Raw genomic sequence first — 57671 nt, forward strand, 5'->3', positions numbered from 1 at the left:
CTTGAGCCGCCATGGCCTTGGCGGTGGCGGTGATCCCGAGCGTGGGAGAAGGCACGATGCGTCCGGCGCGCGCGGCAAGTTTCATGGTTGGAAGTTTCGTAGTCGCTGATCCAGGCGCTTGGCGACCTCGGGATGGAGGAAGTCGGTCAGGGGGCCGCCGTGTTTCGCGATGTCTTTGATGATGGTCGACGTCAGATACGAATACTCTTCACTCGGCATGAGGAACACGGTCTCAATGGTGTGTTCCAGCTTGCGATTGGTCAGCGCCATCTGAAATTCAAATTCGAAGTCCGAAATCGCCCGCAGCCCTCGGATCACTGCGTTGGCTCCGCGTCGTTTGACGTACTCGACGAGTAACCCTTCGAAGGTGGCGACCTCGACCCGCGGCATGCCCTCGGTGACCAAGTGCACCATCTCCAGCCGTTCGGATAAGCTGAACAGGGGATGTTTGCTCGGATTCGGCGCGACGGCCACGATCACGTGGTCGAAAATCCGGAGACTGCGGGTAATGATGTCGGTGTGCCCGTGCGTGATCGGGTCGAATGTGCCGGGGTAGACCCCTACGTTCATGAGACGCGCCCCATCTTGTCTTGCCCGCGGTAAACGGTGAGGGACGTGTCGCCGTATCGATAGCAGCGGGTCCGGGTCAACGGCCCCAGCGTGTCCGGCACCGGCGTCCTGGACGCGTGCTCCACAATCGCAATGGCGTCGCCTGCGATCAGTCCTTCATCGAGCCACTTCGCCAACCCGGTCAATTCCTCCTCCGCGGCGTACGGCGGGTCCGCGAAGACCACATCGTAGGGTCCATCCCATGACGCGCGGCGGCGGAGAAACCGATCGACACGGCCGGCATGGATTCCCACCCCATGCGTCAGGGCGCACCGCTCGAGATTGGCGCGGAGAACCCGAAGCGCGGCAGGATCGGACTCGACGAACGTCACGCGCCGGGCGCCACGGCTGAAGGCTTCGATCCCGATCGCGCCCGTTCCCGCGTACAAGTCCAGGACGGCGGCGTTCGGAATCCAGGCCCCGGCGATCGAAAAGAGCGCTTCCTTCACTTGATCAGACGTGGGACGCAACTCGGACCGTCGAGGGCCCAGCAGCCGGCGTCCCTTCAGGGAGCCAGCAATGACGCGCATGGTGTTTGTTGACGACGCGATGCGAGCGGCAGACTCTAACACAGCGTTTTTGAGAGGGTCAAGGCGGAGAACCTGGAGCGCAACGGCAGAGGAGTATTCAACCGTGAACGTGAGACTCGGAAAGACGATGGGGCTGCAGGGAACGCTTTGACGCCTCTTCGACCACTTGGCTATAATGACCCGCACGCGGCGGCTTTGTGCGGGTCATGCCGATCGGTTCAGAGCAGCGACCGAACAGCCGAACGATTGAGACAATGATGCGCGAGCAGTCAAGCGGTATGAACGGACCCTTAGCGGGTCCCGACTGCGTGAGCTTCGCGGACCGCCAAGCTCTTTCTCCGGTTCGTCGAAATGGTGCGATCGATGATCGCGCCGCAGTTAATACACTTCCACGCGTAGAAGATGAGGAAAAAATCAGAAAACCGTTCCAGCATCATCAGCCCTTTGCACTTCGGACATTCCATCGCTCCCTCCTGGGTGTCAGCGCTCACTGCTGCGGTTGGGTGCAAGCAAGTCCTGAACCGATCCTGAACAGAATTGACGGCTATTGGAAATTCAATGGGTTATGATTTTGTGAGGCGAGGATCGCGGAAAGAAGGTGTCCGGCGCTCGGTACAAAAACGTCCATCACATCAGTTTTTTGACCCGAGCAGGGGCGTATGATAGGGAAAAAGCGGGGCAATGGAATCGCCCATTGGCCGGCGACCGAGCGTCCTCGTGAGCGGCTGCTGCAAGAAGGCGCGACCGCGTTGTCGGATGCGCAGCTCCTGGCCATCTTGCTCCGGGTCGGTCGGCAGGACGCCTCGGCGGTCCAGGTCGCCATGGAGCTGCTGCGCCATCTCAGGGGTTTGCAGGGGTTGGCGCACTGCGGGCTCGACGAGCTCTGTGCGATCCCCGGCGTGGGAGCCGCGAAAGCAGCCCAACTCAAGGCCGCCGTCGAACTGGGGCGGCGTGTCCTGGCAGCGCCGCTCTCCACCGGCACCCGAATCCGTTCCAGCGCCGATCTGTTCAAGCACTACCATCCCCACCTGCGTGATCTCCGGCACGAAATCTTCAAGGTCATTCTGCTTGACGCCAAGAACACGGTGATCCGGGAAGAGACGGTTTCCGAAGGCAGTCTGACGCTCAGCATCGTCCATCCGAGGGAAGTGTTTACGCTCGCGGTGCGCGAATCCGCGGCGGCCGTCATTTTTCTGCACAATCATCCCAGCGGCGATCCTTCGCCCAGCCAAGAGGATCACCACTTGACCGCGCGCCTGGTGGCGGCGGGAGAGGTGCTGGGGATTCGTGTGCTGGATCACCTCGTGGTCGGCGACGGTCGCTATGTGAGCTTTGCGGATCAGGGCTGGCTCAAGGAGGCCGGCGGCATGGCATGAACGCTTCGGCTCTATCGGCCGGAGGAGGGACCGGGAACTCGCCAATGTTGTGATCTGAGAGGGTCCTTCACGGCCACATCAGCGGAGGAGGACATCATGAAAGAATCCCGCGTCGAGTCGGTCAGGAATGTCGCAGTCGTGTCGAACACCGGGGCCGGGAAAACTTCCCTGACGGAAGCGCTCCTCTTCACGGCGGGTGCTATCCCGACGATGGGATCGGTCGCAAACGGGACGACGGTATCGGATTTCGAACCCGAGGAAATCCATCGGCGGATCTCGGTCAGCACCAGCGTGCTTCATTTCGGATGGAAGGACACGACGGTGAATCTGCTCGACACACCGGGCGCCCTCAGCTTCCTGGGTGAAACCCAGACGGCTCTCCGCGCCGTCGACGGCGTGGTGCTTGTCGTCGGTGCGGCGACCGGGGTCCGAACCGAGTTGCGGCGGATGTGGCAGAGCATTCGAGAGCTTCGCCTGCCGTGCCTCGTGTTCGTGAACGAGTTGGACAAGGAGGGGACATCGTATCGCGCCGTCATCGAGGAATGCGAACGGACCTTAGGCCTGACCGCCTTGCCGATTGCGGTACCGATCGGAGAGGGTCAGGCGCTGGAGGGTGTCGTCGATCTGTTGCAGGGCGCGGCGATCCGGTCGCGAAGCGACAGCCCCAAGGTGCAGGCGGGGAGCGTGCCGGCCGACCTGGCCGGTGTCGTCGCCGAGGCGCGCAAGAAACTGATCGAGGGCGTGGCCGAAGTCGATGATCGATTACTGGAAAAGTATCTGTCGGAAGGCGATCTCGATGCGGTCGAGTTGCTGCAAGGCCTCCGGAACGGGGTGCTCACGAGCAAGTTCGTGCCTGTGCTCGGCGGCTCCGCCGTGCGGACCGTCGGAGTCGCGACGCTGTTGGACGCGCTGGGTTCCCTGCTGCCGTCGCCGGTCGACAGCGCCACGTTGCGGCCGCTGGAGGGGGCACATCCGTATAACGGCGAACGGGTCATGCGTCAACCTTCTCCGTCCGACCGTTTTTCGGCGTTCGTGTTCAAGACTCTCATCGATCCGTTCCTGGGACGGATGACCTATGCCCGCATCCTGTCCGGAACCCTGGCGGCGGACTCGGGATTCTTCAATGCGACCAAAAAGGTCAAGGAAAAAGGCGGGCATCTGTTTACGATTTTGGGGAAGAAATACGCGCCGGTGCCGTCGGCGGTCGCCGGCGACATCGTGGCGATCGGGAAACTGAAAGACACCCAGACCGGCGACACGCTCTGCGACGAGCACGACCCGATTCTCTATCCGGGGCTTCAATTGGCGCGGCCGGTCATGTCGTTCGCCGTCGAACCCAAGTCCAAAGCGGACGTCGAGAAGGTCAGCCTCGGACTCCATAAGCTCATCGAGGAAGATCCGACGTTGGAGTTCACCCGCAATGCCGAGACGAAGGAAATGGTGCTCAGCGGGATGGGGCAGCTCCATATCGACGTCACCTTCGAAAAGCTCCGGCGCAAATACGGGGTGGAGGTGACGATCCATACGCCCAAGGTGCCCTATCGCGAGACCATCAAGACCGTGGCCCAGGCGCAAGGGAAGTACAAGAAACAAACGGGCGGCCACGGGCAATATGGAGACTGCTGGCTCCAGCTCACGCCGCTCCCGCGCGGGAAGGGATTCGAGTTCGAAAACAAGATCGTGGGCGGCGCGATCCCGCGGAATTTCATTCCCGCCGTCGAGAAAGGCGTGGTGGAGGCCATGCACGAAGGCGTGTTGGCCGGATTTCCGGTCGTGGACGTGCGCGTGACCGTGTACGACGGGTCGTACCACGTGGTAGATTCGTCGGAACTCGCCTTCAAGATCGCCGCATCGATGGGGTTCAAGAAGGCGATGGAGGCCGCGCATCCGGTGCTGTTGGAACCGATGATGAGCGTCGAAGTCAACGCCCCGGAAGATTACGTGGGCGCCGTCATCGGTGATCTGAACTCGCGGCGGGGACGCATTCTGAACGTGACGGCGACCGGGGGGATGCAGTCCATCAAGGCCGTCGTGCCGCTGGCCGAGATGCTGAAGTACGATCCGGCCTTGAATTCCATTACGGCCGGCCGAGGGACGTACACCATGGAGTTCCTGAATTATGAGGAGGTCCCTCGTGAACTGGCGGGACGGATCATCGACGAACACAAGGCGGTGAAACACGCCGTCGCACAGTGATGGTCAGCGGTCTGAGGGTTTCAAGACGACGTAGAAAGCCCGGCTCTCGCGGAGCACGCGTAGCAGGATCGTCTCACCGCGTTTGATCTTCGCGACGGCGGCGGTGAACTCATTGACGGTGGAGACTTCCGCCCGGTTGACTTCCTTGATCAGGTCTCCTTCGCGGAGCCCCTCGGCCTGAGCCAGGCTGCCCGCTTCCACCTTGGCGATCAGGACGCCTTTGTGGTCCTTCAACTTGAACTTTTCGGCCAGCGCGGCCGTCAAATCCTGCACATCGATGCCTAACTTCAGCTCGCTCCGAGACTGCGGCAGCGAGGCGACGATCGCGTTTTCCCGGCGCTCGGTCAACGCGACATCCAGCAACACACGCTTCCCGTCGCGCACGACCTCGATTTTCGCGACCGCACCGGGAGGCAGCGCGGCGATCAGGCGCGAGAGCTTGTTGGGCGTCTCGATCGCCGTCCCGTCGATCTTGGTGATGATGTCGCCCGGCTTGATGCCGGCCGCCGCCGCCGGATCGTTCTCGAACACTTCGTTCACGAGGACGCCTTCCCCTTCGTTGACGCCGAATTTCTTGGCCAGATCCGCCGTCACCGGCTGAATGCCGACGCCCAGCCACCCGCGCACGACCTTGCCTTTGACCAACAACTGCTGGATCACCTGCTTGGCCATGTTCGCCGGAATCGCGAAGCCGATCCCTTGGGCGAAATTGATGATGGCGGTGTTGATGCCGATGATCTCGCCGCGCAGGTTGAAGAGCGGTCCGCCCGAATTGCCCGGGTTGATGGAGGCGTCGGTCTGGATGAAATTCTCATAGCGGGACAGGTTGATGTTATCCCGCCCGATTCCGCTCACGACCCCCAGGGTCACGGTCCGATCCAACCCGAAGGGATTGCCGACGGCGAGGACCCACTGGCCCACCTTCACGGTGTTGGAATCTCCGAAGCGCGCGTAGGGCAACGGGCGCTCGCTGGTCACTTTCAGCACCGCCAGGTCCGTGTCCGGATCCTTGCCGACGACTTGGGCGATCAATTTCGTCTTATCGGATAACCGGACTTCCACCTCGTTTGTGTCGCCCACGACATGGTTATTGGTGACGATGTGCCCTTCAGGATCGATGATCACGCCGGACCCGGAACCAGGAGAATTGGGCAGCCGTTCTCCGGGGAGGTCCTTGGAGCGACCGGGGCCTGAGACCGGAAAAATACTGACCACAGACGGCTTGGCTTTTTCGGCCAACTCCGTGATGACACTCTGGATTTCTTCCAAAAGGCGAAGACCGCTCGGTCCGGACGAGGACTCCGCGGCGTTCCCAACAACACACGGCAGCACAATCGCGAGTATCGTGACCACCCAAAGTACCGGAAGTCGGGTTTTGGAAAAGACGATGTTGCGCGTCACGGGAGCACCATCACAGAAAAAGACAAAGGGACGTATTCGATCCGCTGAGCCAAGGTAGCAGCGTCACGCTATTGTAACCGATCGCCGACCCCAAAAGCGGGGCAGGACCTCCGCGAGATCGTCCTGCGGGCCGAGCAGGATGACCACGTCGTCTGTTCGAACGGTCAGGCTCTCGGTTACAGGCAACAAGAACGGGCCTCGCAGGATCGCGGCGACTCTGACGCTGGGCGGCAACTCGAACTCCTGAACAGACCGGCCAACCAGCAGCGACTCTCTCGCGACCGTGACACGTTTCATCGTTGCCGAGCGAAGTGCCAAGTCTTGATGAATTCTAATCATATCTTCATGCGCCGCTTCAAGTTTCAATTCCCGAATCAGGCTATCCAGACGCGCGAGGAGGTGCTTCAGGTGCCGGACTTGTCGAGCGGAAGCCTCGAGAGTTCGTTTGACCTCGTCGATTTCTGGCGGTGGCGACGCAGGGCGGTCGTCCATGTGCGTCCTCCTGTCCAGGGTGTCGGAGAGGCGCCGGCCCAAGTCCTGATAGATCGCTTCTAGTCGATGCGCCATGGAGGCGGCTTGCCAATGGAAGCGGAGGATCTGGACCTTCCGATTGACACGCTCGGAGATCGCCAGGGTGATTTCCTGCAGGGCTTTCGCGGTGACGGTGAGTTCTTTGCGGATGCGGGATAGGAATTCGAAGATCATGAGCGGTGCAGCACAGAAAGTAAACGCCAATAGTCCGATAAGGGAGATTCTGTTAACTAATAACTGTTGGCCTCTGTCCGATCTTCGGCTCGGTTCCACTCCATAGCCGGTTGAGGTTTTCTCGATGCTTCAACCAAATGAGCCCACAGAGGATCAGCGAAAACCCCACAAACTCCCAACTGCGCTGGAACGCGCCGCCCAGAACCGGTAGAAGCCCGAACGCGACCAGTGCTCCTACGGAGGAATACTTCCACACCGCGACGGTCAGCAGCCAGACCAACGTCGCTGCGAACCCAACGGTCGGCGCGACGCCGATCACTGCTCCCAAGGCCGTCGCCACGCCTTTGCCTCCGCGAAACCCCAGAAAGGCCGAAAAGACATGTCCCACCACCGGACACAGGGCCACCGCCAGCGCGACGGCTTCCGGCTCCAAGCTCCGGGCGGCAACCCACCCGACCAGCCAGCCTTTTCCCAGATCGCCGGCAAGGGTCAACAACCCGGCTTTCTTGCCCGCGACCCGGAGCACGTTGGTGAACCCGACGTTTCGGCTTCCTGCGGTGCGCGGATCGACCGTTCCCAGCCATTGACACACCACGATGCCGAAGGGAATCGCCCCGAGCACGTATCCTGCTGCTCCCATGCCGACGGCGAGCCAAATCTGTTCCATGAAGCAAACGGCGAACGGCGCAAACGTTCGAGGGCGTGCTTACAATCCCTTGAGGGTGACTTGGCGCCAGAAGTTGAACAGGTATTTGGCTCCCGAGACGTAGCCGAGCACCAGGGAGACATACAGCGTGACGGTTCCTGCCGCGTGCAGGTTGCCGAATGTGGCCAAGACGGTGTCCTCGAGCACCAGGAACACGACCGCCACGACCTGCAGGGCCATCTTATACTTGCCCGTCAACTCCGCCGACAGAATCATGCCCTCGGTCGCCGCAATAGCCCGGATCCCGGTCACGGCGACTTCGCGGGCGATGATGAGAATAGCCACCAGCGCGCTCACCCGGTCGTATTGCACCAGCAAGATCAAGGCGGAGAGAACTAACAATTTGTCCGCGATCGGATCGAGCAACCGGCCCAACCGGGTAATCTGCGATCGTCGGCGGGCGAGATATCCGTCCAACATGTCCGTGACCGCCGCCACGACAAACACCACGGCCGCCGCCAGCGACCGCGCAGGCGTCGGCGTCGCAAACAGCATCACAAAGACAGGGATCAACAGAATGCGGGAGACCGTCAGGAGATTCGGCAGGTTGATGTTGGTCTCCTGCGCGGCCGATTTGGCCAGACCGATCCCCGCTTGCTTCCACACGTCGCTGACGCGCATACAGGCTGCCTGCTGGTTCCGCTTCTCCAGGTTCGAGAACCGCCGCCGGCGAGCCTCCATCAGTCCGCGGCTGCGGCGGATCGGCGCTCCTTTACACCATTTACACAATGCCGTGTTTGAGCAGATCGTGCAGATGAATCACCCCGACGATCTGCCCCACCGTATCCACCACCACAAGCGAGGTAATGGAGAAACGCTCCATCAGATGCACCGCGGCGGTCGCCAAATCGTCCGGGGCGATGGTCTTGGGATTCCGGCTCGCGAGGTCCCCCGCCGTCACGTTGCCCAGATCTCCGCCGCGCTGAAGGAAGCGCCGCAGGTCGCCATCGGTAATGACCCCCAGCAGCCGGCCCTCCCCGTCGACGACCGTGGTCATCCCCAGTTTCTTGGCCGTCATTTCCAGGATGGCGTCGTGACCGGACGACTGGACGCCGACGCGAGGCAGGGCCTCCCCGGCATGCATCAGGTCACGCACCTTCACCAACAGCCGCCGGCCCAACGTGCCGCCCGGATGAAACAGCGCGAAGTCCTCTTGTTTGAACCCGCGCTTCTGGAGCAGCGCAATGGCCAGGGCGTCACCCATGGCTAATGTCGCGGTCGTGCTGGCGGTGGGCGCCAAGCCCATCGGGCAGGCTTCCTCTTTGACCGACACGTCCAGCACCACGTCGCTGTTTTTCGCCAAGGTGGACTCGGGGCGGCCGGTCATGGCCACCACCGGGATGCCCATCCGCTTCACGAACGGCAACAGGTGAAGCACTTCTTGAGTTTCCCCGCTGTTCGAAATGGCGACCAGGACATCCTTTCTCGCCAGCATGCCCAGATCGCCGTGAATGCCTTCGGCCGGGTGCAGAAAAAAGGCGGGGGTCCCCGTGCTCGCCAGGGTCGCGGCGATCTTTTGACCGATCAGCCCGGATTTGCCCATGCCGGACACGACGACCTTGCCGGCGCACCGCTGCAAGAGATCGACGGCTTCCGCGAAGCGATGATCGATCCGATCCACGAGCGCGCGGATCGCCTCCGCCTCGATTTCCAAGACGCGTTTCCCCTGCTCAATGCTCATATCTGCCTCAGGCTTTGGGACCGACGGCGTCACAGATGCGCAGGATTCGCTCAAGCAACGCTTTCAATTCCGAAAGGGGCACCATGTTCGGGCCGTCCGAGAGCGCCGAATCCGGATCGGGATGGACTTCCATGAAGAAGCCGTCGCATCCGGCCCCTGCCGCAGCGCACGCCAGCGGCGCGACGAATTCCCGCTGACCACTGGATTTCGTCCCGGCTCCGCCGGGTAATTGGACGCTATGCGTGGCATCGAACACGACCGGGTAGCCAAGCCGTCGCATGATCGGCAACGACCGCATGTCGACCACCAGATTGCTATAGCCGAACGAGGAGCCCCGCTCGGTCAAAAGAATGTTCCGATTGCCGCTGTCTTCGAGCTTCTTGACGACGTTGCCCATTTCCCACGGCGAGAGAAACTGTCCCTTCTTTACATTCACCGCGCGTCCGGTTCGGGCCGCCGCGATCAATAGATCCGTCTGCCGGCATAGAAAGGCGGGAATCTGTAGCACGTCTGCGACGTCGGCTGCGGCCTGCGCTTCTTCGACCGTGTGGACGTCGGTCAGCACGGGAACGCCGACCTGCTCTCTCACCTTCCGCAGGACAGCCAACCCCTCCCGGAGCCCGGGACCGCGGAAGGAATCGATCGAGCTGCGATTCGCCTTGTCATAGGAGGACTTGAAAATATACGGCATGCCGAGCGTCTTGGTGATCTCCGCGATCCGCTCGGCAGTCTCCATTGCCAAACGCTCGCTCTCGATCACGCAGGGACCGGCAATCAAAAACCGGCGGTGCGCCGCGCCAACTTTGAACGGCCCCAGATCTACCTCATACATCGCATCGCCTCGTGTGTCTCGTCCGATGTCCGGCGTTCCAATCCACAACCGGCGCTGTGCGGCGACCCACCATGCCGATCTTCCCGTTTACCGGCCACATTTTCTTCGCAGCGACGCCGCCACAAACGCGCTAAAGAGCGGATGAGGATGATGCGGCCGCGAGGTGAATTCCGGATGAAATTGTGTCGCCAGGAACCAAGGATGATGGGGCAACTCGACGATCTCGACCAGCCGTTGGTCTGGCGACACCCCACTCAACACCAGACCGTGACTGGTCAGCACGTCCCGGTAGGCGTTGTTGAATTCGTACCGGTGCCGGTGACGCTCGCGCACCTCCGACACGCCGTAGGCTTTGTGGGCCAGGCTACCCTCCAGGAGGCGGCAAGGATAGGCGCCCAACCTCATCGTGCCGCCCTTGTCATGAACCGAGCGCTGGTCGGCCATCAGGTCGATGACGGGGTGCGGGGTCTGCGGATCGAACTCCGCACTGTTGGCGCCCGCCAGTCCGGCAACGTTCCTCGCCAGTTCGATCACCGCGCACTGCATGCCCAGGCAGAGACCGAAGAACGGAATACCGCGCTCGCGTGCATAGCGGATCGTTTGAATCTTGCCCTCGATCCCCCGCGCCCCGAAACCGCCAGGAATTAGGATCCCGTCGGCGTCCCGTAACATCTGCTCGGTGCCCACCCGTTCGAGCTCTTCGGACTCGATCCACCGGATATTGACGCGCGTCTCGTGATCGATGCCCCCGTGGACCAACGCTTCGGCCAAACTTTTGTAGGACTCCTTGAGCCCGACGTATTTGCCGACCAAGGCGACGAGCACCTCATGCTTCGGGTACTTGATTTTCTGGACCATCGCGTCCCACTGGCGCAAATCCGGGGGACCGGTCTCCAGGCGCAGTTGCCGTACGATCAGCTCGTCGAGCCCTTCCTTGCGGAACACGATCGGCACTTCGTAGACCGTCTCGACGTCTTTGGCCGTGATCACGGCCTCTTTCTCGACGTTGCAGAAGAGGGCGATCTTGGCTTTGATGTCGGGCGGTAGATAGCGGTCGGTCCGGCACAACAGGATGTTGGGCTGGATGCCGATCTCCCGCAGTTTGTTGACCGAGTGCTGCGTCGGTTTCGTCTTGAGCTCGCCCGCCGCCCCGATATAGGGGACCAGCGTCAGATGCACGTACAGGACGTTGTCCCGCCCGACGTCGTAAGGCATCTGGCGGATGGCTTCCAAAAATGGGAGGCTCTCGATATCGCCGACCGTGCCGCCGATCTCGACGATGGCCACATCCGTCCCTTCCGCCACCCGCCGGATCGACTGCTTGATTTCATCGGTGATGTGCGGCACGACCTGGACGGTTCCGCCCAGATAGTCGCCGCGGCGCTCTTTGGTGATGACTGAATGGTAGATCCGGCCGGTCGTGTAATTGTTCTCGCGGGTGAGCGTCAGCGAGGTGTACCGTTCGTAATGCCCGAGATCCAGGTCCGTCTCGGCTCCGTCGTCCGTAACGTACACTTCCCCGTGCTGGTACGGGTTCATCGTACCGGGATCGACGTTGATATAGGGGTCGAGCTTCAGGAACGTGATCTTCAAGCCCCGGCTTTCCAGCAAATTGCCGATGGATGCCGAGGCCAGGCCTTTGCCCAACGACGAGACCACGCCGCCGGTCACGAAGATGAATTTGCTCATGGCCGTTGCCTCGTCAAGATCGGTCTCAGCACCGCGCCGCCTCCCGTTGTTGCAACGTTTTCTCGGCCTTGAGCAGGTCTTCCGGCGTGTCGATCCGCAGGGACGGGTGGCGCGTTTCCCACACCCGGATGCGGATGCCGTGTTCCAGCGCGCGGAGTTGTTCGAGCTTCTCAGCGTCTTCCGCGCTCCCAGTCGGCAACTCGGCCAATCGAAGCAGCGTCCGGCGTGTATAAATGTAGAGACCGAGGTGCATGTAATGCAACCCATGCCGGAGCGCCTCGTCCGCATCGTCCCGCACGTGCGGGATCGGCGCGCGGGAGAAATAGAGCGCATCGCCGCGCGCGTCGGTGACCACTTTCACGACGGCGGGATTGCGAAGGTCGTCGGCGGACTCCAGTCGACGCTTGAGCGTGCCCATTTCCGCCTCGCTCGCGAGAAACGGTTCGACGAGGTCCGTGAGCAGATCGGAATGCAGCAGGATCTCGTCGCCTTGGAGATCCACGAAATACTCGCCCGCCCGCTGTCGCGCCACTCCCGCCACCCGGTCGGTTCCGGTTCGGAACGGTTCTTCGGTCATGACGACCAGCCCGCCGAACCCTTCGACCGTCTCGCGGACGCGGTCGTCGTCGGTCGCGACGATCACCGCGTCGATGGCCCGGCAGGTCCGCGCCCGTTCGTACACATGTTGGATCAGGGACTTCCCCATGATCTGGACCAGCGGTTTGCCGGGGAACCGCGACGAGCCGAAACGGGCGGGAATGACGACTGTCACCGGTCCGGCCGGTCTACGCATGTTCCAACGCGTCCGAGAGTTGCTGAGGGGTCACCGTCGCGGTGCCGACCATGCCGACCACGATCCCGGCGGCATAATTCGCCAGTGTCGCCGCCTCGCGCATGGAGGCGCCGGTCGCCAGGGCCAGAGCCAGGGTCCCGACGACGGTGTCGCCCGCGCCCGTGACATCATAAACCTGCCGCGCGCGGGTGGGAATATGCCAACTCGCGCCGTCGGCCTCATACAGGCTCATTCCCCGTTCCCCGCGGGTGACGAGGACCGACCAGCACCCCAGGCGTTGTCGAATCATCGCTCCGGCTTCGTTGACGGCCTGGTCGTCGTCGCCGTGCACGCCCGCGGCTTGGGTGGCTTCGAGATGATTCGGGGTGACGACCGTCACGCCCTTGTAGTAGCCGAAGTGTTCGACTTTGGGATCGACGATGATCGGGATGCGGCGCAGCGCGGCCAGTCTGGTGAGTTCGGCCATCAAGGGCGCGGTGACGACGCCTTTGGCGTAGTCCGACACGACCAAACAGGAGATCTCCCGCAGTCGCGACTCGACATACCGGACGATCCGTTTCTGGAGCGGGGCTTTCAATTCTGTTCGCCGCTCGACGTCGTACCGGACCACCTGCTGGTTGTGGGCGATGACCCGGCTTTTTCTGGTCGTCGGCCTGTCGGCGTCGATGATCACGCCGCCCCGTCCCTGCCGGCGCAGACCGAGCTCTTTGAGCAGGAGCCGGCCGCTCTCGTCCGCGCCGATGACCCCGCAGAGATCCGCCCGGCCGCCGAGCGACAGGATATTGTTGTAGACGTTCGCCGCTCCGCCGAGTTTCAGCGATTCGGATTCGACATGGACGACGGGCACCGGGGCTTCGGGTGAGATCCGGTTGACGCGGCCCCAGATGTAATGGTCCAGGATCAGATCCCCGACGACCAGCACGCTGGCGTGGGGAAAGCGCTGGATGTGCCGCTGAAGCGCTTGAAGGGAGGCGCCGGATTCGCCACGCTCGGTTTCCGAAACCGTGCCGGCGCGCGCGGACCGGCGCGCACTGCTCATCGAACGGCCTGGCCGAGTCGTTCCCATCGCACCCACTCCGTCCATTTGCCCTGTCCGCTCCATGACCAGTAGATGCGGAAGGCTTTTCCCCGGATTTTGTCCGCGCGCACATATCCCCAGAACCGGCTGTCGAGGCTCTGGTCACGGTTGTCACCCATCACGAAATAGGAATCTTCGGGGACCGTGACCGGACCGAAATTGTCGCGCGGGTTGATGGTGCTGTCGATCACTCCCGGGTCCACCCGTTGGGTATAAGCCTTGTCGTCGAGCGGAGCGCCGTTTACGTACACGATCTTATTGCGGATCTGGATCGTATCGCCGGGCAGCCCGATGATCCGTTTGATGAAATCCTTGTCTTCGTCCTCCGGGTAGCGGAACACGATGATATCGCCGCGCTGCGGCTGCCCGAAGCGGATCAGCGTATACGAGGAATAGCAGGTGATCGGAGGAAAGCTCAGGTGCGCCTTGCAGTTCGTCGGCCACTGCAGGCCGTACGCCAGTTTGCTGACCAAGATGTGATCGCCGATCAGCAAGGTGGGAATCATCGAGCCCGACGGAATCTTGAAGGCCTGGACGACGAACACGCGGATCGCGAAGGCCAGAATCATGGCGACGACGATGGCCTCCACGTATTCGCGGAGGACGGATTTTCTGGCCTGTACCGGTTCGCGGGAGGCCGAGACCGCGTCCTCTTCCAGGAGCGGCTTGGAGATCGGCGGTTGCGACGCGACCTCGGTACGGGGCGAGGAGGTGTCCTCCAGGCCCGGGCGATTGGGGTCCATGGTCATTCGTCGGTCACCTTCAGCAGGGCGAGAAACGCTTCCTGCGGCACTTCGACCCGGCCCACCTGTTTCATCCGCTTCTTGCCTTCCTTCTGTTTCTCCCACAGCTTGCGTTTGCGGGTGATATCGCCGCCGTAGCATTTCGCCGTGACGTTCTTCTTCAGGGCGCCGATCGTTTCCCGTGCGATGACTTTGTTGCCGATCGCGGCCTGGATGGCGATCTCGAACATCTGCTTCGGAATCAGTTCTTTCATTTTTTCGGCCAACTGTCGTCCACGGTGATAGGCCCGCTCGCGATGGGTGATGAACGACAGGGCGTCGACCGGCTCGCCGTTGAGCAGGATGTCCAGCTTCACGAGGTCCGATTCCCGGTAGCCGATCACTTCGTAATCCAATGAGGCGTAGCCTTGGGTCTTGGACTTCAACCGATCGTAGAAATCCAGGATGACCTCGTTGAGGGGCAATTCGTACGTAAGCATGACGCGGGTCGGATCCAAGTACTGCAGGCTTTTCTGAATTCCGCGCCGTTCCTGGCACAGCCGGAGGAGGCTCCCGACGTACCGTTCCGGCGTGATGATCGTCGCCAGGATGAACGGCTCCTCGAACAGTTCGATCGCATTGGGAGGCGGCAGCTTCGCGGGATTGTCGATTTCCAGCACCTCGCCCGCGGTCGTCAGGACGCGATACACCACGGTCGGCGCGGTGGTGATCAACGTAAGCCCATATTCCCGTTCCAGCCGTTCCTGGATGATCTCCATGTGCAGGAGGCCGAGGAATCCGCACCGGAAGCCGAATCCCAGCGCCAGCGACGTTTCCGGTTCATAGACGAACGAGGAATCGTTCAAGCGCAGCTTCTGCAGCGCATCGCGCAGGTCTTCGTACTTCGCCGTGTCGGTGGAGTACAGGCCGCAGAAGACCAGCGGTTTGACTTCTTTGTATCCGGGGAAGGGAGAGTCGGTCGGACGGACCGCGTCGGTGATCGTGTCGCCGATCTTGACGTCCGCGACTTCCTTCATATTGGCGCTGAGGTAGCCGACTTCGCCGGTCAGAAGCTGCGCGGTTTTGGTCCGCTTGGGCGTGAACTGCCCCACCTCGGTCACCTCGAAGATCCGGTCGTTGGACATGACCTTGATCTTCATGCCGGGCCGCACCGACCCGTCGATGATGCGGATCAACACGATGACCCCCTGGTAGTTGTCGAACCACGAGTCGAAGATCAGCGCCTTGAGCGGCTTGTCCGGCGAACCCGAGGGCGGCGGAATCCTGGCGACGACGGCTTCCAGCACATCCGGCACCCCCCTCCCCTCCTTCGCGCTGACCAAGAGGGCGTCGGCAGCTTCAAGCCCGAGGACTTCCTGGATCTGCTGCTTCGTGGCCTCGATGTCGGCGCTCGGCAGATCGATCTTGTTGATGACCGGAATGACGACCAGGTTGTTCGCCATCGCCAGGTGCACGTTGGCGATCGTCTGGGCCTGCACGCCCTGACTGGCGTCCACCAGCAACAAGGCTCCTTCACAGGCCGCCAGGCTGCGCGACACCTCGTAGGTGAAGTCGACATGCCCGGGCGTATCGATCAGATGGAGGGCGTACGTCTGCCCGTCTTTCGCCTGATACCGGATGGCGACCGCATGGGCCTTGATCGTGATCCCGCGCTCACGTTCAAGGTCCATCGCGTCGAGGATCTGTTCTCGGAACTCACGGGCTGTGATGGCGCCCGTGGCTTCTAGGAACCGGTCAGCGAGGGTCGATTTGCCGTGATCGATATGCGCGATAATGGAGAAGTTCCGGATGAGACTTTGCAAATCCCGGCTCATGCCTTGCGAAATCGGCCCATTATATGCGCTCGGTTCCGGGTTGTCAAAGAGAACACCCCTCATTATAATCCGGCATTCGCTCGTCGTTCCGAGCGCTCGATCGCCTCGACCGCCGTTCGGCGGTCGGCACGCCTGGGCCGATTCCCGTTCATGAAGTCACGTTCCGACGCTGATCAACTGACCCGGTGGGATCGGAGGTATCTGTGGCATCCCTTTACCCAAATGCGGGAATGGGAGCGCGAGACGCCGATCATCATCGAGCGCGGCAAGGGGCCCTACCTCATCGACGCGCATGGGCGCCCCTATCTGGACGGCGTGTCGTCCATCTGGGTCAACGTCCATGGTCATCGCCACCCGGTGTTGGACCGGGCGATCCGCGACCAACTCGCGCGCATCGCGCACAGCACGCTGTTGGGGCTCAGTCATCCGCCGGCCATCAGGCTCGCGCGCGAGTTGGTCCGTCTCGCGCCCCGCGGCTTGACCCGCGTGTTCTACTCGGACGACGGCTCTACGGCCGTGGAAGTCGCGCTAAAGATGGCGGTGCAGTATTGGCAGCAACGTCGACCCCGCGTCCGTCCGAAGAACACCTTCCTGCATCTGACGCTGGCCTACCACGGCGATACGGTCGGCGCCATGAGCGTGGGCCGGATCGAGACGTTTCACGCGCGGTTCACTCCGCTCCTCTTTCCCACGCTGACCGCCGATGCGCCTTACTGTTATCGGTGCCCGTTGAAACTCGCCTATCCGTCTTGCGGGATGGCCTGTCTCGACCCGATCGAGCAGGTGCTCAAGGCGCGACACCGGGACATCGCCGGTTTCGTCATCGAGCCGCTCGTGCAGGCGGCGGCCGGGATGATTACGGCGCCGCCCGGTTATCTGAAACGCGTCCGCGACCTCTGCACGAAATATCGCGTCCTCTTGATCGCCGATGAGGTGGCGACGGGCTTCGGCCGGACGGGGACGATGTTCGCCTGCGAGCAGGAGAGCGTCACGCCGGACCTGATGGCGATCAGCAAAGGTCTGACCGGCGGCTATATGCCGCTGGCGGCGACCTTGGCGACGGAGGAGATCTATCGGGCGTTCTTAGGCCGGTACGAGGACTGGAAAACGTTCTTTCACGGACACAGCTACACCGGCAATCCGCTCGGCTGCGCCGCGGCCCTGGCGAATCTGGAGGTCTTCCGCGAGGAACGGACGCTGGCTCACCTGCGCTCGAAGATCGCGGCGCTGAAGCGGTTGCTGCGCCCTCTGGCGAAGCTGCCCCATGTCGGCGACATTCGCCAACGGGGATTCATGGTGGGAATCGAGTTGGTCAAGGATCGCGCAACGCGGGAACCCTACCCGTTGGAGATGCGAATCGGACATCGGGTCGCAATGGAGGCCCGCCGGCGCGGACTGCTGATCCGCCCGCTGGGGAACGTGGTCGTGTTGATGCCGCCGCTCTCGACTCCTCGCGCGGCGTTGGTCCGTATGGTGTCGATCATCGGCGCATCCATCCGAGCGGTGGGTGGTGCGACCGGCAAGGGTTGAGCGGCGGCGATCGCCTCGGGGATGGCGGCATGGTGACGAGCGATTTTCTGGTGATCGGCGGCGGCATCATCGGATTAAGTATCGCGCGGGAACTGCGCCGGCGGTTTCCTGACGCCCGGGTCGTCCTGATCGAGAAAGAGCCGGTGTGCGGCGTGCACGCCAGCGGCCGCAACAGCGGCGTGCTCCATGCCGGGTTTTACTACTCCCCGGACAGTCTCAAGGCCACATTCACCAAGCTGGGGAATGAACACCTGACGGCGTACTGCGAAGACAAGAAGCTGCCGCTCAACAAATGCGGCAAGCTCGTGGTGGCCAAACAGGAAGGCGAACTGGCTGCGCTGGACGAGTTGCTCCGGCGCGGCCGCGCGAACGGGATCGCGCTGGAGGAGGTGACCGAACAGGAGGCGAAGACGATCGAGCCGCGTGTCAAGACGTACCGACGGGCGCTGTTCTCGCCCCGGACCTCGACCGTCGATCCCGCGGCGGTCGTGAACGCCGTGCAAGCGGACGCGGTGGCGGAAGGGATTCAGATTCATCACGGCACGGCGTATGTGGGCCGGAACGATCGGCAGGTGCGCACGAATCGGGGGACGTACGAGGCCGGGTACCTGGTCAATGCGGCGGGTCTCTACGCCGATAAGATCGCCCGGGACTTCGGGTTCTCGGAACACTACCGGATTCTGCCGTTCAAAGGCTTGTACCTGTATTCGAGCGAGCCTCCCGGGGCGATTCGCACCAACATTTATCCCGTGCCGGACTTGCGCAATCCCTTCCTCGGGGTGCACTTCACCGTGACCGTATCCGGCCGGGTCAAGATCGGGCCCACCGCGATTCCGGCCCTCTGGCGGGAACACTATCGGGGGCTCGCCAATTTTCGGCCGGGCGAGTTGCTCGAAGTGACGTGGCGAGGACTTGGACTGCTGATGCACTCCCGGTTCGATTTCGCGCGGCTGGCGCTGAGCGAGATGGCGAAATATTCCCGCTCACGCATGGTCGCCTTGGCGGCCGAGTTGGTCGAAGGCGTCGAGTGGCGCCATTTCCGGCAGTGGGGAGATCCGGGTATTCGCGCGCAACTGTTGGATGTCCGAAAGAAACGCTTGGAGATGGATTTTGTCGTGGAAGGCGATCATCGTTCCGTCCATGTGTTGAACGCCGTGTCTCCGGCCTTTACCTGCGCGCTGCCGTTCTCCGGCTACGTGTGCGATCGGATTCGCGCGCTGACCGGCTGAAGGCCGCGGCTGGTGCGCGGTCAGAACACGTCGACCCGTTCGCCTCTGCCCACCTTCAGCCGCTCGGCGGCGCTGGCTTCTTTGAGGAAGATTTCAAGTTGGCCGTTGCTGTTGATCAGCGCGCGGGGTTGGTCCGGCGTGCCTTCGCTGTAGCTGTCGACCAGGCCCTCGATGGTGATTCCGGCGAGGCGGATGATCGGATCGCGTTTGGTTACCCCTCGGACTTCTTTCACGTGCGCGGACGAAAGATTGGAGATCAGGTTGCCGAACCGGTCGACATAGACGATCCGCCCCGTCATGACCTGTTGGTCCCAGGCCGGCTCGACGATCGGGAGCCGGACAGGGTCGCGAATCAGCCGGCCGAATGACCCGAGGGCCATACCCTTCGTCAGCCACGCCGCCGCCGGGGCGAAGAGATCGCGGCCGTCGAATGTCGCCCCTTCCGACTCCAGCCGGTACTGTCGATTCTCGATCTGCCGCACTTCGACGTTCGTCTCTTCCTGATAGATATAGCTGAGCAATCCGTTGTCCGGAGCGACGAAAAAGTAGCGCGAGCTGCTGACCAGCAACGGCCGTCGACGGCTGCCGACGCCTGGATCGACCACGGCCACGTGCACGGTCCCCTCGGGAAAGTAGCGGTAACAGGACTTCAACAGATACGCCGCTTCTTCGATCTGGTGGGAGGTGACCTGGTGGGACAGATCGACGATCCGGGCCTGCGGGTTGATCCCGAGGATGACCCCTTTCACGCTGGCGACGAAGTAGTCACGGTCACCGAAGTCGGTGAGCAGTGTGATGATGGAAATGGCAGGAGGCATCGTCTTAAGACCGTGACGCGTGACGCGTCACACCTGTTTACAGTTCGTCGAATCGAATCTCGATGATCTCGTACTCCACGAGGCGGGCGGGCGTTTGTACTTCGACCAGCTCGCCGACACGGCGGCCGATGAGCGCCTTGCCGACGGGCGATTGAACCGAAATTTTCCCGTTCTTGAGATCCGCCTCATCCTGGCCGACGAGGATGTATTGCTTTTTTTCCCCGGATGCCTGTTCGATCAGGACGACGGTCGCGCCGAAGACGACAGTGTCGCCGGACAGGTTCGCGGTGTCGATGATCCGCGCGTCCGCCAGCTTGCGCTCCAGCTCCGCAATGCGCGCTTCGATGAACCCCTGCCGCTCCTTCGCGGCCTCGTATTCGGCGTTTTCGCTGAGATCGCCGTGCCCTCTGGCTTCGGCGATCGCTTCGATGACCTTCGGCCGCTCGACCTTGCGCAGCCGGTCCAGTTCGGCTTTCAGCGCCTCATACCCTTTTTTGGTGATCGGTGTCGGCATGCTCCCTCCGGACCTTGACGCCCAGCTATCCCTCAAGCCGGCGAGACGTGCGCGAAAAGCGAGACTTGCCAGTCGCGCCAGTCTCGCGTTTCAGCGCTGAGGCCTCGCGTGATACTCCTGCAACGACCGGATCGCCAATTCCTTTTTCATCATGGCTTCGATTCCCATCACCGCCGCGCGCGCCCCCCGCATCGTGGTGTAATAGGGGACGTTCTTGTGGAGCGCTTCGCGCCGGATGGAGACGGAATCGGCTTGCGACGAGGCGGTTCTGACCGTGTTGACGACCAGACAAATCTCCCCGTTCTTGATATGGTCCACGATATGCGGCCGGCCTTCTTTCACCTTATTGACGGTGTCGACAGGCAGCCCTCGCTCGCGCAAATAGGCGGCGGTGCCTCTGGTGGCTTCGATCTGGAAACCGAGCGCCTCGAGCCGTGCCGCGACCTCGAAGGCGGCCGGGCGATCTTGTTCCTTCACGCTGATAAAGGCTCGGCCCGCTGTGGGTAAGATGGCACCGGCGCCGGCCTGGGATTTGGCGAAGGCCCACCCGAAGTCGCTGTCAAGACCCATGACCTCGCCGGTCGACTTCATCTCCGGTCCCAACAGGACATCGACCCCGGCGAATTTCGTAAACGGGAAGACCGCTTCTTTGACCGACACATACGTGGGCGCCGGGGCGTCGGTAAAACGCAGGTCCTTGAGGCTCCTGCCCAACATCACTTTCATCGCCAATTTGGCGAGGGGGACGCCGATCGCTTTGCTCACGAACGGAACGGTGCGCGACGCCCGCGGGTTCACTTCGAGCACATACAGCATGCCGTCCTTCACCGCGAACTGCGCGTTCATCAGGCCGATGACGCCCAATTCCAACGCCAGCGCCGTCATCTGTCGTCGGATCTCCGCGACCATCTTCCGATCGAGGGTATACGGGGGCAGCGAGCAGGCCGAATCGCCCGAATGGACGCCCGCTTCTTCGATGTGCTCCATGATGCCGGCCACGACGACCGTGCGGCCGTCGGAGATCGCGTCGGCGTCCACTTCGATCGCGTCTTCCAGGTATTTGTCGATCAGGACGGGATGCTTGGGGGACGCTTTGACGGCGGACCCCACATAGGCCAGGAGGCCGGCCTCGTCGTGCACGATCTGCATCGCTCGCCCGCCGAGGACATAGGAGGGGCGCACCATCACGGGGTAGCCGATCTCCCGCGCGACCTTCACGGCTTCGTCGATCGAGCGCGCCATGCCGCTCGCCGCCTGGCGCAGGCCGAGCGTGTTCAGCAGGTCCCGGAATCGTTCCCGGTCCTCCGCCCGGTCGATCGCGTCGGAACCGGTTCCCAGGATCGTCACCCCGCCCTGCGCCAACGGCACCGAGAGTTTCAGCGGGGTTTGTCCGCCGAACTGGACGACCACGCCGAGCGGACGTTCCCGGTGGACGATATTCAGCACATCTTCTTCGGTCAACGGCTCGAAATACAAACGGTCCGACGTGTCGTAGTCGGTGCTGACCGTCTCGGGATTGCAGTTCACCATGATCGTTTCCACGCCCTCCTCGCGCAGCGCCATCGCGGCGTGGACACAGCAATAGTCGAACTCGATGCCCTGCCCGATCCGGTTGGGTCCCCCGCCCAGAATGACGACCTTGCGTTTGGAGGTCGGCCGCGCTTCGCACTCGCGACCATAGGTGGAATACAGGTAGGGCGTGTGGGCCTCGAACTCGGCGGCGCAGGTATCGACCCGTTTGTAGGTGACCGCCGGACGGGCATCGGAGGTTCCGTCGCTCATCCGCCGAATCCGGATCTCCTGCGCGTCGAAGCCCGTCAATTGCGCGAGACGCTCGTCGGCAAACCCGAGTTCTTTGGCGTGCCGGAAGAGTTCCTGATCGGCCGAGTCGATGGCCGCCCGGCCCTCGCCGGCGAGTCGCTGCTCGAACCGGAGGATCTCCCGAATCTGCTCGAGGAACCACGGATCGATCTTCGTCAAGCCGTACAACTCCTCGTTGGTCATCCCGAGCCGCATCCCGTCGGCCAGCCGCCACAGGCGGTCCGGATGCGGCGTGCGGAGCAGGGCTCTCACGCGGTCCACCGTCTCGTCGCGATTGATTCCCTCCGGCACTCCGCGGTCGAGGCCGAATGCCGAAGTCAGGCCGAACCGGTCCACTTCCAGTGAACGGACGGCTTTCTGCAGCGCTTCCTTGAAGGTCCGGCCGATCGCCATGGCTTCGCCCACCGACTTCATCTGCGTCGTCAGCGCCGGATCCGCGCCGGGGAATTTCTGGAACGCGAAGCGCGGGATCTTGACGACCACGTAGTCGATCGTCGGCTCGAACGAGGCTTTCGTCACGCCGGTGATGTCGTTCGTGATCTCATCCAAGGTATACCCGACCGCCAGCTTGGCCGCGATCTTGGCGATCGGAAAACCGGTCGCCTTGGAGGCCAGGGCCGAACTGCGGGAGACGCGGGGATTCATCTCGATCACCACCATCTCGCCGGTGTCCGGATTGACGCCGAACTGGATATTGGAGCCCCCGGTATCGACGCCGATTTCGCGGATGATCCGGACCGCCGCGTCCCGCATCACTTGATACTCTTTGTCGGTCAAGGTCATGGCCGGCGCCACGGTGATGCTGTCTCCGGTGTGCACCCCCATCGGATCGACGTTCTCGATCGGGCACACGATCACGACGTTGTCTTTCAGGTCGCGCATCACCTCCAGTTCGAACTCTTTCCACCCGATCACCGATTGCTCGATGAGCACCTGCCGGACCGGGCTCATCGCCAGGCCCCATTCGACGTGCCGGCGGAACTCCTCGATGTTGTAGGCGATGTTGCCGCCGGTGCCGCCGAGCGTGAAGGAGGGGCGGACGATCACCGGAAATCCGATCCGCTCGATGTGGCGCTCCGCTTCGGCGAGGGATGTGGCGATCCCGCTGGCGGGAACGGCGAGCCCGATCCGCCACATGGCCTGGCGGAACGCGTCGCGGTCCTCCGCCTTGTGAATCGCCTCCGCCGAAGCGCCGATCAGTCGAACGCCGTATTTCTCGAGCGTGCCCCGCTTGGCCAGGCCCATCGCCGTATTCAACGCGGTCTGCCCGCCCATCGTGGGCAGCAAGGCATCGGGCCGTTCCCGCTCGATGACGAGCTCCACGACCTCCGGCGTGATCGGCTCGACATACGTCCGATCGGCCAATTCGGGATCGGTCATGATGGTTGCCGGATTGCTGTTGATCAGCACGACCCGGTAGCCCTCTTCCTTGAGGGCCTTGCAGGCCTGGGTGCCCGAATAATCGAACTCGCAGGCCTGCCCGATGACGATCGGGCCGGAGCCGATCAGCAGGATGGTCTCGATGTCGGTTCGTTTCGGCATGGCGCTTCCTAACGAGCAGCGAGTAGCCAACAGCCGGTGGCTATTCGCTGTGTGCTGCAAGCTGTTCGCTGCTTATCCGGTCTTCGGCATCGGTCCGATCGGTGGTTGATACGGTTCCCGGGGGTGAACCGGCTCAAGGCCCTCCGCCGGCCGGTAGTAACGCATGGCTTCCGGGATCCAGGCCTCGATCTGGTTGATCCGGGTCACGTCTGAGGGGTGCGTGGACAGAAACTCCGGAATGGCCTGCTGGGAGCGAAAGCACAGTTTGCCGATCATCTGCCGGGGGCAGCCGCTCATCCGCTCCCAGAACGCCACCGCCTCGCGCGGGTCGTATCCGGCTTGCGCCATCAGGCGGAGGCCGATGTAATCGGCTTCCGATTCCTGCTTGCGATTGAACGGCAGCGACACTCCCACGCCGTAGGCGCCCATGGCGCCCATGGCGACGCTCGGATTGACGGCGCCGGTCGCGGCCCCGGCCAGGGCGCCGACCTGGGCGATCTGTTCGAGAATCCCGCGACTCATCCGTTCGGCGCCGTGCCGTTGCAGCGCATGGGCGACCTCGTGCCCCATCACGGTCGCGAGTCCCGCCTCGTTTTGCGTAATCTTCAGGATACCGGTGAACACGGCGACCTTGCCGCCCGGCAGCGCAAAGGCGTTGATCACGCGATCGTCCTGGATGACCGCGAACTCCCAGTGATACTCGGGTTTGTTGGCGACCGCGGCGATCCGCTGGCCGACCCGGTGAACCATCTCGTTGATCTCGGGATTTTCGTTCAACCGGGTCTGGCGCAGCACTTCGCGGAAAGCGCTGACGCCCATCGCGATCTCTTTTTCCTCCGAGAGGAAGATGAGCTGGTCGCGCGCCGTGCCGGGCGCGCGAACGCATCCGACCAGATATGGTAGGATGCCCCCGGCGGCCACGATCCCCAGCACCGTCTGCGCGCCAAGGCGCAGCAGCTCCCGCCGGCCTACGGACACGGCTAACTCCACGTGTCTTCCCTCACGCATCTCCGGGTCCCGTTGCTCCGGGAATGTAACGGGTGCCACGCGTCACCCATCACGCCCTGTGTTACGGCATCCATAGATACATGAATTGCGGCGTGCCCCCGCGCACCAGCGAGAGCAGGTCGAGGTTCGCCATCGCTGCGAGCCCGTCGCCCGCGCCGAACAGTCGCGAGTAAATGTTGTTCTGATATTCCCCCGGGCGCCGGTAGACCACGACCCGCGCGTCCGTCAGCCCGGCCCGCTTCTTCGCCGTCTCGATGGCTTGCTCCAGATAGCCGACGTCGTCCACCAGCCCGACGGCTTTGGCCTGCTCCCCGGAATAGATCCGCCCGTCGGCGAGTTTCTTGATCTGGTCCATGGACAGATTGGGCCGGCCTTCCTGGACCACCGTCAGAAACCGCTGGTAGAAGGAATCGATGACCCCTTGGAAGATCGCGCGCTCTTCCGGCGTCATCGCGCGGAACGGCGACCCCATGTCCTTGCGCGGGCCGGACGTGACGGCGGTCGCTTCGACGCCCACTTTTTCGAGCAGGCCGCGCGCGTTGATGGTCAGCATGATGACGCCGAGACTGCCGGTCACGGAGGACGGATGGGCGAGAATGGCGTCCGCGCTGGCCGCGATGTAATAGCCGCCGGAGGCGCCCACATCCAGAATCGACGCCACGATCGGGATTTTCCGGGAGGTCTTGAAGGCCTTCAATTCGTGATACAGGATGTCGGACGCGGTGACGGTTCCCCCGGGGCTGTTGATCCGGATCACGACCGCTTTCACCTTGTCGTCCTTGGCGGCTTTCGTCAGCTCTTCCTTCAACGTCGCGACCAGGCTGGGGCGCGAGATGAAGCCGTCCTGTTCCTGGGAGCTGATGATGCCGGACAGATCGACCAGCAGGACTTTGGCATCGCCGGCGCCGCTCACCTGGACTTCTTCCAGGGGGCCGGGCGGAGGCGGCAGATTGATCGTAATGCATCCGAACTGGAGCGGAACCGCGAGAAAGGCGACAAGACCGACGCAGGTACGGAGCCTGTTACGCATGAGCGTTCTCCATCAGATGCACGAATTCTTCGAACAGATAGGCCGAATCATGAGGGCCAGGAGACGCCTCGGGATGATATTGCACGGAAAAGGCCGGCTGATCCAGACACACGAGTCCTTCGATGGACCGGTCGTTCAGACTGAGATGCGTGATCGCCGCCCGCCCGCAGGTCGTCTCCACGATCGGCGGCTGAGCGGGAACGGGATCCGTGCCGTGCGGGATCTGGACGGCGAAGTTGTGGTTCTGCGACGTGATCTCGACCTTTTTGGTTCGCAGGTCCATCACCGGGTGGTTGGCGCCGTGGTGTCCGAACTTCAGCTTGTAGGTGCGCAGGCCGAGGGCCAAGCCGAGAAGTTGGTGACCGAGGCAGATGCCGAACAGCGGGACCCGGCCGATCAGATGCCCGACCGCTTCGATCGCGTAGGGTACCCCTTCCGGATCGCCCGGACCGTTGGACAGCACGACACCGTCGGGCTTCATCGCCAGCACGGCCTGAGCCGGAGTCGAGGCCGGCACGACCGTCACGGCGCAGCCCACATCGACGAGCCGCCGCAAAATGTTCCGCTTGACCCCGAAATCATAGGCGACCACGCGCCACGGTCTGTTCCGCGGCACCGGGCTCCCGCTACCCGCAACCTGCCCGTTGCCGGCCGGGTTGGGCGCCCACGGGCCGGATCCCTCCGTCCAGTCATAGGGCTCGCGACAGGTCACTTCCGCGACCAGGTCTCGTCCGATAATACTCGGTGCGGTCCCGGCTTTTTCGACCGCCCGTCGAGGGTCCAAGTCCACGTGAGAGATCAGGCCCTGCTGCGAGCCATGCTCACGGAGGTGCCGGGTCAGGGATCGGGTGTCGATCCCTTCGATCCCGACGATACACGCCTCGCGAAGATACTCGTGCAGCGTGGCCCGGCTTCGCCAGTTGCTCGCCAGCGTGCTGGCCTCATGGACGATAAAGCCCTCTCCCCAAACGCGCCGAGACTCCACATCCTCCGGCGCCACGCCGTAGTTCCCGATATGCGGGCAGGTCATGGTGATGATCTGGCCTTTGTACGAAGGATCGGTCAGGATCTCCTGATAGCCGGTCATGGCCGTGTTAAACACGACTTCCCCGACGGTTTCGCCCTCATAGCCCAAGGCGCGGCCCTCAAAGATGGTTCCGTCGGCCAATGCCAGCACGGCTTTCTTCATCACGCGTTCCCCTGCGGGCGGAGCCAGCTCCGCACTTTCACGGTTATCAGCACGATCCCTAATCCCAGGTTTAACAGGTACAGGATGCGCACCGGCCAATGCAACCGGAAGAAGGCGGCAAACGCCGCCTTGCGCGCCTCTTCGCCTTGAGCCGCGAAGGCTTGCGCCTGTAAGGCCGCAGCCTTGGGATGCAGCCCGAACACGATCACGGCGGCGACCGACGCCATTGTGCCCAGCAGCACCCATTCGGCGCAGGTGGCGGAGAGAACGGGCACTCCCTGTCGCCCGATCCACGTCCGCCAGCCGGCTCCTACCATCAAGACCGCGATGGCGACGAGCACCAGGCGATTATACCCTTCGAACGAGCGGGTCAAAAATAAACCGCCGACATCCTGCCCGCCGAAGGTATTGAAGACGGACGGAATCACCGCTGCGACCAGCACGACGAGGCCGCCCGTCCAGACACCCAATGCCGTGAATTCCAGGGTCAGGCAGGCGACCAGGCTCCAGCGCAACCCACGGCTCACCGCGCCTCTGGCTCCACGGGCTTCAGTTCGTAGACCACGCGTCCGTTGACCAGCGTCGTGGTCACCCGGCCTTTCACCTTCCACCCGGCGAAGGGCGTGTTCCGGCTTTTCGAGCGGAAGCGGGTCGGATCGACTTCCCATTGGGCCTGCGGATCGACAAGGGTGACATCCGCATCGGCGCCCGGCGCCAACGTGCCTTTGGCCAGCCCGAACGCCTTGGCCGGCGCCACGGTCAACTTGGCGACGGCAGCGTCCAGCGTCAGCACGCCCTCCTCCACCAACGCCAACGTCAACGGCAGCGCGGTTTCGAGGCCGACGATTCCGAACGGCGCCTCCGCGAACTCCTGCTGCTTTTCCTGCGGCGCATGCGGCGCATGATCCGTGGCGATCACGTCGATGGTGCCGTCCCGCAGGCCCTCTTTGACGGCCTGCACGTCCCGCCAGGTCCGCAGCGGAGGATTCATCTTCGCATGGGTGTTGTAGCCGCGGCAGACTTCTTCCGTCAGCGAAAAGTGATGTGGGCAGGCTTCCGCGGTCACCCGGATCCCGCGTGCCTTCGCCTCGCGGACCATGCCCACCGACCCCTCCGTGCTGATGTGTGCCAGATGCAGCCGCGCCCCGGTCAACTCCGCGAGAGCCAGGTTGCGGGCGACCATGATGTCCTCCGCTGCTGCGGGAATGCCGGGCAGGCCCAACTCCGTGGACACGAGGCCTTCGTTCATGCAGCCGCCTTCCGCAAGGTGTAGGTCTTCGCAATGGTCCACCACCGGCAGATCGAACGCCAGCGCGTATTCCATCGCCCGGCGCATGATCAGGCTGTTCATGACCGGCCGACCGTCGTCGGAGATGGCCACGCAGCCGGCCCGCCGCAAATCGCCGATCTCCGCCAATTCTGTTCCTTCGGACCCTTTGGTGATCGCGCCGATCGGGAACACCTGCGCATTCCCCGCCGCCTGCGCCCGCTCCAGGATGAATTCCGTGATCGACTGGTTGTCGTTGACCGGATCGGTGTTGGGCATGCAGCACACGGACGTGAAGCCGCCAGCGACGGCCGCGGCCGTTCCGGTTTCGATCGTTTCCTTATATTCGAACCCCGGTTCCCGCAGATGGACGTGGAGATCCACAAACCCCGGCAGGACCAAGCGGCCCGTCGCGTCGAGGACCGTCGCGGACCGCGGAGCGGAGAGGTGTCGCCCGACGGCGGCGATTTTCCCCTCTTCGATCAGGATGTCCGCCACGCCGTTCACCCGTCCCGGATCGATGACGTGCCCGTTTTTGATCAGAATCGTCACGCTTCACTCGCGCTGCTGAAAGATCTATCTAACGATCTGTTGATCTGATGATCTGCTGAATTATGGGATTGAAATCATCCAATCGACAAATCAGCAGATCGTCAGATCAACAGATGACATCTTTTTCAGTTCGCTCCCGACATCAGATACAGGATGCCCATGCGCACGGCCACGCCGTTGGCGACCTGGTCCAGAATCACCGAGGACAGGCTGTCCGCGACCTCCGGCGCGATCTCCACGCCCCGATTGATCGGGCCCGGATGCATGACGATGGCGCCCGGCTCGGCCAACTTCACCCGTTCGGCCGTGAGCCCGTACAGGCGCGAGTATTCCCGGATCGTGGGAAACAGGGCCCGGCCCTGCCGTTCCAATTGCAGGCGAAGCATCATGATCACCTGCACGCCGCGCAAGGCCTCTTCCAGGTTGTAGTAGACGCGGGCGCCCATCCGGTCCACGGCGGGAGGAAGCATCGTCGGCGGGCCGACGACTCGGACCTCCGCGCCCAGCTTGGTCAAAGCATAGATGTTCGACCGCGCCACCCGGCTATGGGTCACGTCGCCGACGATCGCCACGCGCAGCCCCTTGAACGGCAGTTTTCGCTCGCGAATCGTGTAGAGGTCGAGCAGCGCCTGCGTCGGGTGTTCATGCCACCCGTCGCCGGCGTTGATGACGGAGGACTTGACGCTGCGCGCCAGGGTTTCCGCCGCGCCGGCGGCCTGGTGGCGCAGGACGATGATGTCCGCCTGCATCGCTTCGATGTTGCGCGCCGTGTCGAGCAGCGTCTCGCCTTTGACCACGCTGCTGGCGGAGGGCGAGAAATTGATCACATCCGCGCTGAGACGCTTCGCGGCCAACTCGAAGGAGGTGCGGGTCCTGGTGCTGGGCTCGAAAAACAGGTTCACGACGGTCTTGCCCCGGAGCGCCGGGACCTTTTTGATTTCCCGTCCGGTCACCTCTTTGAAGGAATCGGCCGTTTCCAGGATGAGCATGATCTCGTCGACGGACAACGTCGCGAGGCTGAGCAGGTCTTTGCGCTTGAGGCTCACGGCTCCCTCCGTTTACGCCTTCAGGATGACCACTCGGTCCTCTTCCCCTTCTTCTTCGAGCAGCACCTTGACGATTTCGTCCCGCGACGTGGGAATGTTCTTGCCGATGTAGTTGGCCTTGATCGGCAGTTGCCGGTGCCCGCGGTCGACGAGCACGGCCAGTTGAATCTCAGCCGGCCGGCCCAGGTCGATCAAGCCGTCCATGGCGGCGCGGGTCGTGCGCCCGGTGAACAGGACGTCATCGACCAGGACGATCTTCAGGTCTGAGATGTTGAACGGCACGGACGTCTTCCGCAGCACCGGCTGATCCTTGCGCAGGGCGAGATCGTCCCGATACAGGGTGATGTCGAGTTCCCCGATCGGCACCTGCGCGCCTTCGATGTCGAGAATGCGTCGGGCCAGGCGGTGCGCGAGATGCACGCCACCGGTGCGGATACCGACCAGCGCCAGTTCCTTGGTGCCTTTGTTCCGTTCGAGAATTTCGTGGGCGATGCGGGTGAGGGCGCGCGCGATATCGCCCGCGTCCATGACCGGCCGCTCCTGCGGTTTGTCCGTCCGCGCGCCCGTCGTCATGCGGTTTCCGGGCATAAAAAAACCTTCCCATCGACGAGCGATGAGAAGGTGGTTGTCGGTCGGGTAAGACCCGCCGGGCCGATCCTCATGGGCCGCACTCCTTGCTCACCTCACTGGATGAGCGTTAAAGGTGAGCGCATCTTATCGGGTTCGGCCGGAGGCTGTCAAGGCCGGAGCTAGCCTTTTCTCGTCTGCACCAGGGTCAAGCCCGGTTTGAGGCGAGCCTTCGGGAGAATGGTCCGGTGCATCCGGAACGTCGGCAGGGTTTCTACCGGTTCCTCCTGAAGCAGTTCAAGCGCATAGGCCCTCGCGAGATGACCCAATATCGGCGGCCCCGCCACGAATGCCAGCCCGCCGGGGGTGAGCGCGCCTGCAAGACCGCGGATCGCGTCGCGAAGCGCGTCGGGGTGGTCGAAGTCGGAAAAGGGCACCCAGTGATAGATCATGTCATACTGCTTGGAGTACGCCGCCTTGCGGCAGGCCTCCGCGGGGAAGAAAGCGACCCGTTTGACGGCTTCCCACTGCCGGCCGGCCGAAGCCGCGTGGTTCCACAGGAGCTGGGCGTGCTTCTGAGCCAGCGCCGGACGGCGGTACAGCACGGTATAGTTTCGCGCTCGGTCCGGCTTGATGCAGGCGCCGAGACCGGCGTCGAAGTTGTCGATCAAAACGGCGGCGGCGTGGGCGAGACGGGATGCGAGCGGCTGAGCGTCTTCGGCGAGGTCCTGCAGGAAATCGGCAACAAACGGCTGCGACGCCGCTTCGTCGATTTCCGTCTCGTCGTCCGGATAGAGCAACACCGAGCCGAACGCCTCGGCGGCGGAAACCGTCGGCGGAGACCCCTGGAAGAGGTCCCTCCATCCCCAGGGTGCCGTCCCCACTCCTGGAGGCTGAGAGCAGTCGCGGATGGCTCCCCAGGCGGAATTGAGCGGGAACGTGGCCCGGCGCTCGCCGTCGCGCAGGACCAGCACCCCGTTCGACACCTCGGCGCTCCGGGCGTAGGGCGCGAGGCCGCGCGGCGGAGGCTTGACGTACGGGAGTCCCGTTGGATCGTCGGCGACCGTGACCTTTTGGATGGTCTCGCCTTTGATGGTGACGCAGAGCTGACGCGCGGAGTCGAAATAGCGCCGCGGCGGGTCCGGCGCCGGCAGCCATGCGACCTCATGTGATCGCGACGGGTTCATAAAAATCGGGAAGGGGTCTTGCCCGCCGGGCGCGGTCGGCGTAAAAAATCCGCTGAACAACCGGAACGCGGCCTCGGATGGATAGGTCGGAATCCCGCGGTAGCGGAGCGCCAGCGGATTCGGCCGGCCCTCATTCTGATCGTCGTACAGTCCGCGGATGAACTCGAACGCGGCGGATCCGGTTCCGGGCAGCAGGGATTGAAACAGTTCGACCACGGGCAGAAAATCGATCCGGTCCCAGTGCATCGCGCCCATGCAGGACATGAACCGGGCCCGTTCGAAACCGCCGCCGTCCAGTACGTAGAAGGCGTCTTTTTTGTGCCGGATGGTCGCCAGGCCGCGCGTATCGATGACCAGGTCGTCGTCCCCGTAGAAAAAACGGACTTCCTCGAGCGGGACGCCCATCGCCTGCGCGGCCATCTGACGCAGATCGTCCGCTTTCAGTCGTTCCCAGCCCGGTTTGCGGGAGAGATCGAGGGTCGTGGCGTGCACGAGGCCGGCCGGCTTCAGGCCCACCCATTGGCCCCAATCGAGTTGGAACCGCGCGCGGACGAGCCGCGCGTTGCCCGCCGACGTGATCTCCCACTCGCATTCATGCAGCGGGTTGCCGTCCGGATCGGTTGCGAGAAACCGGCGTCCGGCTCGCTCGTAGAAGATCAGGTGCCCGCTCGGCCGCCGGCCGTAGCGCCCGCCGGCCGCGGCGAGATCCTGAACGTAGGGGAGATTCGCGGGAAAAGTGACGTTGCCGGGACGTGAAAGGGCGGCATGAACCACGGCGTCCACTGAACCCGTCACTCTCTGATCTGACCGCTTCCCAACACGATGAACTTAAAGCAGGTCAACTCTTCCAGCCCCATCGGGCCGCGCGCGTGAATGCGGGAGCTGCTGATGCCGATCTCCGCGCCGAGCCCGAATTGGTAGCCGTCGTTGAGTCGCGTGGAGGCGTTGACCAAGACCGCGCCGGCATCGACCTCCCGGAGGAACCGCATCGCCCGGCTGTAATCGGTGGTGATGATCGCTTCCGTGTGGCGCGAGCCGTACTTCGCGATATGGTCCATCGCCTCATCCATATTCTTCACGACTTTGACCGCCAGGATGAGATCGAGAAACTCTTTGCCGTAGTCGTCGTCTCCGGCCGGCGTGGCTTCCGGAACGAGCTGGCAGGTCTTGGGACAGCCCCGCACGTCCACCTTCGCGGCTTGGAGTTTGGGGATCAGGCCGGGCAACAGCGCCCGTGCGCTGGTTTGATGGACCAGGAGCGTCTCCATCGCATTGCAGGTGGACGGCCGCTGGACCTTGGCGTTGAAGCAGATCCGCTCGGCCAGAGCCAGATCGGCGTCCGCATCCACGTAAATGTGGCAGACTCCCTTGTCGTGCTTGATGACTGGGATCGTCGAGTGCTCGCGGACGGTCTGCATCAGCGACTCCCCGCCGCGCGGGATGATCAGGTCGATGTACCGGTCCTGTTTGAGCAGCGCCACCGCGATCTCCCGATCCGGCCGATCGACGAACGAAACGGCGCCGGCCGGCACGCCTTCCTTCTCCGCCGCTTCGGCGAGAATCGCCGCGATCGCCGTGTTCGAGTGGATCGCTTCCGATCCTCCGCGGAGCACGCAGACGTTCCCGGACTTGAGGCAGAGCGCGGCGGAGTCGGCCGTGACGTTCGGACGGGCTTCGTAAATGATGCCGATGACTCCGATGGGGACGCGGACCCGTCCCACTTGCATCCCGTTGGGTCGCAGCCACATCTTGGGGACTTCGCCGAGGGGGTCCGGCAGCTTGACGATCTCGCGAATGCCGGCCGCCATCTCGGCGATCCGTTCGGGCGTCAACCGGAGGCGATCGGCCATGGCCTTCCGCTCCGGCGCCGGGTCGAAGGCGTCGAGGTCCTTCTCATTGGCTGCCAGGATCTCCTCGGCCTTCATTTCCAGGGCTTCGGCCATGGCCGTCAGGGCTCGGTTCTTCGCGTCGGTCGACAAGGTCGCCAACCGCCCGGCCGCCGCCCTGGCCTTGTGGACCAATTCCGCGACATAGTCTTCCGGTGACTTCGGGGCGATCTCCTGATCGGTTGCGGCAGCCGGTGTTTCCATTGTTCCTCCGGGACTCGAGAAGTCGGCTCATGCACGGTGATCGGCCGCTCAGTCTTCGGCTGATCGCGCGCAATGCGAAGGGAGAATACCCTCCCCTCTTGAACGCCGTCAAGGTTCCGTTCAAGGGTGCGCTAGCCGGATGGAGCCGGAGTCGACGGCGGCGGTTGCGGCTGAGGAACGGCAGCCGGGTTCGGCACGATGCCGGGTTGGAGCGGGACGAGCGAGCCTGCGGAGGGACTCGGATATTGAAACACCCAATCATGGTAGGTCGGCAGCCCCTCGAAGTGTCGCACCGCGAGAGGAAAGTCGTGCTTCCTGAGCGGCTTGGCCTTGCTCCGGCTCCGTACGCCCATAATCCCGCCGGTCGGCGCGCGGACCAGCTCCCATTCTCCCCTTCCCACAGGGTCCAGGTAGACTTTCCGCAGGACGGGCTTGGGTTGTCGGGTCAGGTCGGCCAAGGAATTAGGGTACACCTCGCCCGGGATCACGCGGCCGGCTTTCATCTTGGCGGAATAGAGAGCGAGGGCGTTCTGAATCTCGATGCCCTTGGCCAGGAGATCGGCTTCCAGTTCCCGCTGCACCATGATCTTCCATTGCTTGGCCGCAACGGAGAGCGAGATGCCGATCAGCACGACCGAGAACATGGCCAGGAGGTACGTCGCTCCCCGCGTGTTGGCGAGACAATCCGACCGGACGTTGGTCATGCTGCGCCTATTTATTTTTATTGTTGAGGTGGCGGAGGCTGCTGCGGCTCCTGCGCCAGGGGCACGATCTGCTCGACGCGCGAGCCCGTCTCCTGGAGGGTCACACCGTCCGGCGTGATGGTCTTGACCAGAAACCGATCCTCAATGGTTTCGCCGGCCTTGACGACGTGCACCTCTTCCTGTTTGACGAGCAACGCTATTTCCCGTATGCGCCGGGCGTCGCCCAGTTGCATGTAGCCCAGGTAACGGAACCGGGCCAATTCAGCCGAGGCCGCCTGCTGTTGCAAGGCCTCCGGCGATGTCTGATCCGGATCCGACGGCAACGGCTGGGCGGCGTTCATCGCCGGGGCGGCATCCGCGCGGGGCGGCGCAAAGATGTTCCGGGGGGTCGTGAACGTGGCCTCCCGCAAGGTCCGACTGGCCGCGAGAAGATCCAGATTGACATGCAGGCCGGTTCCGGCCCGCCGGGTCGGCGCCGGTTGACCGGAGACCGTTCCCGAGACGTTGGTCAGCGGGGCGTGAGCCGGCTCTTCCCACTCGGTCGCGCGCCACAGGGCAAGCCCCGCCCAGATCGAGCAAAGGACCCCAAGGAGCAGCAGTTGGTGCCGGTGGCCGAGGCTCATCCGGTTCAGGGCGCGGCGACGCGGCCCGCCTCCCCTCTGAGATAGGTCGCGATCTTGATGTTGAACGTCAGCCGTTCATCCTGACTGTCGCCTGACCGGACCAGATCCAAATCTTCGATGAACAGCAACTCTTCCGCCGTCTCCAGGTTGTAAATGAAGCGGCGCAGATCTTCGTACCGGCCGCTCACCGATCCCTGCAGAACCGCCTTGGTCGTGCCGGGCACGCCGGTGGCCTCGGTTCGATAGGACAGCGCCGGGAGCGTCACGTTGTCCCGCTTGGCTTCTTCCGTCACGCCGAGGGCCAGCGGCGCGAAATCCCGTTCAGCCAGCAGCACGGCCATCACCTGGTCGACGTCCTGGCGGACCTTCTTCGCTTCCATGTGCTGGACGAGCCGCTGCCGAGCGGCGGTCCACTCGGCTTGCACGGCCGTCCGTTGCTCCTCGGCCGAGGCCAGGAACGTCGTGTGCACGATCAGATAGACCGTGGTCAGGAGGCCGGCCAGCCCGAACCACGGGAGGAGCGGTCCGTACGGTTGGCGCAGCAGGCGAACGAGCGCGTCCATTGGGCGATTCACATCCGTTGGGGTCGATAGCGTAGCGTCAGGTCGAACTCGACCAATCCGTTGCCGGCATCCCGGTGCTGTCCCAACACCGGATCTTTGAACGTCGGGTGATCCTGCAGCGCGACGGCGAGCGCCGTGACGTCCTCGAGGCTGAAGGCGGCGCCGTTCAACCGGATGATCGAGCTGTTGGGGTCGAGCCTGATGCTGTTGATCGCGAGGCGAGACGGAATGGCCTGCTCCAGTTCCGTGAGGAAACGGGTCCAGGAGAACACGCGTTTCTCCAGGAGCTGATTGGCCAGCGCCACCTCGCCGGGCAGTCGCTGGAGCGCCGCGTCGGAGAGATCGATGCCTTCCTTGGCCGATTCGGCCACGAACGCCCGGTCCTGTTCTCTGACCCGCTGCAAGGCAACGGCGATGTCGTTGGCCTCGCCATGAGCGGTCCAGATCTGCCCCAGATCCCAGACCGTTGCGGCGGCGGCGACGACGACGAGCACGATGAGCCCGAGCCGCGCCGGCTTGGCATACCAGCGAAACCGGCTGCTGAGATTGATCCGGAACGGATTCGACCTCGGACGACGCCCGCGATGTCTGAGTAGAATGTGCGTCACCCGCTGCACGCGTTTTCCCTCCGGTTAGAGCACAGCGAGCAGAAAGCAGCGAACAGCTCTGAGCCAGTCGTTCTTCGCATGCTCATGCTGCTGCGTGAACAGAGATGCATCACGACGGTGACAGGACACCCGCGATCGCGGGCATGGCGACCGCATCCGTGACCTTGCCGGCCGGCTTCCACCCGGCTCGTTGGATCTGGCTCCAGTTCAGCGGCTGGACCGTCAGGTCCAATTCCTGCGCGAGCATGTCCGGCAGCTCCGGGTCAGGATCGTCGGCGGCGAACACCAGTCGTTTCAACGCCAACCGAGGATAGCGTTCCCGGCAGGCCTGGATCGAGGCCAGGCATTCGTCGATCACCTTGCGGCTCTGCTCTTCAGGCCCGGCGTTGGAGCCGTCTTCGGACGACCCGGACGCGCCATGCAGTTTGGTGCGGAGGAACGCCAGGCGTCCATCGTGGAACAGAAACAGCGTCAGACCGCCGTCCGCCACATTCAGCCACATGAGATCTCCGGCCGATGCTCCGGACCAACCCGTCGCCGACGCCCAGAGATTGAAGAGGCGGAAGCTGACGATATCCACCTCCAAGGGAATCAACCCGGCTGATTCGCAGACCGCTTCGTATTGCGCGAGGACCGCTTCTTGGACGACGACCGCCAGGACGGTGTGCGGGCCCTTGGCCGGCCGACCGAGGGACAGCACTTGCGAGACGACTTTGGCCTCGGCCAGCGGCACGAGTTGCTCCTGGCCGACTCGCCAGCGAATCAACGCCTCGCGTTCCTCGGTCCGAGCCGGGAGTTGATCCAATTGAAAGACGACGGCTCTGACGCACAGATCGGGCAGAATGAGCGCGATGGGCAGCGGGATCTGCCGGACCAAGGTGCGTCCGGCGACACGGAGTTGGCGTTCAGGCCCGATCAGGCCGCGGAGGCGCGCTTCCAGCGCCGTCGCGTCGGCGATATTCACGTCCACCGGCGAGACTCGAATCAACCCCGGAGCCAGCTCCGTCACCGCGCAACGATGGCGGGTCCGTCCTTTCCAGTCCCGGCGGGCTTCCGCCCAAACGAGCCCCCGGGCCCCGATGCGCAGGCAGTGTCGAGGCCGGCCGGCCATCCACGGCCACATCGTCAACCCTCCTCGCTGAAGGTGACGCGATTGATTTCCTTCAGCGTGGTTTCCCCGTGAAAGACTTTTTTGAGCGCCGACTGTCGCAGCGTGATCATGCCGTCCGTCACCGCCCGATACCGGATCTCGGAGATCGGCCGGTCCGCCATGATCATTTCCTTGATTTCGTCGGTCAGATTCAGAAACTCCGTGATGCACTTTCTGCCGCGGTATCCCGTGCCGTGGCAGTCGTGGCACCCTCGCCCCTGGTAGAAGGGCGTCTCCTTGTATTGGTTGTAATCCAGTCCGGACTCTTCGGCCAACGCTTTGTCCAATGTGATCTGTTCGCGACAGGACGGGCAGATGATCCGGACGAGCCGCTGGGCCAGCACGCAGTTGAGCGCGGACAGGAAATTGTAAGGATCGATTCCCATCGAGGTAAACCGGCCGATGACGTCGAACACGTTGTTGGCGTGGACGGTGGTCAGCACCAAGTGCCCGGTGAGGGCCGACTGAATGGCGATTTGAGCCGTTTCCGGATCCCGGATCTCCCCCACCATGATTTTGTCCGGGTCGTGACGGAGAATCGACCGGAGACCGCGCGCGAAAGTCACCCCTTTTTTTTCATTGACCGGAATCTGTACGACGCCCGGCAGTTGGTATTCGACCGGGTCCTCGATCGTGATCAATTTATCCTCCTGGGTGTTCATCTCGCTGATGGCCGCATACAGCGTCGTGGTCTTGCCGCTGCCCGTCGGTCCGGTCACCAGCACCATGCCGTACGGTCTGGCGGTCGCCCGGCGGAACCGCCTGAGATCCTCCGGGTTGAACCCCAGCCGGTCCAGCCGCAAGGCGGACACTCCGGAAGTGATCGCTTCCCGATCCAGGATCCGGATGACGACCGATTCGCCGAACACGCTGGGGAGAATGGAGACGCGGAAGTCGACCGTCTTGCGGTCCATTCGCACGCGGAAGCTGCCGTCCTGGGGCACGCGCCGTTCGGCGATGTCCAGGTCCGACATGACTTTGAGACGGGAGACCAGCGGCGCATGCAGCTTGATGTCCAAGGGTTCCATGGCCGGCACGAGGATGCCGTCCACTCGGAACTTCACCCGGGTGGCGCGGTCGGCCGCTTCGACGTGGATGTCGCTCGCCCGACGTTGCAGCGCGGTCAGGAGGATCGTATCGATGAGTTTGACGGCGGGACTCTGGTCTTCGCCGGCCTGCTCGACGGTCAGGACCTCCTCTCCCCGATCGTCCTCTTTGACCAGGACCGAACGATATTCCGCTTCCAATTCCCGGAGAGCCTGACTGGACCCCTCGCTGTGCTCCAGCGCGTTCAGGATCGCGCCGCGCGGACTGACGATCAGGCGCAGCGGCCTGTTGAGAATCAACTCGAGCTCGTCCAGGGCCAGCAGGTTGTGCGGATCAGGAATGGCGACCGTGAGCACGCCGTCCCGTTCGATGATCGGCACGAACGGATGCCGCTGCATCAGCTTGACCGAGATGCTCTGGAAGAATCGCGGATCGACGCGAAACTCGACGAGGGGATCGTACGGCAGACCGTACTGCGCGGCCAGCGCGCGGGCCAGTTGCTCCTCCGTGATCAGACCTTCGTTGACCAACGCAGTGCCCAGGGTTGCCGGGGTATCGCCGAACCGGCTCACCGCCTGGTCGAGGACCGAACGGGTCAACGCGCCCTGTCCGATCAGAATGTCGGACAACGATGGTCGTTCCAGACTTCGTCGCATGGACGCTCTCCTATAAAAACAGCTTAGAGCTAATAGCGAAAAGCGAATAGCCGGTAGCGAACAGTCAAGAGCCCAAACAGGCGCATACTTACTGCACGGTCCCGGCCATTTGGAAGACCGGCAGGTACATGACGATCACGATGATCCCGACCAGGACTCCCATGACCAGCAGCAGCACCGGTTCGATCCAGGTCGTGAGCTGAGTCAGCCTGAGATCGAGATTCCCTTCGTAAAATTCGGCCACGTCCCTGAGCATCGCCTCCAGCGAACCGGTCTCCTCCCCCACCGACAGCATTTCAATCGCCAACTTAGGCAGAATCTTTGGGGCCTCCAGCGCCGCCGCCAAGGTCGATCCCTCGCGGATCTGCCCCACCGCCGTCGCCAGGCCTTCGGAGATGAACCGGTTCGACACCGCGCCCCGCGAGATCTGCAGCGCATCCACCAACGGCGTTCCTCCGGCCAGCACGGTGGCCAGCGTGCGCGCGAGCTGAATCGTATGGTGCTCGATGAAAATCTGACCGAGCAGGGGCAGGTGCAACAGCCAACGATCCACCGTCCGGCGGCCGGTCTGCGTCTGGTACCAGGCGCGCAGGGCGGTCGCCGACACGGCGAGCGCGATGAGGAACGGAATCGCGTTGGCTTGACCGGTCTGCACCAGTTCGATCAGAGCCTGGGTGGCCGGAGGCAGGGATCTCGCCGATTCGCCGTAGACGGCGACGAACGTCGGCATCACGTAGGCGAGGAGAAATCCGACCACGGCGATGCCGATGACGATGAGAAACGCCGGATACGCCAGCGCCTTCGTCACCTTCTGGCGCAGGCCCAGCATCAGCTTGAGATAGACGATGTACCGGCGGAGGACCTCGGGCAGATTACCGGATTGCTCGCCGGCCCGCACCGTCGCGACATAGAGTTCCGGAAAATGCTGCGGATGCTTGGCCAGCGCGTCCGATGCGGACGCACCGCCGCGGATGTCCTGGCGCACAGCCCGAAGGACGCTCTGAAACCCCGCATGCCTGGCCCGCTCGATAAGCAGATCCCAGATTTTGAGGATCGGCAGGCCGGCCTTGACCAAGGCGAGCAGCTCTTGATTAAAAATCAAGAATTCCTGGAGCGGAAGCTTGCCCCAACTGTGCTTGAGACCGACGGGCAGCGCGCCGGCCGCGCCTTGGCGCTGGAGCTTGAAGACGAGGAGCCCTTGGCTTTCCAGTTTCGCCCGGACGGCGCCTTCGCTCTCTCCGTCCATCTGGCCATGCGAGGTCGTGCCGTCCGGGCGGGCTACCCTATACACGAATGTGGGCATGGATCACTCTGAGCAAATCTGGTGGGGGTGTCCCGAAGCGGCATAGGGTGCTACGGCGCCTGCACGCCGTCCTTCCGAGTTCCTGGGACAGTCGCCGGTCGAGCGTCGGGGAGCCACAGGGCCTGACCGGGTTCGATGCGGTTATCCCGTAAGTTGTTAAGGGCCCGTAGCTCCGCCAGGCTGACCCGATACCGTTTGGACAGGCTCCAGAGCGTATCTCCCGCTTTGACCGTCACGGTTCGCGGCGGCGCCAGGAGTTCGGATTCAGCCGCGCGCCCGGTGCCGTTGTCGGCCTCGGCCGTCGAGACGTTCGGGATAGGGGTCCCGTACGGTTCCGCAACCGCGGGCAGGCTCGCGTGCTCCGCGCGCACGGGACTCCGCGACGCTTTGCGCGGCGCCGCAGCCGGCGCCGCCTCCCCCGACTCTTGCAGAAGTTTGCTGTGCTGAGCGAGCTGCCGTTGCAGGTGTCGAAGTTGCGCCTGGAGCTGCTGGCCGGTGCGGGCGATCCGTTCCCGTTCGTTGCGCGCAGCCGCCAACTCCTCCCGTTGGAGGTCGATGACGTGTTTCGCTTCGGCCAGCCGCCGTTCGGTTTCACGCAACTTGCCTTCGAGTTGGGCCCGCGCGACCTGGGCCTCCCCGAGTTCTTTTCGACGCGCCTCGAGCTCGCCGCGCAGGTCGGTGATCGTGCGTTGGGCGTCACGCATCGCCGTCTTGAGCGCGTCGATGGTGAGTTGCAGATCGGCCACCTCCGGCTCGACCATCGGTTCCAGTTCGGCGCAGCCGACACACAACCACAGGGCCGGGATCAGAAACGCCCAGGGCGCCGCTCTTTTCACGACGTGAGTCTGGTTGTCGGATGAATGGTTCATGCTGTGTAGAGATAACAGCCGTCAGCTTCACCCCCACCCTTCCCTCCCCCTTCAAGGGGGAGGGTCTCGGGGAGGGGGTTTTCGGATCAAACAGGGTGAGCCCAAGGCTCACGAAGACTGAATCCGAACCACGTGGGTCGGTGCGCCGTCACCACCGGTTATAGGGCACGCCGTTCGTGCCGATCAGGTCGGAGCCGGAGTAGACATCGAAGACGCCGCCTTCGGTCGGCTCGGCGATTTCCTGCCATGTCGTCGTGGAGCCCGTGAACGGGTCCGCCGGGATTCGACGCAGATAACCCGCCGAGACCAATGCTTGCAAGGAATCAGGATATTTCCCCTGGTCGGCTCGATGCTGATCGAGCAGATCACGGAGCGTAAAGAGGTCTTGTCGCAGCGCGGCCTCCTTGGCCTTGCGGACCGCCGTTTGATAGGACGGCACAGCCAGCGTCGCGAGAATGCCCACGATCGAGACGACCATCATCAACTCGATGATTGTAAAGCCGCGGGACCCCCACCGCCGTTGCTTACCAATCCCTGTACTTCGTTCCATCCAAGGCCACATCCTGACTCTGTGTCGAAACATCGTACACGTCATCGCCGCACCAGGACGTCGGATTGGGCGGATCCCGGTAGCACCGCAGCAGCCAGTCGGGTTTGCCCGTGATCGGATCCACCGGAATGGCCCGCAGGTACCGACGCATGGTCGTCCCGCGGACGGTGGCCTCCTGGCCGGTGAGTTTGACGCCGAGGAGCACATCCAGAGATTTGGGGTACCCGTACACGCTGGTCACGTCCTTGCACGTCAGTTTGTTCTTGAGACAGGCTGGACCGATCAGCATGTCGCCGTCGCGGTTCCATTCCAGCTTGAACGTATCGATGGCGGCCCTCATCGTGCGCAGGTGTTGGCGGAGTTCGATCTCGCGAACCCGTTTGCCGGACACCCGGCTCAACGGCATGGCCACGGAGGCCAGAATCATGATGATCGTCAGGGTGACCAGCAGTTCAATGAGGGTGACGCCGGACTGTTTCACCGTACTCTGACCACTCCCTGTCCGACCGCCGAGCGGTCCTCCGCGCGTTCCTGCTCGGATACGCCCGGCATTTCCACCTGCAGCGGCGAGACCCCCGGCGTCTTGGCCAGGAACGTCACCATGACGAGCGGGCCGTCCCCGGAAAGCGGCGTAGTCGGGCGACGCAGAGTCAACTCGACCGTGCCTTCGCGCGGGTCGGCGGCGGCGGTCACTGTCCCGCCTCCTTCCCCTTGCTTGAGCAGGTCGCCCTCCATGGCTCTCCGAAACTCCAACACCTGAGGGTCATAGCGAAGCGTGATCTTCCCTTCCTGCAGTCCACGGAGATGCTCGGCCATGACATCCAACCGAAGCTCGCGCCCGACCTGCGCCGTCAGGTCGGGCGGTTTCAAATAAAGCGACGGCGCATCTTTGGCGGACGACGATGAAGGAAGGCCCGTCGGCCCGGACGCTCCGTTTTGACCATTGCGATGATTCTGATCGGTCGAAGAGCCGTGGAGTGTTCCGTTTCGTCTCAGCTCCGGCGGACCGGAAGTTTTCCGGAGGTAGCCGGGGAACATTGGAGCGGTGGCGTAGAGCGTTTCGGTCCCGGACCAAAAGGCCTGGGTCTCGGGGCCGGGCGGGACCATGTTCTGAACGATGTGCGGCGTAATGGTCAGGATGACTTCCGTCGTCACCCGCTCGGTCCTGAATGAACTGAGCAGATCGCCGATCACCGGAAGGTCGCCGATCCAGGGGATCGTCGTTCGGGTCTTGCGGTCTTCTTCCTGAATGAGACCGCCCAGCACGATCGTCTCGCCGTCTTTGATATTCAAGATGGTCTCCGCGGACCGGTTCCCGAATCGAAATTGCTGGATGAGGGGGGATTGTTGCAACGTGACCTGATCGCCGATACGAATCACCTCGATCTTCATCTTCAACGACAGTTCGTTGGCCAGCCGGATGGCCGGCTCGACGGTCAATTTGACGCCGGTGTCCCGAAACTCGATCGACGTCACGGTGGAGGTGGTCGGGACGGCGCCGGTGGCGGCCTGACCGGGCAAGACATTGGTGGTCGAGAGCAGAATCGGTTGTTTGTCGCCGATGTTGATTTCCGCTTTCTTGTTGTTCACCACCCGGATCTTGGGCGCCGCCAACGTCTTGGCGTCGGTTTGCTGCTTGAAGAAGTCCAGCAGGACTGTGCTCGGCAGACGGAAGAGATAGCTGTCCGGGCCCAGGCTGGTCAGTTGGCGGTAGGTGAACTGCTGCGGGTCGGCCGCCAGCACCCCGGTGAATCCCGGCGGGACCAACCCCATGCCGGCCTGCTTCGGATAGTTCAGCCCGTAAATTTGATTCTTGGTCCGATTGACTTCCAGGATTTCGACGTCGAACAACACTTCGGGTTCCTGGCGGTCGTTGGCGAGGATGATCTTCTCGGCCAGTTGCAGCTTTTCCGGCTGGTCGCGAATGACGATGGCGTTCATCTGCTCGTTGGCGTGCATCCGCTTGCTGTCGAGCATGCTCTTGAGCAGGACCAACATATCCTTGGCCTTGGCATTGGACAAGTAAAAGGTCCGGATCATGAGATCCTGGTATTGCTCCTGTTTTTGCTTGGTATTGGGACTGATCAAGAGCAACTGCGGCCCGACCCGGCGGGCGAACAGGTTGTTGCTGTTCAGGATCAGATTGATCGCCTCTTCGAACGGCGTGTCCTGAACGGAGATCGTGATCGGATCGTTGCGGACGTCCTTATCGAAAATAAGGTTGATGCCGCCGGCCTTGGCGACCCCTTCCAGCACTTCCTTCAAGCCGGCGTTCCGAAAGCGCAGGGTGACGGGTTGGCTGAGGCCGGTGTCTTGCTTTTGGGCTTCCTGTTCCTCGCTGATTCGCGCGATGCCTTCGACAGCTTGACCCAATGCGGGGTCGAGTTCGACCGCGCGTGCATAGTATTCCAGGGCTTCCTCGGTTCGCCCCAACCGCGACAGTTTCTCAGCCTCGCGGGCCTGATCCCGCGCTTCTTTGAGACGAAGGGCCTCGGCCAATCCGGACTGATGTTCAGGATTGGAAGGTTCGATGGAGAGGGCCTGTTTAAATTCTTCGACGGCTTGTTCGATCTGTCGCTCTTTGAGCAGCGACCGGCCGCGTTGTTCATGTTGCGCGGCGGCCCGCTCGCGGGCCAGCGCATACTTGCGTTGGAGACCCAGGTCGAAAGGGTCCTCTTTTAACGCCTGCTGGTACGCCAACGCGGCCTCTTCCCAGTTGCCGCCGGCCAAATGCTGGTCCCCGCGTTTCGCGTTCGGCGAGGTCAGGATCGAGCACCCCGCGATTGTCGACGCGATGGTCAACACAAGCGCCGCCTGCCGACCCAGCTTATTCATTCTGCCCATGAGTGTTCGTTCTCCGGCCTGCGGCAGAGGCTGCCCTGCCTAACAAAGTTATGCAGGTTCGATGCCTGCCAAGTGATTGGGCGAGAGGCTCTCCCCACTCACCGCGCGCCTCAAGGTGTCTACAGTCGCCAATACCGGAGCGAATGCGGCAGAGCGTCCGTGTTAAGGACCCCTTTGACGTCGATGATGACGCCCTCGCGCTTCCGCCGTAACGGCTGCAGCAACTCTCGCACGGTCATCGTCGTATAGGCGCGATGGGCGACGGCCAGAACCAGGCCATCGACCTGTCTGATCCGGTCCCACGACGCGAGATGGATGCCGTATTCAGCCACCGCCTCTTCCGGTTCAGCCAGGGGATCATGCACAACGACCTGGACACCGTATTCCCGCAACTCGTTGATGATGTCCGGGACCCGGCTGTTCCGCAGGTCCGCGACGTTTTCTTTGAAGGTGAGGCCCAGCACGGCCACCTTCAGAGCTTTGACCGGCCGTTCCAGTTGACTCAGGAGTTTGATCGTCTGTTCCGCGACGAATTTACCCATGCCGTTGTTGATCCGGCGGCCTGCCAGAATGACTTGCGGATGGTATCCGACCGACTCGGCCTTGGTCGTCAGATAGTAGGGATCGACGCCGATGCAATGGCCGCCGACCAGGCCGGGGGAAAATTTGAGGAAATTCCATTTGGTTCCGGCCGCTTTCAGGACGGATTTGGTGTCGATGCCCAAGCGATGGAAAATCAAAGCCAGTTCGTTCATGAGGGCGATGTTGAGATCGCGCTGGGTGTTCTCGATCACCTTCGCCGCCTCGGCGACTTTGATGCTCGGGGCCCGATGGATGCCGGCTTCGACCACCATGGCGTACGTGTTCGCCACGATCTCCAGCGATTCGTCATCCTGCGCGGAGACGACCTTCACGATCTTGGCGAGGGTATGTTCCTTGTCGCCGGGATTGATCCGTTCAGGCGAGTAACCGAGTTTGAAATCGATCCCGCACTTGAGGCCGGAGGATTGTTCGAGGATGGGCAGGCAGACTTCTTCGGTCGCGCCCGGATACACGGTGGACTCATAAACCACGATCGTGCCGGGAGAGAGGTTGGCTCCGATCAGCTCCGACGCTTTCTTCAAAGCGGTCAGATCGGGCTGATGGGCTTCGTTGATCGGAGTGGGAACCGCGACGATGATGAAATCAGCGGATTTCAATTCCGCCGGCTCGTATGTGTAGTGGACGCGCGCCGAGCGGAGATCATCGGCGGAGACCTCGCCCGTTCGATCGATGCCTCGGCGCAGCTCGGCGATCTTCGCTCGGTTGATGTCAAAGCCGATGACCGGCGCATGTTTTCCGAACGCGACCGCGATCGGGAGCCCCACATACCCGAGCCCCACCACGGCAATTCGTCGCCCTCGCTTCTTACCCCTGACTTGTCCCATTGCGTCCTCTATGTGTTCAGAATTTCTTGAAGAATGACAGAACATGAATTTTCCGTCAACGAAATAGCCGTTTGATCCATGTTGGGAAATCATATCTATGTTGGACGCGACCCGTACTGGTCGACGCCATTTCGGGTTAGCCAACACAGTTAGCCCTACTCCGAAAAAATTTTCCTCGGTGAAACTGCTTTTCCCTGCTTCCCGAAAAGGTCCCCTCCCTCTCACGAGAGGGAGAGGATACAAGGTGAGGGTGGTGTCCGAGAAGAACCCCCTCACCGCTGCCTCTACCCTATAGGAACGAGGAGAATATAGGCTCACGGTCGGAAAGAATTTCGGATTAGGGTTAGCCCTGATTCGAAATCCTGTGAGGCCATGAACCATCGCAAGATTTTCCTGCCCTATCACCCGGGACGGCGCAAGAGCGACAGGTTCTTCGAGCAATGGCTTCGATAGAAGAAAGTGTGGTCCGGGGGAAGGGCGTCATCCCTGGCTCTTCTCTGTCAACCGGATGAAAAGGCATACAGTGGTTGGGCCTCAGGAAAATCAAAGAATTGCGTTCAGATCAAGCCTCCAAAGAGAAGTGAAATGGTAAGAATATAAGCATGTTAAGATGAATTTTTAAAGTCTATGTAGAGGTGTACAGGGATCAGATGACCTCCTACACCATGGCCTAGATAGATCATCGTCTCCTATTACACAAGAAGAAGATGGATAGACGCGGTTGAGTCGTAATGCATGAATTTACTTCTCTTTTTACAGTAGCAAATTTTGAAACCAGTAGCAGCACCTTTTAGGCATTTCTCTTGCTCTCTTCCCGGGTGATTGGTCGGTCGGTTATTCGGATCGTCCAAAGAAGGAGGGAAAGGGAAGGAAGAAAACATTCCGGAAGATTGTCGCAGGCGATAGAGCGAAGCGGTGACAAAGGCAAACTGTCCGAGAGGACAGGACGCAAAGCCAAGAGACCGGGGTCGGGAAGAACTTGTTCCCATGGTTGGTCTGGCTGCCACCAGGATGAGTGACTGCCGATTGGTGCGCACGCCCGTCCCGTCCGTGGACGGGCGTTTTCGTATGGCGCGTATGATGTGGTGGTGAGCCAGATCGGACGGAGGAGCGATACGATGCACCAGTCAAAGGATCGAATCATGCAGTTGCTCAAGACGTTGCTTCTCAGCGGAGCCTTGAGTTACTCTGTTGTCGGCCTGAACGTGAGCGCACTGGTCGGATTGGCGACCGTCGCGGACAGAGCGGCGGCGGCAGAGTCCCTTTCCTCTGCGACTTCTTCGACGATTCCGCAGAAGAGCATCCAACCATCTGATCCCAAACACGGTCAACGTTCTGTCAAGGGCCGTAAACTGATCCGCCGCCCGTCGGCCAGGCAACTGGTTCCCACTACTCCATCGACACTGTCCAGTCCGGCTCCGGTTCAAGGTGCTCCGACGACTTCACCCGTCAGCCCTACAACGAGCGACAGTTCCACAACCGGGCAAAAGGAAGGCTCGACAACGACTTCTTCTTCTGGAGGAACCACGAAAAACGCCCCAAGCGGGACCGGTTCCATCTCGATCTCGACGGTCACGTCTTCATCCGTGTCGGTGCCGACGACCTCGTCTACAAGCACCGGTTCAAGTTCAAACCTGACCTCGGCCGCGAGTGCATCCACCGCGGCTCCGGCGTCTAACAGTTCTTCGTCGGGAAACAGCTTCGCGGGCAGAGCGCTCCAAAAGCTGTTGACTCAAATGCCCAGCTTGGCCGATATTCTGTCGCCACAGTCCTTGTCCACTCCTGCATCGCCACCGCCGTCCACAACCAGTCCTACTATTGGAAAGACTCCGGCAAGCCTCTCATTCTCGGCCGTTCAAAACGGTTCGAACCCGGCCGGCCAAACCGTCACGATCAGTAATACCGGTTCCGAGACGCTGAATTGGACCGCCGTTTCAAGCGCAAATTGGTTAAGTCTCAACGGAGCCGCTTCGGCGTCCGGAACAAATAGCGGATCGTTCACCGTAGGCGTCAATCACTCCGGACTCGCGGTCGGAACCTACAATGCCTCGATTACGATCAGCGCGACCGGTGCGACAAATACACCGCAGACGGTCCCTGTGATACTGACGGTCACGGCTGCGCCGACACCGACCATCGGTTTGAGCACAACGAATCTGTCGTTCACCGGTGTCCAAGGAGGGGCTAACCCAGGCAATCAGGTAATCACGATCACCAACACGGGATCGGGTACGCTGGCGTGGAGCGCGGCTGAGAACGCAGCCTGGCTAAGCGTGAGCCCGGCATCGGGAACCGGGAACGGATCGATCACAGTGAGTGTCAACACGGCGGGATTGAGCGCCGGCACCGTCAGTGCGCCGATCACGATCACAGCCTCGGGCGCCACCAATACGCCTCAAACCGTCACCGTCTCCCTGGTGGTGACGGCTCCTGCAACCCCGGCGATCGGCTATAGCCCTGCGAGTCTGAGCTTCACCGCGACCCAGGGCGGGGCCAATCCAAGCAATCAAGCGTTGAGCATCACCAACACCGGAACCGGGACATTAAGCTGGACTGTCAGCGACAATGCGACGTGGCTCACGCTTAGCCGTGCGTCCGGAACCGGAAATGGTTCAGTGACAGCAAGCGTCAGTGTATCTGGCTTGGCGGCTGGCACCTACAATGCCGCCATTACGATTGCCGCAACCGGCGCAACGAATACCCCGCAAACGGTGCCTGTGACGCTGACCGTGAGTGCCGCTCAGACTCCGACGATTGGCTTGAGCCCGACCAGCCTTTCGTTCACCGCCGCTCAAGGGGCAGCCAACCCAGCGGCGCAGACGGTGAACGTGACAAATCCAGGTAGTGGAACCCTGACTTGGACGGCCAGCGACAATGCATCCTGGCTGACGTTGAACACGACATCGGGCACAACGACAACGGAAACCGATCCGATCACAGTTAGTGTCAACACGTCGGGCTTGTCTGCTGGCACCTACAACGCCGTCATTACGATTACGGCCAGCGGCGCAACGAATACCCCGCAAACGGTGCCTGTGACCTTGACCCTCAACGTGCCGGCGACATCGTCGGCTACCCTGACCTGGAACGCCAACACGGAGAGCGATTTGGCCGGGTATAAGGTTTACCGGGCGACGGCGCCGGGCGCCTATGGAGCTCCGATCGCAACGTTGCAAGGCAACGTCACGAACTACGTGGCTACCGGGCTGCAGGTCGGCACGACATACTATTTTGTCGTGACCGCCTATGACAGTGCGGGAAACGAAAGTGCGTATTCGAACGAGGTCAGCAAGAGCGTGTTCTGATCTGGATGGGGACCAAGTATAATAAGCGAGCGTGAAGCGGATCAGCAGGGTAAGAGGAACAGACGTCTTTGGTGATGAGGAGGTATCAAGGTATGGTTACGACATCACGGTGGGCCATTAGACTGATTGTGGTCCAGATTGGACTTGGACTACTGGTAGGCTTGCTGCCGGCATCGGCCGTCAATGCGGCAGCGCCGCTCCGCGCCAATCAGCCGTATGCGGAAGCTGAACTATGTGCGAGGCCGGAGGTGATTTTCTGTGAAGATTTTAATTACCCGCAGAATTTTACCAAGACCTCCCAGGGAAATCCCGACTATGGTCCATGGTTGACGAATTGGATCAATCCGGGACTCGTCAATGGCGTATTTGGTTTCGTCTGGGGCACAGAAGGGCGGCAGATCAATCCAGCGTCACAATACCCGGTTAAACCCAGCGGCGCTATGCCAAGCGGTAGCCAACCTGACCATGTCTGGGTCGCAAATTGGGACTCAAGTAAAGGGCCCGCAAGCAACGGCTCGACGTTCGGGCAGATACGTAATCCAGGTCCAAGCGGGACTTACGCGAATGGCACGGCGCCCACGAAGGATATCTATATCCGCTTTCAATACTATGTTACGGCCGACTACACGTGGCCTGGAGACCCTAAAACGGACAAGTATACGTACATCAATGGCACCGCCACGTGTGGTGGTATTCCCGGTGTCTACGATAATAAAATTCTTTACTTTTATCCGGCCGATATGATCAGCCCGACTGATGCGTCTTATGATGCCGGTCTTCACACTCAAGGCTGTGTTTACAGTGCTGTCGACAACGCTCAGTTTGCCGATGCTATTGCGATACGGTACGGAGACGCAGGGGAATACAAATTCTACCCGGGATGCATCAATTGTATTATCAACGGCACATATCAAAATTATTTTCCGTTCCAATCGTTGGCCTTGCAGAATCCAAATGACCAAAAACTTTTTCGGCGGGTATTTCGGTTGAACAAAAGCAAGTGGTACACGTTCGAGCTGCGCTATAAGCTGGGATCTGGGCAAAATGTCGCTGATGGCTTGACAGAATTGTGGGTTGATGGAGTCAAGATCTATTCGGAGACAGGGCAGCGCACTTGTGGGTCAGGAAGCGGTGACACGACCTGCTCCGGGATTGGAATAATCAATCTGGTCGCCTATCACAATTCTGCTGATCCTACTAAGTGGGATGGCCAGCAAGTTATCGACAACCTCGTCATCTCTCGTTCCTATATTGGACCACCCACCGGAGGTTCGACCGACACTCAACCCCCTTCTGCACCGATCAACCTTCGAATTCAGTAGTAGTTCGGGCAGATGTTCAACGCTTCTCTTCCTCAGAAAACCGGACCGCTTTCAGAATTCAAGAAAGCTGTGCGAGCAAGCCAGCGCGAGGCAACACAATGCTGGATTGACTCTTTCAACTCCTAGAATGGTGGAGCAGGAAGTGAAAAGATGGAAACTCAGAGGTGCCTTAAGGCTAAGAGGTAGGATTTGCAGGAGGAACTAAAAAGCGGGTTTCTATCTCATCAATGGACTGTTGAAGGTAATTGGCTATCAAACGGTAACCTTGTGCGTTGAAATGTCCATGGACTCGGAGCGGGTATAAAGATAGAGGATCCGGATGATGACTCAAAAATTCGTGAACATCGATGATAGGTATTCCCAGTTTCTGAACAGCCTCCAGGACCCCGGCTCTGTGGAAAAGCGAATCGTGGTCCCGGTGCGTCTGATTGTATCTGGTGTAGTCGGGAATATACACGAAATACATCCGACCGCCCCACGCCAGAGCGCGGTTTCTGGCTTCGGCAAGAATTTTAGAGAACAGATCGGAAGGCGGGGGCGTGGAAGGAGGAGAAGCCGGCTTGTTCACCCCCAATCGCGTTCGCAAGTGGTACAGCCTTAGAATCTTCGCCCACTTCTGCCCTCTTATTCCCTCCCGCTGTCTTCGTTCTTCTTCCTCGGACTCTACGTCAGCTTGAGCCTCGGCAAGAAATGGTTCTAAAAGCAAAGTATCTATTTTATCCTGCTGGTCGAACAGGCCCAACTTGAATTGCCGGTCCAAGTATCGCAGGAAAAAGGGAAATGTCTGCTCTCGTACAAGATTGTACTGGTCGTTTTCCTCGAAATACATCCACAGAACAATGCGAGGTGCCACGGGTTCCGCATATTCCGTCAAGATCGCCAGTTCGATCAAAGGCCCGCTACCAGCCATGCCCAAATTGAGCGCTCTGATGTCATAGGCTCGAAGATGAGAGGCGATGTCTTCCCCTTGTTTTACGCAGGCTCCATGCGCGAAAGAATCTCCGATAAGAACGACATCGACTTTCCCCTTCTGGTACAACCCGATGGGGTTATTAAATCCATGTTCGTCACTTTCATATGTGGCGAACTCTCCCCCTTCGTTGCAAAAGACCGTTACTCTTTTTGATAAGCCGCTTAGCGGAATAAGTTGTCCATCGTGAACCCGACCCGCATTCCCTTCTGCCCATAGTCTTGGCGTAATAGAAGGAACCGCCTGGACACCGCTCGCCTTGAGATTGTCGATGAGTTCAAACTTACTTCGCTGATCGAACTTCGCTCCCGCCAAGCGGGCCGCAAAAACTCGATCATCCACATCAGTCTGGACAAGCGACAGCACGATTTCAGACGACAAAATCGTGACTCCGACAGAAACGGTAACTAACGCAAGGTTTATCCTGATCGATTCCTTCAGAACCAAATAAGCGACTGTGTATGCCGTAACCCCCAGTAGTTCACAAGCCCCGTAAAAAATAAATGTCATCCCTAAGACATCTTTTCTTGTCCAGGTGTAAACAAAACCCAATAGGATAAGGAATATGGTTCCCAAAAGAACCGCATCCGCTGTCGAAGCGATAGGCGATCTTTTCTGTACTTTACTCACATCGTCCTCTGGTTCTCAGCCGATGCACATTTGAGCGTCAGTCACAACTCATCGCTTTGTGTTAGTGAGGTTCCAAGGTGTGATGGAAGTAGAGGGTAGAGAAGGTTGAAATGAGGTGCAGATGAATCGGAAGTGAGGCTCTTTAACTCGGTTCTTGCGCGAGTTGCAGAACAGTCTGAGATTCAGGTGTCATGATAGGTGTTCCATTCTCATGTGCCAACTCACCAACCCGATAAGCATAGGCGCGCAGCGCGCCAACGAAAAATAGGTGTACGTAGAAGAACTCAATATATTGGAGATCGGCAAACAGACTGGCGATGAGAAATCCGACAATACCTGCCTGCGCGCCACGCATTTGAAAATGCAAGTTTCGAAATCGCTCGTCAGCGCCGAAAACGGAAGGCACTTGAAAAACAAGGCCGCGCAGGACAATACATAAAAATAGCATAAGTCCTACCAGGCCGGATTCCGCCAGCATGCCGGTATAGACGCCGTGAGGCAGCCTTTCTTTGCCGAATATGATGTCATACATTACAGGGTCCTGGACCAGGTCTGAAACCTTGTCGACATAGGTTTCTTTTATCGCAGAAAAGTTGTTCAGGCCAACACCCGCGATCATGTGATCCTGCCAAATTCGCAAGGCAATACTCCACAAAACAACTCGCGATTGTGAGGAGGCATCCCGCTGTTCTTCTGGGACAAAGATGGTGCTGATCCGTTCTTGATAGGATGCCGGTTGCCATATGATGACCGCTGCGGCAACAGCGGCGGCAAAAATCAACGCCTTTGTCCGCTGCCGCATCAACAGGAAAAACATTCCGCCCGCCCCTACAAGCCCTAAGAATCCACCACGTGATGAAGTGTACATCAGGCACAGTACGATCGCTATCGCGCAGCCGATCAACACGAACTTGAGCATTTTCGCTAGGCGTGGATCCATCGCTCGCGCCAGTATAAGCGGTATGACGAGAACCAGCGCGGCGGAAATTTGGCTTGATCCACCAGGCCACAAATCGTCTAACCGGAAGTTTCCCGAGACGCCTTGTAGAAATCCCCAGAATCCCAAAAGGCCAAATGATACGGCCGTCACCCAGATATAGTGCTCGAAACGTTCTTTCGTAGTAAGTGTCTTGCTCAAAAGAAAGCAAAGGGCGAAGATCTTCGTCATATCAAGCGCTTTTTCAAGGCTGCGATCGAATGACGCCTCTGCAAGGAAAGTGACGACATACAACCAAACGATGTATGTGAGAAACAAAAACACATACCTGGTTTGATACTTGCCTTGAATTTCGCTTTGTCGTTCAAGTGTCTGCCGATGGATGAGATAACCCGCTAGGCTCAGACCGGCGGTAATGAGATGAAGCCGTCCGAAGACGAGGTTCCCCCATACCAAGCTCTCGGGCCGTAGAACGGTAATGTGAACGAAAAAGAGCACGCCAAAGACGGGGTTGAAGTACCCGTAAATAGCGCAGCCGTAATAGGTTAAGAATAGGACGAAGATGCGCATGCTCGGGAAAACGTAAACGATGATTATCAGCGGTACAGTACAGCTATCTTAGCGTTGCAAGTTCGTGATAGATCTGTTCGTAACGTTTGACCATCATTTCGACAGAGAATAATTTGAGTGCACGGTCACGCGCGTGATAACCCATAGTTCTCCGAAGTTGGGGATCGTCTTGAATCTTGGCGATCAACTCCAACAAGGCGTTCTCGTCACGAGGTTTGAAGCGGAACCCCTCGCGGCCATCTTCAAACAGATCGGCAGTTCCTCCGACATCAGTCGCCACGACGGGAAGACCGCAGGCCATCGCTTCCACCAATGTATGACTGGACCCCTCATACAAAGAAGACTGAACATAAAGATCCATACAGTTTAGAAGTTCTGGAATACGCTTGCTGAATCCGGAAAGACGAACGTCGTCCGCGAGGCCAAGACTGGCGATCAGGCTCTCGAGCGCTGCTCTGGATGGTCCTTCGCCGACAATGATGAGATAAGGCCTTCTCCCGCGTTGTTTTAGGCCATACACTGCGCGTAACAGAGTCTCGTGATTCTTGACAGGATCCAGTCGGCCAACGTTCCCGATTACGAATCTGTCAAGCGGAATACCATGTGCTTCCCTCAGCGCGGAGCGATTTGACGACGGAGAAAACCTGTCTAACTCAATCCCGTTGGCTATGACATCGATCTTGTCTTCGCTGAGACGACATTCGCGCGAGAACTCCCTTTTCATCAAGGAGTTTAAGGTAACGATGCGATCGTAAGCCCGCACAAAGAGCGACTGGAGCAACTGGCGTTTGATACTTCGTCCCTGTAGGTCATCGTAAGTTCGTCCATGAAAGGCATAAATTGATCCTCTGACCCTCGACAGTCTCGAAGCCAAGGCGGCTTCCACCAATGTGGCCCATCCTCTAGCGTGTATCACGCGAACGCCGTACATGCTGATAAGCTTTGCGATGCGAAAGGGAAGAGAAAAGTCATTCCCCATTTTCTTGTTCAGCGAAAGGACCCTGAATCCCAAACGTTGGGCTTCTTCGCCAAACGCTCCGACTTCGGTAAAGCTCACAATGACATGGAGAAAGCGCTCCTTGTTCCCGTAGCGGATAATGTTCAGTAGTTCACGCTCCTCACCGCCAACCGTGAAGGCGTATATCATATGCCCGACAACGATGCGATCCGAAGGGTCGCCCGATATAGCCATGATAGCGATATGTTCAGCTTGAGTCTGTGGGAAGAACGAAGCCATCAGTCTCCCGATGGCTCCGGTCGCGCATATTGCGCCGTAGTTAGATCGAGTTCGGACTTGATGCCTTTTTACGGGAAAAAGGATGCCTCACGAGATAGCGACCAATCGCGAGGTAGTCGAGGTTGCCATCCAGAAAGGCCCGAATCGCATCTCCCGGGGAGTTCACGATGGGCTCCTCGTGCATGTTAAAGCTGGTGTTGATCACGGAAGGGATCCCGCTCAACCGGTAATACTCGGTCAGTATGGTGTGGAAGCTCGGGTTCGTCTCCCGGTGGACTAACTGCGGCCGAGCGGTGCCGTCCACGTGCACAGCGGCCGGACAGGTCCGCTTCATAAACTCGGTGCAATCAAACGTGATGGTCATGAATTGGGCGGCGAGTTCTGCGCCATCGATGTGGTGATAACAACGGTCTCGTTCCTCATAGAGCGTCGCGGGTGCAAAGGGCATAAATTCCGTGCGTCCTAGTCTCTGATTCAACCATTGGTTGACTTCCGGTTCAGTCGCCCGATAGAGGATCGATCGATTTCCCAAAGCTCTGGGGCCGTACTCCATCCGTCCGTTGAACCGTGCCACGACGCTACCTTCGTGAATCAAGGCCGCCACTTTGGGTTCAATGGGGTCAATGCGCTCGAAAGCAAGCCCTGCGCGTTGAAGCTCCTCTTGGATCACGCCGTCGGAATATTCCGGTCCATAGTAAACCGACTTGTAGGCAGTGTCTCCGTCGAGCGACTCACGGCAAGCAAGAAAACCTGCACCTGTCCCACAACCTCCATCCCCCATATTGGGATAGATGAAAATCCGACGAATGCCCGGAATCTCGAATATTCTTTGATTCATTTTGACATTCGCCATGACCCCCCCGGCCATGACGACCGTATCGATTCCGGCGGTTTCAACGTAATAGCGAATATAGTTCGTGGCCACGATTTCCAATGCGCGTTGGTACGCGGCCGCGACGTCAACTTTGGGGAACAGCGAGGCAAGATAACGAGAAAAGTAGATATTGTTGCTTTCGCGAACACAGAATGAGCCTGGTTCCTCAACGAACCGGCTCATGACGACATCGAGCAGGATCTTTGGCTCCCCATAAGCCGCCAGACCGACAATTTTACCCTCATGGCGACTCGGCTTGAATCCCAACGAGGACGTCACGCTTTCATAAAACGTCCCGAGCGAGTGCGGATATTCCAGCTTGTGTATGCGTCGTAACCGGCGTCCTTCGCCAATGCTGATGGAACCGGCCAGACCCGATCCATAGCCGTCCAGGGTCACAATCAACGCTCTGTCATATCCACTGGCAAAATACGCCGCTGCGGCGTGAGACAGATGATGATCGTATCTTTTTAGTTTCTGAAGAAGCCCCAACTCTTTCAGGTTAGCTTCTAACTCCTGCTGCCACGCGTTGTGAGAGGCCGCAGCTTCGCGCTTCCACGTAACGGATCCGCGCTTGGCCGCCTGTCTGGACCAGACTCCTTCAACCCCCGCCATCCTATAAATCCATCTGTGAATCACGCCCTTTTGCATCGTCTCGTTCGGGTCCAGGAGACCAGGAATGGACTCGGTGCGCTTGGGCACTCTCGCTAAGGCCGTCTCGATGTCCTTCCGCATCCCGGTGAACGGCGCCGAATTCAAGAAATTGGCTTCATCCTGCAGGTTCTTGGTAAATAATTCGGTTTCTCTTTTTGAATCGAAAAAGGGATATGCGACCTGATCAATATCTTTCAGGGAAATGCCGGTATGGGCGAGTCCGGCTCGTAATGCGTGAGACGGAAACCCATCCTGCAATTTCTGACGAGTAAACCGCTCTTCCCCGGCGGCGAAGAGGACCTTGCCGTTGTCCAAGAGAGTGACCGTCGAATCCTTATCCAACGGAGATATCGCGAACACGATCATGGGTCCTCCTGATGCCTCAAGTGGGTAAGCGGTACCAGCATGGACTTTACTTCCATGGGAGTCGTCGGACGCCCTCCGCATTCGCCCATAAAGAAATCAAGCACGCTGCGGCACCGTGCCATGAATTGCTCCAGGTCCTTTTGCGATCTCACATATGGGGTATGTCCCGGCGCGAGAGACGGACTGTGGAACGCGAATGTGAAGACTTTTAATCCGTCGGAAATGAGTGCGCGCAAGAGGCGTTCTTGCTCCGAAGATACATGCCCCTCGGGAGAAAACCAAACCTTTTCTAAAAGATTAAGCCTGGCCAGAACCCCTGGTATGCGCCATCGAATCGAGCGTTCGGTCGTCAACAGAGAGCGGCACATTTTCCCCCATCGTCTAAGCCTTCCCGTGTAGCCGACGGTGAGCGGCAGTTCGAGCAACCCTGACCCAAACCAGTACGGCCAGGCGGAATAAGAAGTGAAGTCCGGGCCTCCTTCAGCGGAATAATCCATTTCCGGACATACACTCAAATCGATCTGATAGCGTTGTTCCTCCAAGATGGATGCAGTATGAGGACCGACGCCGTACCGCCCCGCCTTGTACAAAACCGGCGCCTGCCCGAATCGCTTGCCAATGCACTCCCCGAGCACTTGCAGCTTTTTCGCTTCCAACGCACGCGGGAGATTGCCAGGAAAACTGTTGCGTCTTAGCAAGGGTTCATCGAAGGGAGGATTCACCCACGGGTGGAGGTGTGCTCCGATCACGCAACGACCATCCGCATGAATTTCTTGAAGCGGACGATAGCCGTCCTCTTGGTTTGCCACCGGATAGTCGATGACGTAGACAGGTTTGATCTTGTATTCGTCGAAGAGTGCTTGAGCGCGCCCGATATAGCGCATCGCCGTGACAGCCGTATTCGAACGGGCGTATCCGC

Annotated in this window: 50 protein-coding genes and 1 riboswitch (1 of these 51 cut by a window edge); of the genes, 6 read left to right on the forward strand and 44 right to left on the reverse strand. The window is 61.0% G+C overall.

Translation table 11 applies throughout. The annotated features are described in order from the left end of the window. From AB1555_05115 to AB1555_05130, 4 genes are all read right to left on the reverse strand, one after another. Window positions 1–85: the beginning of a pyridoxal phosphate-dependent aminotransferase gene (locus tag AB1555_05115; protein MEW6246074.1), read on the reverse strand. Its footprint begins 1109 nt before the window's first position; 85 of the gene's 1194 nt are visible here — the first part of the coding sequence; its start codon is at window positions 83–85; its stop codon lies off the left edge, out of view. Next, the gene (gene coaD, locus AB1555_05120) at window positions 82–570 is read right to left on the reverse strand and encodes a pantetheine-phosphate adenylyltransferase (GenBank protein MEW6246075.1); all 489 of its coding nucleotides are present in this window, start codon (window positions 568–570) and stop codon (window positions 82–84) included. Before coaD ends, AB1555_05115 begins: the two co-directional genes overlap by 4 nt. Next, on the reverse strand, window positions 567–1325 hold the full coding sequence (gene rsmD / locus AB1555_05125) for a 16S rRNA (guanine(966)-N(2))-methyltransferase RsmD (protein ID MEW6246076.1): 759 nt from the start codon (window positions 1323–1325) through the stop codon (window positions 567–569). The genes coaD and rsmD overlap by 4 nt, the downstream gene beginning before the upstream one ends. 104 nt (window positions 1326–1429) lie before the next feature. Then, window positions 1430–1603 carry a hypothetical protein gene (locus tag AB1555_05130; protein MEW6246077.1) on the reverse strand — a complete coding sequence of 58 codons (174 nt, stop codon included), beginning with the start codon at window positions 1601–1603 and terminating at the stop codon, window positions 1430–1432. Window positions 1604–1798: 195 nt separating this feature from the next. Here AB1555_05130 and radC point away from each other — a divergent pair, with 195 nt between their 5' ends. Beyond that, window positions 1799–2515, forward strand: coding sequence for a DNA repair protein RadC (gene radC / locus AB1555_05135; GenBank protein MEW6246078.1), 717 nt, complete (start codon window positions 1799–1801; stop codon window positions 2513–2515). 96 nt (window positions 2516–2611) lie between these two features. Then, on the forward strand, window positions 2612–4711 hold the full coding sequence (gene fusA / locus AB1555_05140; GenBank protein MEW6246079.1) for an elongation factor G: 2100 nt from the start codon (window positions 2612–2614) through the stop codon (window positions 4709–4711). 3 nt (window positions 4712–4714) lie between these two features. On the opposite strand, the gene AB1555_05145 is transcribed toward fusA, so the two are convergent. The 11 genes from AB1555_05145 to lepA all read right to left on the reverse strand — a co-directional run bounded on the left by AB1555_05145 (window position 4715) and on the right by lepA (window position 16153). Further along, window positions 4715–6112 (reverse strand): Do family serine endopeptidase, encoded by a 1398-nt coding sequence (locus AB1555_05145; GenBank protein ID MEW6246080.1) that lies wholly within the window; start codon window positions 6110–6112, stop codon window positions 4715–4717. Between the two features lie 63 nt (window positions 6113–6175). Further along, a complete protein-coding gene (locus AB1555_05150) occupies window positions 6176–6817 on the reverse strand; it encodes a TrkA C-terminal domain-containing protein (GenBank protein MEW6246081.1) in 642 nt (213 codons plus the stop codon). 52 nt (window positions 6818–6869) lie between these two features. Further along, window positions 6870–7484: a glycerol-3-phosphate 1-O-acyltransferase PlsY gene (gene plsY / locus AB1555_05155; protein MEW6246082.1), complete on the reverse strand. Its 615-nt coding sequence runs from the start codon at window positions 7482–7484 to the stop codon at window positions 6870–6872. Window positions 7485–7523: 39 nt separating this feature from the next. Beyond that, window positions 7524–8144 (reverse strand): CDP-diacylglycerol--glycerol-3-phosphate 3-phosphatidyltransferase, encoded by a 621-nt coding sequence (gene pgsA, locus AB1555_05160; GenBank protein MEW6246083.1) that lies wholly within the window; start codon window positions 8142–8144, stop codon window positions 7524–7526. 100 nt (window positions 8145–8244) lie between these two features. Continuing rightward, a complete protein-coding gene (locus AB1555_05165) occupies window positions 8245–9204 on the reverse strand; it encodes a KpsF/GutQ family sugar-phosphate isomerase (protein MEW6246084.1) in 960 nt (319 codons plus the stop codon). 7 nt (window positions 9205–9211) lie between these two features. Next, window positions 9212–10036 (reverse strand): 3-deoxy-8-phosphooctulonate synthase, encoded by an 825-nt coding sequence (gene kdsA / locus AB1555_05170; GenBank protein ID MEW6246085.1) that lies wholly within the window; start codon window positions 10034–10036, stop codon window positions 9212–9214. A gap of 87 nt (window positions 10037–10123) precedes the next feature. Then, on the reverse strand, window positions 10124–11725 hold the full coding sequence (locus AB1555_05175) for a CTP synthase (protein ID MEW6246086.1): 1602 nt from the start codon (window positions 11723–11725) through the stop codon (window positions 10124–10126). 25 nt (window positions 11726–11750) lie between these two features. Beyond that, window positions 11751–12518 carry a 3-deoxy-manno-octulosonate cytidylyltransferase gene (kdsB, locus tag AB1555_05180; protein MEW6246087.1) on the reverse strand — a complete coding sequence of 256 codons (768 nt, stop codon included), beginning with the start codon at window positions 12516–12518 and terminating at the stop codon, window positions 11751–11753. Then, on the reverse strand, window positions 12511–13584 hold the full coding sequence (gene rfaE1 / locus AB1555_05185) for a D-glycero-beta-D-manno-heptose-7-phosphate kinase (GenBank protein ID MEW6246088.1): 1074 nt from the start codon (window positions 13582–13584) through the stop codon (window positions 12511–12513). Before rfaE1 ends, kdsB begins: the two co-directional genes overlap by 8 nt. Then, entirely contained in the window at window positions 13554–14345 is a 792-nt protein-coding gene (gene lepB, locus AB1555_05190) for a signal peptidase I (GenBank protein ID MEW6246089.1), read from the reverse strand. The genes rfaE1 and lepB overlap by 31 nt, the downstream gene beginning before the upstream one ends. Then, window positions 14342–16153, reverse strand: coding sequence for a translation elongation factor 4 (gene lepA / locus AB1555_05195; GenBank protein ID MEW6246090.1), 1812 nt, complete (start codon window positions 16151–16153; stop codon window positions 14342–14344). Before lepA ends, lepB begins: the two co-directional genes overlap by 4 nt. Window positions 16154–16303: 150 nt before the next feature. Here lepA and bioA point away from each other — a divergent pair, with 150 nt between their 5' ends. Further along, window positions 16304–17683, forward strand: coding sequence for an adenosylmethionine--8-amino-7-oxononanoate transaminase (bioA, locus tag AB1555_05200; protein ID MEW6246091.1), 1380 nt, complete (start codon window positions 16304–16306; stop codon window positions 17681–17683). A 29-nt stretch (window positions 17684–17712) separates the two neighbouring features. Further along, a complete protein-coding gene (lhgO, locus tag AB1555_05205) occupies window positions 17713–18912 on the forward strand; it encodes an L-2-hydroxyglutarate oxidase (protein ID MEW6246092.1) in 1200 nt (399 codons plus the stop codon). Between the two features lie 20 nt (window positions 18913–18932). On the opposite strand, the gene AB1555_05210 is transcribed toward lhgO, so the two are convergent. The 24 genes from AB1555_05210 to AB1555_05325 all read right to left on the reverse strand — a co-directional run bounded on the left by AB1555_05210 (window position 18933) and on the right by AB1555_05325 (window position 45887). After that, complete coding sequence (locus AB1555_05210; GenBank protein ID MEW6246093.1) at window positions 18933–19730, reverse strand: SAM-dependent chlorinase/fluorinase; 798 nt, start codon at window positions 19728–19730, stop codon at window positions 18933–18935. Window positions 19731–19767: 37 nt separating this feature from the next. Continuing rightward, window positions 19768–20244, reverse strand: a complete 477-nt coding sequence (gene greA / locus AB1555_05215) for a transcription elongation factor GreA (GenBank protein MEW6246094.1) — start codon at window positions 20242–20244, stop codon at window positions 19768–19770. 90 nt (window positions 20245–20334) lie between these two features. Then, on the reverse strand, window positions 20335–23607 hold the full coding sequence (gene carB / locus AB1555_05220) for a carbamoyl-phosphate synthase large subunit (GenBank protein MEW6246095.1): 3273 nt from the start codon (window positions 23605–23607) through the stop codon (window positions 20335–20337). Window positions 23608–23679: 72 nt separating this feature from the next. After that, window positions 23680–24615: a M48 family metallopeptidase gene (locus tag AB1555_05225; protein ID MEW6246096.1), complete on the reverse strand. Its 936-nt coding sequence runs from the start codon at window positions 24613–24615 to the stop codon at window positions 23680–23682. Between the two features lie 61 nt (window positions 24616–24676). Beyond that, window positions 24677–25645 (reverse strand): signal peptide peptidase SppA, encoded by a 969-nt coding sequence (gene sppA, locus AB1555_05230; GenBank protein ID MEW6246097.1) that lies wholly within the window; start codon window positions 25643–25645, stop codon window positions 24677–24679. Then, a complete protein-coding gene (gene carA, locus AB1555_05235; GenBank protein MEW6246098.1) occupies window positions 25638–26834 on the reverse strand; it encodes a glutamine-hydrolyzing carbamoyl-phosphate synthase small subunit in 1197 nt (398 codons plus the stop codon). The genes sppA and carA overlap by 8 nt, the downstream gene beginning before the upstream one ends. After that, the gene (locus tag AB1555_05240; GenBank protein ID MEW6246099.1) at window positions 26834–27361 is read right to left on the reverse strand and encodes a DUF4149 domain-containing protein; all 528 of its coding nucleotides are present in this window, start codon (window positions 27359–27361) and stop codon (window positions 26834–26836) included. Before AB1555_05240 ends, carA begins: the two co-directional genes overlap by 1 nt. After that, window positions 27358–28653, reverse strand: coding sequence for a dihydroorotase (locus tag AB1555_05245; GenBank protein MEW6246100.1), 1296 nt, complete (start codon window positions 28651–28653; stop codon window positions 27358–27360). Before AB1555_05245 ends, AB1555_05240 begins: the two co-directional genes overlap by 4 nt. 125 nt (window positions 28654–28778) lie before the next feature. Further along, a complete protein-coding gene (locus tag AB1555_05250) occupies window positions 28779–29699 on the reverse strand; it encodes an aspartate carbamoyltransferase catalytic subunit (protein ID MEW6246101.1) in 921 nt (306 codons plus the stop codon). Window positions 29700–29711: 12 nt separating this feature from the next. Continuing rightward, window positions 29712–30287, reverse strand: a complete 576-nt coding sequence (gene pyrR, locus AB1555_05255) for a bifunctional pyr operon transcriptional regulator/uracil phosphoribosyltransferase PyrR (protein ID MEW6246102.1) — start codon at window positions 30285–30287, stop codon at window positions 29712–29714. Between the two features lie 161 nt (window positions 30288–30448). Continuing rightward, window positions 30449–32236: a hypothetical protein gene (locus AB1555_05260; GenBank protein ID MEW6246103.1), complete on the reverse strand. Its 1788-nt coding sequence runs from the start codon at window positions 32234–32236 to the stop codon at window positions 30449–30451. 8 nt (window positions 32237–32244) lie between these two features. Continuing rightward, window positions 32245–33543: a glutamate-5-semialdehyde dehydrogenase gene (locus tag AB1555_05265; protein MEW6246104.1), complete on the reverse strand. Its 1299-nt coding sequence runs from the start codon at window positions 33541–33543 to the stop codon at window positions 32245–32247. A 131-nt stretch (window positions 33544–33674) separates the two neighbouring features. Beyond that, a complete protein-coding gene (locus AB1555_05270; protein MEW6246105.1) occupies window positions 33675–34247 on the reverse strand; it encodes a type II secretion system protein in 573 nt (190 codons plus the stop codon). Window positions 34248–34264: 17 nt separating this feature from the next. After that, window positions 34265–34870: a hypothetical protein gene (locus tag AB1555_05275; GenBank protein MEW6246106.1), complete on the reverse strand. Its 606-nt coding sequence runs from the start codon at window positions 34868–34870 to the stop codon at window positions 34265–34267. A 5-nt stretch (window positions 34871–34875) separates the two neighbouring features. Next, the gene (locus AB1555_05280) at window positions 34876–35433 is read right to left on the reverse strand and encodes a hypothetical protein (protein ID MEW6246107.1); all 558 of its coding nucleotides are present in this window, start codon (window positions 35431–35433) and stop codon (window positions 34876–34878) included. A gap of 8 nt (window positions 35434–35441) precedes the next feature. After that, window positions 35442–36050: a PilN domain-containing protein gene (locus AB1555_05285; GenBank protein ID MEW6246108.1), complete on the reverse strand. Its 609-nt coding sequence runs from the start codon at window positions 36048–36050 to the stop codon at window positions 35442–35444. A 100-nt stretch (window positions 36051–36150) separates the two neighbouring features. Continuing rightward, window positions 36151–37164, reverse strand: a complete 1014-nt coding sequence (locus AB1555_05290) for a hypothetical protein (protein ID MEW6246109.1) — start codon at window positions 37162–37164, stop codon at window positions 36151–36153. A gap of 2 nt (window positions 37165–37166) precedes the next feature. After that, the gene (locus tag AB1555_05295; protein MEW6246110.1) at window positions 37167–38894 is read right to left on the reverse strand and encodes an ATPase, T2SS/T4P/T4SS family; all 1728 of its coding nucleotides are present in this window, start codon (window positions 38892–38894) and stop codon (window positions 37167–37169) included. A gap of 88 nt (window positions 38895–38982) precedes the next feature. After that, on the reverse strand, window positions 38983–40197 hold the full coding sequence (locus AB1555_05300; protein ID MEW6246111.1) for a type II secretion system F family protein: 1215 nt from the start codon (window positions 40195–40197) through the stop codon (window positions 38983–38985). Between the two features lie 50 nt (window positions 40198–40247). Beyond that, complete coding sequence (locus AB1555_05305) at window positions 40248–41033, reverse strand: LysM peptidoglycan-binding domain-containing protein (protein MEW6246112.1); 786 nt, start codon at window positions 41031–41033, stop codon at window positions 40248–40250. Between the two features lie 181 nt (window positions 41034–41214). Continuing rightward, the gene (locus tag AB1555_05310) at window positions 41215–41616 is read right to left on the reverse strand and encodes a prepilin-type N-terminal cleavage/methylation domain-containing protein (GenBank protein ID MEW6246113.1); all 402 of its coding nucleotides are present in this window, start codon (window positions 41614–41616) and stop codon (window positions 41215–41217) included. Next, window positions 41591–42097: a type II secretion system protein gene (locus AB1555_05315; GenBank protein ID MEW6246114.1), complete on the reverse strand. Its 507-nt coding sequence runs from the start codon at window positions 42095–42097 to the stop codon at window positions 41591–41593. Before AB1555_05315 ends, AB1555_05310 begins: the two co-directional genes overlap by 26 nt. Beyond that, window positions 42094–44460, reverse strand: a complete 2367-nt coding sequence (locus AB1555_05320) for a secretin N-terminal domain-containing protein (protein MEW6246115.1) — start codon at window positions 44458–44460, stop codon at window positions 42094–42096. Before AB1555_05320 ends, AB1555_05315 begins: the two co-directional genes overlap by 4 nt. 119 nt (window positions 44461–44579) lie before the next feature. Next, a complete protein-coding gene (locus AB1555_05325; protein MEW6246116.1) occupies window positions 44580–45887 on the reverse strand; it encodes a nucleotide sugar dehydrogenase in 1308 nt (435 codons plus the stop codon). Window positions 45888–46800: 913 nt separating this feature from the next. Then, a riboswitch (cyclic di-GMP riboswitch) is annotated at window positions 46801–46895 on the forward strand. Window positions 46896–47005: 110 nt separating this feature from the next. On the opposite strand from AB1555_05325, the gene AB1555_05330 reads away from it, so the two are divergent. Beyond that, window positions 47006–49192 carry a choice-of-anchor D domain-containing protein gene (locus tag AB1555_05330; protein MEW6246117.1) on the forward strand — a complete coding sequence of 729 codons (2187 nt, stop codon included), beginning with the start codon at window positions 47006–47008 and terminating at the stop codon, window positions 49190–49192. A gap of 92 nt (window positions 49193–49284) precedes the next feature. After that, a complete protein-coding gene (locus tag AB1555_05335) occupies window positions 49285–50514 on the forward strand; it encodes a hypothetical protein (protein MEW6246118.1) in 1230 nt (409 codons plus the stop codon). Window positions 50515–50689: 175 nt separating this feature from the next. On the opposite strand, the gene AB1555_05340 is transcribed toward AB1555_05335, so the two are convergent. The 5 genes from AB1555_05340 to AB1555_05360 all read right to left on the reverse strand — a co-directional run bounded on the left by AB1555_05340 (window position 50690) and on the right by AB1555_05360 (window position 57636). Beyond that, entirely contained in the window at window positions 50690–52114 is a 1425-nt protein-coding gene (locus AB1555_05340; GenBank protein ID MEW6246119.1) for an SGNH/GDSL hydrolase family protein, read from the reverse strand. Window positions 52115–52256: 142 nt separating this feature from the next. Continuing rightward, the gene (locus tag AB1555_05345; GenBank protein ID MEW6246120.1) at window positions 52257–53621 is read right to left on the reverse strand and encodes an O-antigen ligase family protein; all 1365 of its coding nucleotides are present in this window, start codon (window positions 53619–53621) and stop codon (window positions 52257–52259) included. 43 nt (window positions 53622–53664) lie between these two features. Then, window positions 53665–54858: a glycosyltransferase gene (locus tag AB1555_05350; GenBank protein MEW6246121.1), complete on the reverse strand. Its 1194-nt coding sequence runs from the start codon at window positions 54856–54858 to the stop codon at window positions 53665–53667. 40 nt (window positions 54859–54898) lie between these two features. Then, a complete protein-coding gene (locus AB1555_05355; protein MEW6246122.1) occupies window positions 54899–56752 on the reverse strand; it encodes a carbamoyltransferase C-terminal domain-containing protein in 1854 nt (617 codons plus the stop codon). Then, window positions 56749–57636 (reverse strand): WalW protein, encoded by an 888-nt coding sequence (locus AB1555_05360; protein ID MEW6246123.1) that lies wholly within the window; start codon window positions 57634–57636, stop codon window positions 56749–56751. The genes AB1555_05355 and AB1555_05360 overlap by 4 nt, the downstream gene beginning before the upstream one ends. Window positions 57637–57671: the final 35 nt, after the last annotated feature.

The sequence above is a fragment of the Nitrospirota bacterium genome (assembly GCA_040755395.1).
In the GTDB taxonomy this organism is placed as follows: domain Bacteria; phylum Nitrospirota; class Nitrospiria; order Nitrospirales; family Nitrospiraceae; genus DATLZU01.

Coding starts and splice junctions, on each gene's coding strand:
- greA (MEW6246094.1), bottom strand. CDS start 20,244: ATGCCGACACCGATCACCAAAAAAGGGTATGAGGCGCTGAAAGCCGAA.
- AB1555_05175 (MEW6246086.1), bottom strand. CDS start 11,725: ATGAGCAAATTCATCTTCGTGACCGGCGGCGTGGTCTCGTCGTTGGGC.
- AB1555_05330 (MEW6246117.1), top strand. CDS start 47,006: ATGCACCAGTCAAAGGATCGAATCATGCAGTTGCTCAAGACGTTGCTT.
- bioA (MEW6246091.1), top strand. CDS start 16,304: ATGAAGTCACGTTCCGACGCTGATCAACTGACCCGGTGGGATCGGAGG.
- carB (MEW6246095.1), bottom strand. CDS start 23,607: ATGCCGAAACGAACCGACATCGAGACCATCCTGCTGATCGGCTCCGGC.
- lhgO (MEW6246092.1), top strand. CDS start 17,713: ATGGTGACGAGCGATTTTCTGGTGATCGGCGGCGGCATCATCGGATTA.
- carA (MEW6246098.1), bottom strand. CDS start 26,834: ATGAAGAAAGCCGTGCTGGCATTGGCCGACGGAACCATCTTTGAGGGC.
- AB1555_05325 (MEW6246116.1), bottom strand. CDS start 45,887: ATGGGACAAGTCAGGGGTAAGAAGCGAGGGCGACGAATTGCCGTGGTG.
- lepA (MEW6246090.1), bottom strand. CDS start 16,153: ATGAGCCGGGATTTGCAAAGTCTCATCCGGAACTTCTCCATTATCGCG.
- AB1555_05265 (MEW6246104.1), bottom strand. CDS start 33,543: ATGGAAACACCGGCTGCCGCAACCGATCAGGAGATCGCCCCGAAGTCA.
- pgsA (MEW6246083.1), bottom strand. CDS start 8,144: ATGCGCGTCAGCGACGTGTGGAAGCAAGCGGGGATCGGTCTGGCCAAA.
- rfaE1 (MEW6246088.1), bottom strand. CDS start 13,584: ATGGGAACGACTCGGCCAGGCCGTTCGATGAGCAGTGCGCGCCGGTCC.
- fusA (MEW6246079.1), top strand. CDS start 2,612: ATGAAAGAATCCCGCGTCGAGTCGGTCAGGAATGTCGCAGTCGTGTCG.
- coaD (MEW6246075.1), bottom strand. CDS start 570: ATGAACGTAGGGGTCTACCCCGGCACATTCGACCCGATCACGCACGGG.
- AB1555_05360 (MEW6246123.1), bottom strand. CDS start 57,636: ATGCGCTATATCGGGCGCGCTCAAGCACTCTTCGACGAATACAAGATC.
- AB1555_05210 (MEW6246093.1), bottom strand. CDS start 19,730: ATGCCTCCTGCCATTTCCATCATCACACTGCTCACCGACTTCGGTGAC.
- AB1555_05350 (MEW6246121.1), bottom strand. CDS start 54,858: ATGGCTTCGTTCTTCCCACAGACTCAAGCTGAACATATCGCTATCATG.
- radC (MEW6246078.1), top strand. CDS start 1,799: ATGATAGGGAAAAAGCGGGGCAATGGAATCGCCCATTGGCCGGCGACC.
- pyrR (MEW6246102.1), bottom strand. CDS start 30,287: ATGCCCGGAAACCGCATGACGACGGGCGCGCGGACGGACAAACCGCAG.
- AB1555_05165 (MEW6246084.1), bottom strand. CDS start 9,204: ATGAGCATTGAGCAGGGGAAACGCGTCTTGGAAATCGAGGCGGAGGCG.
- kdsA (MEW6246085.1), bottom strand. CDS start 10,036: ATGTATGAGGTAGATCTGGGGCCGTTCAAAGTTGGCGCGGCGCACCGC.
- lepB (MEW6246089.1), bottom strand. CDS start 14,345: ATGACCATGGACCCCAATCGCCCGGGCCTGGAGGACACCTCCTCGCCC.
- kdsB (MEW6246087.1), bottom strand. CDS start 12,518: ATGCGTAGACCGGCCGGACCGGTGACAGTCGTCATTCCCGCCCGTTTC.
- AB1555_05310 (MEW6246113.1), bottom strand. CDS start 41,616: ATGGAACGAAGTACAGGGATTGGTAAGCAACGGCGGTGGGGGTCCCGC.
- AB1555_05130 (MEW6246077.1), bottom strand. CDS start 1,603: ATGGAATGTCCGAAGTGCAAAGGGCTGATGATGCTGGAACGGTTTTCT.
- sppA (MEW6246097.1), bottom strand. CDS start 25,645: ATGCGTAACAGGCTCCGTACCTGCGTCGGTCTTGTCGCCTTTCTCGCG.
- AB1555_05280 (MEW6246107.1), bottom strand. CDS start 35,433: ATGGACGCGCTCGTTCGCCTGCTGCGCCAACCGTACGGACCGCTCCTC.
- AB1555_05300 (MEW6246111.1), bottom strand. CDS start 40,197: ATGCCCACATTCGTGTATAGGGTAGCCCGCCCGGACGGCACGACCTCG.
- AB1555_05295 (MEW6246110.1), bottom strand. CDS start 38,894: ATGCGACGAAGTCTGGAACGACCATCGTTGTCCGACATTCTGATCGGA.
- AB1555_05270 (MEW6246105.1), bottom strand. CDS start 34,247: ATGACCAACGTCCGGTCGGATTGTCTCGCCAACACGCGGGGAGCGACG.
- AB1555_05335 (MEW6246118.1), top strand. CDS start 49,285: ATGGTTACGACATCACGGTGGGCCATTAGACTGATTGTGGTCCAGATT.
- AB1555_05275 (MEW6246106.1), bottom strand. CDS start 34,870: ATGAGCCTCGGCCACCGGCACCAACTGCTGCTCCTTGGGGTCCTTTGC.
- AB1555_05290 (MEW6246109.1), bottom strand. CDS start 37,164: ATGTGGCCGTGGATGGCCGGCCGGCCTCGACACTGCCTGCGCATCGGG.
- plsY (MEW6246082.1), bottom strand. CDS start 7,484: ATGGAACAGATTTGGCTCGCCGTCGGCATGGGAGCAGCAGGATACGTG.
- AB1555_05345 (MEW6246120.1), bottom strand. CDS start 53,621: ATGCGCATCTTCGTCCTATTCTTAACCTATTACGGCTGCGCTATTTAC.
- AB1555_05150 (MEW6246081.1), bottom strand. CDS start 6,817: ATGATCTTCGAATTCCTATCCCGCATCCGCAAAGAACTCACCGTCACC.
- AB1555_05355 (MEW6246122.1), bottom strand. CDS start 56,752: ATGATCGTGTTCGCGATATCTCCGTTGGATAAGGATTCGACGGTCACT.
- AB1555_05320 (MEW6246115.1), bottom strand. CDS start 44,460: ATGGGCAGAATGAATAAGCTGGGTCGGCAGGCGGCGCTTGTGTTGACC.
- AB1555_05225 (MEW6246096.1), bottom strand. CDS start 24,615: ATGCGTGAGGGAAGACACGTGGAGTTAGCCGTGTCCGTAGGCCGGCGG.